This window comes from Bradyrhizobium sp. (assembly GCF_035484855.1).
Lineage (GTDB): Bacteria > Pseudomonadota > Alphaproteobacteria > Rhizobiales > Xanthobacteraceae > Bradyrhizobium.
Genome location: NZ_DATHOP010000266.1, coordinates 1 through 54784 on the forward strand (window position 1 = coordinate 1; position 54784 = coordinate 54784).

At 63.5% G+C, this 54784-nt stretch carries 62 protein-coding genes, 1 pseudogene and 1 riboswitch (1 of these 64 cut by a window edge); of the genes and pseudogenes, 28 read left to right on the top strand and 35 right to left on the bottom strand.

All coding sequences use genetic code 11. The features are described 5' to 3' along the window. The coding region (purL, locus tag VK804_RS29930; protein WP_325751892.1) for a phosphoribosylformylglycinamidine synthase subunit PurL at nucleotides 1-1637 on the bottom strand (1637 nt) is incomplete at its 3' end. A gap of 143 nt (nucleotides 1638-1780) precedes the next feature. On the opposite strand from purL, the pseudogene VK804_RS29935 reads away from it, so the two are divergent. Continuing rightward, nucleotides 1781-2276 (top strand): annotated as a pseudogene (locus tag VK804_RS29935) (PaaI family thioesterase). Here VK804_RS29935 and VK804_RS29940 read toward each other — a convergent pair. The 6 genes from VK804_RS29940 to purC form a co-directional block, all read right to left on the bottom strand. Then, complete coding sequence (locus VK804_RS29940) at nucleotides 2268-3005, bottom strand: tetratricopeptide repeat protein (protein ID WP_325751893.1); 738 nt, start codon at nucleotides 3003-3005, stop codon at nucleotides 2268-2270. The pseudogene VK804_RS29935 and the gene VK804_RS29940 overlap by 9 nt on opposite strands. Nucleotides 3006-3157: 152 nt before the next feature. Then, on the bottom strand, nucleotides 3158-3859 hold the full coding sequence (gene purQ, locus VK804_RS29945) for a phosphoribosylformylglycinamidine synthase subunit PurQ (RefSeq protein WP_325751894.1): 702 nt from the start codon (nucleotides 3857-3859) through the stop codon (nucleotides 3158-3160). A 174-nt stretch (nucleotides 3860-4033) separates the two neighbouring features. Next, nucleotides 4034-4696: a hypothetical protein gene (locus VK804_RS29950; RefSeq protein ID WP_325751895.1), complete on the bottom strand. Its 663-nt coding sequence runs from the start codon at nucleotides 4694-4696 to the stop codon at nucleotides 4034-4036. Nucleotides 4697-4722: 26 nt separating this feature from the next. Next, complete coding sequence (locus tag VK804_RS29955; RefSeq protein WP_325751896.1) at nucleotides 4723-5286, bottom strand: hypothetical protein; 564 nt, start codon at nucleotides 5284-5286, stop codon at nucleotides 4723-4725. After that, on the bottom strand, nucleotides 5283-5525 hold the full coding sequence (gene purS / locus VK804_RS29960) for a phosphoribosylformylglycinamidine synthase subunit PurS (RefSeq protein ID WP_325751897.1): 243 nt from the start codon (nucleotides 5523-5525) through the stop codon (nucleotides 5283-5285). Before purS ends, VK804_RS29955 begins: the two co-directional genes overlap by 4 nt. 7 nt (nucleotides 5526-5532) lie before the next feature. Continuing rightward, complete coding sequence (purC, locus tag VK804_RS29965) at nucleotides 5533-6300, bottom strand: phosphoribosylaminoimidazolesuccinocarboxamide synthase (RefSeq protein ID WP_247328228.1); 768 nt, start codon at nucleotides 6298-6300, stop codon at nucleotides 5533-5535. Nucleotides 6301-6613: 313 nt separating this feature from the next. Between purC and VK804_RS29970 the strand changes: the two genes are divergently transcribed. After that, on the top strand, nucleotides 6614-6934 hold the full coding sequence (locus VK804_RS29970; RefSeq protein WP_325751898.1) for a DUF1476 domain-containing protein: 321 nt from the start codon (nucleotides 6614-6616) through the stop codon (nucleotides 6932-6934). Between the two features lie 132 nt (nucleotides 6935-7066). Here the strand turns inward: VK804_RS29970 and cynS are convergent, their stop codons facing one another. The 7 genes from cynS to VK804_RS30005 form a co-directional block, all read right to left on the bottom strand. Then, the gene (gene cynS, locus VK804_RS29975; RefSeq protein WP_325751899.1) at nucleotides 7067-7555 is read right to left on the bottom strand and encodes a cyanase; all 489 of its coding nucleotides are present in this window, start codon (nucleotides 7553-7555) and stop codon (nucleotides 7067-7069) included. Nucleotides 7556-7618: 63 nt separating this feature from the next. Continuing rightward, the gene (locus VK804_RS29980) at nucleotides 7619-8560 is read right to left on the bottom strand and encodes an ABC transporter ATP-binding protein (protein ID WP_325751900.1); all 942 of its coding nucleotides are present in this window, start codon (nucleotides 8558-8560) and stop codon (nucleotides 7619-7621) included. 196 nt (nucleotides 8561-8756) lie between these two features. After that, the gene (gene ntrB / locus VK804_RS29985; RefSeq protein WP_325751901.1) at nucleotides 8757-9596 is read right to left on the bottom strand and encodes a nitrate ABC transporter permease; all 840 of its coding nucleotides are present in this window, start codon (nucleotides 9594-9596) and stop codon (nucleotides 8757-8759) included. Nucleotides 9597-9756: 160 nt separating this feature from the next. Further along, nucleotides 9757-11139, bottom strand: a complete 1383-nt coding sequence (locus tag VK804_RS29990) for a CmpA/NrtA family ABC transporter substrate-binding protein (RefSeq protein WP_325751902.1) — start codon at nucleotides 11137-11139, stop codon at nucleotides 9757-9759. A 112-nt stretch (nucleotides 11140-11251) separates the two neighbouring features. Further along, nucleotides 11252-12130: a sulfurtransferase gene (locus tag VK804_RS29995; protein WP_325751903.1), complete on the bottom strand. Its 879-nt coding sequence runs from the start codon at nucleotides 12128-12130 to the stop codon at nucleotides 11252-11254. Between the two features lie 65 nt (nucleotides 12131-12195). Further along, nucleotides 12196-13320: an acyl-CoA dehydrogenase family protein gene (locus tag VK804_RS30000; protein ID WP_325751904.1), complete on the bottom strand. Its 1125-nt coding sequence runs from the start codon at nucleotides 13318-13320 to the stop codon at nucleotides 12196-12198. A 36-nt stretch (nucleotides 13321-13356) separates the two neighbouring features. After that, nucleotides 13357-13899 (bottom strand): OsmC family protein, encoded by a 543-nt coding sequence (locus tag VK804_RS30005; RefSeq protein ID WP_325751905.1) that lies wholly within the window; start codon nucleotides 13897-13899, stop codon nucleotides 13357-13359. Nucleotides 13900-14130: 231 nt separating this feature from the next. On the opposite strand from VK804_RS30005, the gene VK804_RS30010 reads away from it, so the two are divergent. Next, nucleotides 14131-14793: a TetR/AcrR family transcriptional regulator gene (locus VK804_RS30010; protein WP_325751906.1), complete on the top strand. Its 663-nt coding sequence runs from the start codon at nucleotides 14131-14133 to the stop codon at nucleotides 14791-14793. A gap of 368 nt (nucleotides 14794-15161) precedes the next feature. On the opposite strand, the gene VK804_RS30015 is transcribed toward VK804_RS30010, so the two are convergent. Continuing rightward, nucleotides 15162-16364, bottom strand: a complete 1203-nt coding sequence (locus tag VK804_RS30015) for a TrmJ/YjtD family RNA methyltransferase (RefSeq protein WP_325751907.1) — start codon at nucleotides 16362-16364, stop codon at nucleotides 15162-15164. A gap of 287 nt (nucleotides 16365-16651) precedes the next feature. On the opposite strand from VK804_RS30015, the gene VK804_RS30020 reads away from it, so the two are divergent. The 5 genes from VK804_RS30020 to VK804_RS30040 all read left to right on the top strand — a co-directional run bounded on the left by VK804_RS30020 (nucleotide 16652) and on the right by VK804_RS30040 (nucleotide 21027). Then, a complete protein-coding gene (locus VK804_RS30020) occupies nucleotides 16652-18379 on the top strand; it encodes an alpha/beta hydrolase family protein (RefSeq protein ID WP_325751908.1) in 1728 nt (575 codons plus the stop codon). A gap of 219 nt (nucleotides 18380-18598) precedes the next feature. Then, nucleotides 18599-19822, top strand: coding sequence for an NADP-dependent isocitrate dehydrogenase (locus VK804_RS30025; RefSeq protein WP_325751909.1), 1224 nt, complete (start codon nucleotides 18599-18601; stop codon nucleotides 19820-19822). Further along, nucleotides 19815-20369 carry a DUF3455 domain-containing protein gene (locus VK804_RS30030; protein WP_325751910.1) on the top strand — a complete coding sequence of 185 codons (555 nt, stop codon included), beginning with the start codon at nucleotides 19815-19817 and terminating at the stop codon, nucleotides 20367-20369. The genes VK804_RS30025 and VK804_RS30030 overlap by 8 nt, the downstream gene beginning before the upstream one ends. A gap of 8 nt (nucleotides 20370-20377) precedes the next feature. Beyond that, nucleotides 20378-20662, top strand: a complete 285-nt coding sequence (locus VK804_RS30035; protein WP_325751911.1) for a DUF3303 domain-containing protein — start codon at nucleotides 20378-20380, stop codon at nucleotides 20660-20662. A 146-nt stretch (nucleotides 20663-20808) separates the two neighbouring features. Then, the gene (locus VK804_RS30040) at nucleotides 20809-21027 is read left to right on the top strand and encodes a hypothetical protein (RefSeq protein WP_325751912.1); all 219 of its coding nucleotides are present in this window, start codon (nucleotides 20809-20811) and stop codon (nucleotides 21025-21027) included. Nucleotides 21028-21035: 8 nt separating this feature from the next. On the opposite strand, the gene alaS is transcribed toward VK804_RS30040, so the two are convergent. Continuing rightward, on the bottom strand, nucleotides 21036-23720 hold the full coding sequence (gene alaS / locus VK804_RS30045) for an alanine--tRNA ligase (protein ID WP_325751913.1): 2685 nt from the start codon (nucleotides 23718-23720) through the stop codon (nucleotides 21036-21038). A gap of 199 nt (nucleotides 23721-23919) precedes the next feature. Then, a riboswitch (glycine riboswitch) is annotated at nucleotides 23920-24007 on the top strand. 137 nt (nucleotides 24008-24144) lie between these two features. Here alaS and gcvT point away from each other — a divergent pair. From gcvT to gcvP, 3 genes are read left to right on the top strand one after another with little or no spacing between them, the layout of a single operon-like run. Further along, complete coding sequence (gcvT, locus tag VK804_RS30050; protein WP_325751953.1) at nucleotides 24145-25293, top strand: glycine cleavage system aminomethyltransferase GcvT; 1149 nt, start codon at nucleotides 24145-24147, stop codon at nucleotides 25291-25293. Between the two features lie 26 nt (nucleotides 25294-25319). Continuing rightward, nucleotides 25320-25685, top strand: coding sequence for a glycine cleavage system protein GcvH (gcvH, locus tag VK804_RS30055; RefSeq protein ID WP_325751914.1), 366 nt, complete (start codon nucleotides 25320-25322; stop codon nucleotides 25683-25685). An 8-nt stretch (nucleotides 25686-25693) separates the two neighbouring features. Then, nucleotides 25694-28567 carry an aminomethyl-transferring glycine dehydrogenase gene (gene gcvP / locus VK804_RS30060; protein WP_325751915.1) on the top strand — a complete coding sequence of 958 codons (2874 nt, stop codon included), beginning with the start codon at nucleotides 25694-25696 and terminating at the stop codon, nucleotides 28565-28567. Between the two features lie 2 nt (nucleotides 28568-28569). Here the strand turns inward: gcvP and VK804_RS30065 are convergent, their stop codons facing one another. The 3 genes from VK804_RS30065 to recA form a co-directional block, all read right to left on the bottom strand. Beyond that, nucleotides 28570-29571: a hypothetical protein gene (locus VK804_RS30065; RefSeq protein ID WP_325751916.1), complete on the bottom strand. Its 1002-nt coding sequence runs from the start codon at nucleotides 29569-29571 to the stop codon at nucleotides 28570-28572. A gap of 8 nt (nucleotides 29572-29579) precedes the next feature. Beyond that, nucleotides 29580-30578, bottom strand: coding sequence for a hypothetical protein (locus VK804_RS30070; RefSeq protein WP_325751917.1), 999 nt, complete (start codon nucleotides 30576-30578; stop codon nucleotides 29580-29582). Between the two features lie 204 nt (nucleotides 30579-30782). Further along, nucleotides 30783-31874, bottom strand: coding sequence for a recombinase RecA (gene recA / locus VK804_RS30075; RefSeq protein WP_325751918.1), 1092 nt, complete (start codon nucleotides 31872-31874; stop codon nucleotides 30783-30785). 422 nt (nucleotides 31875-32296) lie between these two features. Here recA and VK804_RS30080 point away from each other — a divergent pair, with 422 nt between their 5' ends. Then, a complete protein-coding gene (locus VK804_RS30080) occupies nucleotides 32297-32488 on the top strand; it encodes a hypothetical protein (RefSeq protein WP_325751919.1) in 192 nt (63 codons plus the stop codon). Between the two features lie 394 nt (nucleotides 32489-32882). Further along, complete coding sequence (locus VK804_RS30085) at nucleotides 32883-33077, top strand: hypothetical protein (RefSeq protein ID WP_325751920.1); 195 nt, start codon at nucleotides 32883-32885, stop codon at nucleotides 33075-33077. 186 nt (nucleotides 33078-33263) lie between these two features. Here VK804_RS30085 and VK804_RS30090 read toward each other — a convergent pair whose 3' ends face one another. After that, a complete protein-coding gene (locus VK804_RS30090; RefSeq protein ID WP_325751921.1) occupies nucleotides 33264-33596 on the bottom strand; it encodes a hypothetical protein in 333 nt (110 codons plus the stop codon). 114 nt (nucleotides 33597-33710) lie between these two features. After that, nucleotides 33711-33941, bottom strand: coding sequence for a hypothetical protein (locus VK804_RS30095; protein ID WP_325751922.1), 231 nt, complete (start codon nucleotides 33939-33941; stop codon nucleotides 33711-33713). A gap of 192 nt (nucleotides 33942-34133) precedes the next feature. Between VK804_RS30095 and VK804_RS30100 the strand changes: the two genes are divergently transcribed. From VK804_RS30100 to VK804_RS30110, 3 genes are all read left to right on the top strand, one after another. Further along, on the top strand, nucleotides 34134-34337 hold the full coding sequence (locus VK804_RS30100) for a hypothetical protein (protein WP_325751923.1): 204 nt from the start codon (nucleotides 34134-34136) through the stop codon (nucleotides 34335-34337). 60 nt (nucleotides 34338-34397) lie between these two features. Beyond that, complete coding sequence (locus tag VK804_RS30105; protein ID WP_325751924.1) at nucleotides 34398-35150, top strand: Crp/Fnr family transcriptional regulator; 753 nt, start codon at nucleotides 34398-34400, stop codon at nucleotides 35148-35150. 234 nt (nucleotides 35151-35384) lie between these two features. Continuing rightward, nucleotides 35385-36101 carry a Crp/Fnr family transcriptional regulator gene (locus VK804_RS30110; protein WP_325751925.1) on the top strand — a complete coding sequence of 239 codons (717 nt, stop codon included), beginning with the start codon at nucleotides 35385-35387 and terminating at the stop codon, nucleotides 36099-36101. A gap of 31 nt (nucleotides 36102-36132) precedes the next feature. Here the strand turns inward: VK804_RS30110 and VK804_RS30115 are convergent, their stop codons facing one another. Further along, the gene (locus tag VK804_RS30115; RefSeq protein ID WP_325751926.1) at nucleotides 36133-36420 is read right to left on the bottom strand and encodes a hypothetical protein; all 288 of its coding nucleotides are present in this window, start codon (nucleotides 36418-36420) and stop codon (nucleotides 36133-36135) included. Nucleotides 36421-36747: 327 nt separating this feature from the next. Here VK804_RS30115 and VK804_RS30120 point away from each other — a divergent pair, with 327 nt between their 5' ends. Both VK804_RS30120 and VK804_RS30125 read left to right on the top strand, forming a co-directional pair. Continuing rightward, the gene (locus VK804_RS30120) at nucleotides 36748-37212 is read left to right on the top strand and encodes a PaaI family thioesterase (RefSeq protein WP_325751927.1); all 465 of its coding nucleotides are present in this window, start codon (nucleotides 36748-36750) and stop codon (nucleotides 37210-37212) included. 240 nt (nucleotides 37213-37452) lie between these two features. Further along, nucleotides 37453-37707 carry a PilZ domain-containing protein gene (locus VK804_RS30125; protein ID WP_325751928.1) on the top strand — a complete coding sequence of 85 codons (255 nt, stop codon included), beginning with the start codon at nucleotides 37453-37455 and terminating at the stop codon, nucleotides 37705-37707. Between the two features lie 21 nt (nucleotides 37708-37728). Here the strand turns inward: VK804_RS30125 and VK804_RS30130 are convergent, their stop codons facing one another. Further along, entirely contained in the window at nucleotides 37729-37986 is a 258-nt protein-coding gene (locus VK804_RS30130; protein WP_325751929.1) for a hypothetical protein, read from the bottom strand. A gap of 145 nt (nucleotides 37987-38131) precedes the next feature. Further along, on the bottom strand, nucleotides 38132-40156 hold the full coding sequence (locus VK804_RS30135) for a pyrroloquinoline quinone-dependent dehydrogenase (protein ID WP_325751930.1): 2025 nt from the start codon (nucleotides 40154-40156) through the stop codon (nucleotides 38132-38134). Nucleotides 40157-40372: 216 nt separating this feature from the next. Between VK804_RS30135 and VK804_RS30140 the strand changes: the two genes are divergently transcribed. Then, nucleotides 40373-41236 carry a LytTR family DNA-binding domain-containing protein gene (locus VK804_RS30140; RefSeq protein WP_325751931.1) on the top strand — a complete coding sequence of 288 codons (864 nt, stop codon included), beginning with the start codon at nucleotides 40373-40375 and terminating at the stop codon, nucleotides 41234-41236. Nucleotides 41237-41260: 24 nt separating this feature from the next. Here VK804_RS30140 and VK804_RS30145 read toward each other — a convergent pair whose 3' ends face one another. Together VK804_RS30145 and VK804_RS30150 are read right to left on the bottom strand one after the other, a co-directional pair. After that, nucleotides 41261-42745 carry a caspase domain-containing protein gene (locus VK804_RS30145; protein WP_325751932.1) on the bottom strand — a complete coding sequence of 495 codons (1485 nt, stop codon included), beginning with the start codon at nucleotides 42743-42745 and terminating at the stop codon, nucleotides 41261-41263. Between the two features lie 73 nt (nucleotides 42746-42818). Continuing rightward, on the bottom strand, nucleotides 42819-43064 hold the full coding sequence (locus VK804_RS30150) for a hypothetical protein (RefSeq protein WP_325751933.1): 246 nt from the start codon (nucleotides 43062-43064) through the stop codon (nucleotides 42819-42821). A gap of 214 nt (nucleotides 43065-43278) precedes the next feature. On the opposite strand from VK804_RS30150, the gene VK804_RS30155 reads away from it, so the two are divergent. Continuing rightward, nucleotides 43279-43656 carry a hypothetical protein gene (locus tag VK804_RS30155; RefSeq protein WP_414642867.1) on the top strand — a complete coding sequence of 126 codons (378 nt, stop codon included), beginning with the start codon at nucleotides 43279-43281 and terminating at the stop codon, nucleotides 43654-43656. A 161-nt stretch (nucleotides 43657-43817) separates the two neighbouring features. Continuing rightward, complete coding sequence (locus VK804_RS30160) at nucleotides 43818-45020, top strand: GNAT family N-acetyltransferase (protein WP_325751935.1); 1203 nt, start codon at nucleotides 43818-43820, stop codon at nucleotides 45018-45020. 5 nt (nucleotides 45021-45025) lie between these two features. On the opposite strand, the gene VK804_RS30165 is transcribed toward VK804_RS30160, so the two are convergent. The 7 genes from VK804_RS30165 to VK804_RS30195 form a co-directional block, all read right to left on the bottom strand. Next, the gene (locus VK804_RS30165; RefSeq protein ID WP_325751936.1) at nucleotides 45026-45235 is read right to left on the bottom strand and encodes a type II toxin-antitoxin system HicA family toxin; all 210 of its coding nucleotides are present in this window, start codon (nucleotides 45233-45235) and stop codon (nucleotides 45026-45028) included. Further along, nucleotides 45232-45435, bottom strand: coding sequence for a type II toxin-antitoxin system HicB family antitoxin (locus VK804_RS30170; RefSeq protein ID WP_325751937.1), 204 nt, complete (start codon nucleotides 45433-45435; stop codon nucleotides 45232-45234). Before VK804_RS30170 ends, VK804_RS30165 begins: the two co-directional genes overlap by 4 nt. Before the next feature lie 56 nt (nucleotides 45436-45491). Then, a complete protein-coding gene (locus VK804_RS30175) occupies nucleotides 45492-46157 on the bottom strand; it encodes a DsbA family oxidoreductase (RefSeq protein WP_325751938.1) in 666 nt (221 codons plus the stop codon). A gap of 107 nt (nucleotides 46158-46264) precedes the next feature. Continuing rightward, a complete protein-coding gene (locus tag VK804_RS30180; protein WP_325751939.1) occupies nucleotides 46265-46432 on the bottom strand; it encodes a DUF86 domain-containing protein in 168 nt (55 codons plus the stop codon). 1 nt (nucleotide 46433) lies between these two features. Next, the gene (locus VK804_RS30185; protein WP_325751940.1) at nucleotides 46434-46616 is read right to left on the bottom strand and encodes a DUF86 domain-containing protein; all 183 of its coding nucleotides are present in this window, start codon (nucleotides 46614-46616) and stop codon (nucleotides 46434-46436) included. Beyond that, nucleotides 46606-46902 carry a nucleotidyltransferase family protein gene (locus tag VK804_RS30190; RefSeq protein ID WP_325751941.1) on the bottom strand — a complete coding sequence of 99 codons (297 nt, stop codon included), beginning with the start codon at nucleotides 46900-46902 and terminating at the stop codon, nucleotides 46606-46608. The genes VK804_RS30185 and VK804_RS30190 overlap by 11 nt, the downstream gene beginning before the upstream one ends. 88 nt (nucleotides 46903-46990) lie before the next feature. Continuing rightward, nucleotides 46991-47806, bottom strand: a complete 816-nt coding sequence (locus VK804_RS30195; RefSeq protein ID WP_325751942.1) for a helix-turn-helix transcriptional regulator — start codon at nucleotides 47804-47806, stop codon at nucleotides 46991-46993. A gap of 115 nt (nucleotides 47807-47921) precedes the next feature. Here VK804_RS30195 and VK804_RS30200 point away from each other — a divergent pair, with 115 nt between their 5' ends. After that, nucleotides 47922-48320, top strand: coding sequence for a hypothetical protein (locus VK804_RS30200; RefSeq protein WP_325751943.1), 399 nt, complete (start codon nucleotides 47922-47924; stop codon nucleotides 48318-48320). Nucleotides 48321-48462: 142 nt separating this feature from the next. Beyond that, a complete protein-coding gene (locus VK804_RS30205; protein WP_325751944.1) occupies nucleotides 48463-49080 on the top strand; it encodes a class I SAM-dependent methyltransferase in 618 nt (205 codons plus the stop codon). A 150-nt stretch (nucleotides 49081-49230) separates the two neighbouring features. On the opposite strand, the gene VK804_RS30210 is transcribed toward VK804_RS30205, so the two are convergent. Beyond that, entirely contained in the window at nucleotides 49231-49908 is a 678-nt protein-coding gene (locus tag VK804_RS30210; protein ID WP_325751945.1) for an SET domain-containing protein, read from the bottom strand. 154 nt (nucleotides 49909-50062) lie between these two features. On the opposite strand from VK804_RS30210, the gene VK804_RS30215 reads away from it, so the two are divergent. Then, nucleotides 50063-50683 (top strand): hypothetical protein, encoded by a 621-nt coding sequence (locus VK804_RS30215; RefSeq protein ID WP_325751946.1) that lies wholly within the window; start codon nucleotides 50063-50065, stop codon nucleotides 50681-50683. Here VK804_RS30215 and VK804_RS30220 read toward each other — a convergent pair whose 3' ends face one another. After that, complete coding sequence (locus tag VK804_RS30220) at nucleotides 50684-51415, bottom strand: TetR/AcrR family transcriptional regulator (RefSeq protein WP_325751947.1); 732 nt, start codon at nucleotides 51413-51415, stop codon at nucleotides 50684-50686. 99 nt (nucleotides 51416-51514) lie between these two features. On the opposite strand from VK804_RS30220, the gene VK804_RS30225 reads away from it, so the two are divergent. The 4 genes from VK804_RS30225 to VK804_RS30240 all read left to right on the top strand — a co-directional run. After that, the gene (locus VK804_RS30225) at nucleotides 51515-52918 is read left to right on the top strand and encodes a carotenoid oxygenase family protein (RefSeq protein ID WP_325751948.1); all 1404 of its coding nucleotides are present in this window, start codon (nucleotides 51515-51517) and stop codon (nucleotides 52916-52918) included. Between the two features lie 324 nt (nucleotides 52919-53242). Continuing rightward, the gene (locus VK804_RS30230) at nucleotides 53243-53809 is read left to right on the top strand and encodes a hypothetical protein (protein WP_325751949.1); all 567 of its coding nucleotides are present in this window, start codon (nucleotides 53243-53245) and stop codon (nucleotides 53807-53809) included. A gap of 38 nt (nucleotides 53810-53847) precedes the next feature. Beyond that, a complete protein-coding gene (locus VK804_RS30235; protein ID WP_325751950.1) occupies nucleotides 53848-54408 on the top strand; it encodes an inner membrane-spanning protein YciB in 561 nt (186 codons plus the stop codon). A 104-nt stretch (nucleotides 54409-54512) separates the two neighbouring features. After that, nucleotides 54513-54784, top strand: the 5' portion of a protein-coding gene (locus VK804_RS30240) for a hypothetical protein (RefSeq protein WP_325751951.1). It continues 25 nt past the right edge of the window; the window shows 272 of its 297 coding nt (coding positions 1-272); the start codon lies at nucleotides 54513-54515; its stop codon lies beyond the right edge, outside the window.

Genomic DNA, 54784 nt, shown 5'->3' on the forward strand with positions numbered 1-54784 from the left:
GTCGGCGTCGGCAGAATGGCGCGGCCGTTGGTCTCGTTGTAGAGCGAGACATTGCCGGACACGATCGGGAAATCGAGCGAGCGCGCGGCTTCGCCGATGCCGCGAACGCAGCCGACAAATTGCCCCATGATCTCGGGTCGCTCCGGATTGCCGAAATTGAGATTGTCGGTCAGCGCGAGCGGGCGGCCGCCGACGGCACAGATATTTCGCCACGCCTCAGCCACCGCTTGCTTGCCGCCTTCATACGGATCGGCTTCGCAATAGCGCGGCGTCACATCCGAGGTCAGCGCCAGCGCCTTCGGGCCGTCGTGGATGCGCACCACAGCGGCGTCGCCGCCCGGCCGCTGCACCGTGTTGCCGATAATGACGTGGTCGTATTGCTCCCACACCCAGCGCCGCGAGCACAGGTCCGGCAAGCCGATCAGCTTCTGCAGCGCATCCGCAATCGGCATCGGCGGCTTGATCGCATTGGCGTCGATCGCGGCAGGTTTCGGCGTTTCGACGAACGGCCGGTTGTAAAGCGGCGCTTCGTCGCCGAGCTCCTTGATCGGCAGGTCCGCCATCACCGTGCCGCCGTGCCGCACGATGAAGCGTTTGGTCGGCGTGGTCTCGCCGACCACGGCGAAGTCGAGCCCCCACTTGCGGAAGATCGCTTCCGCCTCCTTTTCCTTCTCCGGTTTGAGCACCATGAGCATGCGCTCCTGGCTCTCCGACAGCATCATCTCGTAGGCGCTCATGCCGGTCTCGCGGCATGGCACCTTGTCGAGATCGAGCGTCACGCCGAGATCGCCCTTGGCGCCCATCTCGACCGCCGAGCAGGTCAGGCCCGCCGCGCCCATGTCCTGGATGGCGATGACGCAACCCTCGGCCATGATTTCGAGGCAGGCCTCGAGCAGAAGCTTCTCTGCGAACGGATCGCCGACCTGCACGGTCGGGCGTTTCTCCTCCGCATCGGCGCCGAACTCGGCCGATGCCATGGTGGCGCCGTGGATGCCGTCGCGCCCGGTCTTCGAGCCGAGATAGACGATCGGCATGCCGACGCCGGTCGCCTTGGCATAGAAAATCTTGTCTTTCTCGGCGATGCCCACCGCCATGGCGTTGACCAGGCAATTGCCGTCGTAGCGGCGGTGAAAGCCGACCGAGCCGCCGACCGTCGGCACCCCGAATGAGTTTCCATAGCCGCCGATGCCCGCCACCACGCCGGCCACCAGGTCGCGGGTCCGGGGATGCGCCGGATCGCCGAAGCGCAGGAAGTCGAGGCAGGCGATCGGCCGCGCCCCCATGGTGAACACGTCGCGCAGGATGCCGCCGACCCCGGTGGTGGCGCCCTGATAGGGCTCGATGTAGCTCGGATGATTATGGCTCTCCATCTTGAACACGACGGCCTGCCCGTCGCCGATATCGATAACGCCGGCATTCTCGCCCGGCCCCTGGATCACCCAGGGCGCTTTCGTCGGCAGCGTGCGCAGATGGATTTTTGAGGATTTGTACGAGCAGTGCTCGTTCCACATCGCCGAGAAGATGCCGAGCTCGGTGAAGGTCGGGATCCGACCGATGAGTTTCAGGATGCGCTCATATTCGTCGGGCTTCAGCCCATGGCTGGCAACGAGTTCAGGGGTGATCTGCGGCTGGTTCATGAGGCCTTATTAGGGAGATCGGAAGCTGCGGAAAAGGCCTTTTATGGCGCTATTTCGCCCTGTCCATAGCTTTGCGGGCGCAGAACCCGGCATCGGGGTTTGCGCATCGCCGATGGATCGGATTTAAGGGCTGAACCGCCGAAATGAAGGGCTTGAATCGCGTGGACGACCTCGCCAAATCCGCATTCCTCAACCGACCCGATCTGGATGTCGAAACGTCAGGTGAATTCGCCGGCTGGCGAACCTGGAGCCGGGACAATTTCGAGACCCATAACGGGCCATTCTACCACCGCATGGACGACGACGGGCAGATCCACTGCGCCTTCCGGGTCACGACGAAACATCTCAACGGCTCGGGCAATGTCCACGGCGGCGCCTTCATGTCGTTCGCCGATTATTGCCTGTTTGCCGTGGGAGGGACCGGGCGTGACGGTGTCCTTTGCCTGCGAATTCCTCGACGCCGCGCGCGACGGCGAGTTGATTGAAGGTTTAGTGGAAATCACCCGCGCCGGGCGCTCGATGATCTTCTTGCGCGGAATGTTGAAATCCGGCTCACGTCCACTGTTCTCTTTTTCCGGCACCGTCAAGCGGGTGAAGCGGAAGACGCCGGCGGGCACGGCGGCAGCCAGCTCAGCCTGACAATTGTTTCTCGGCGATCGAGATCCATTCGGCCTGGGCTTGACGCAGATATTTGGGCGCGCGCTTCATCTGAATCAGCAGTTCGGCGAACACGACCTTGGCCTCGGCGGTGCGTCCCACCAATTTGAGCAGCAGCGCGTAACGCGCGCGCGCCTCGGCTCCCGGGAAGTAGACCACGACCGCATGGAATTCTTCGAGCGCTTCATCGGTGCGGCCGGCCTCGGCCAGGGCCCGGGCGTAGAGCAAATGGCCTTCGGCGGATTGAAACCCGGGCCAGCGCGCCTGCAAATCCTCCAGCGTCGCAATCGCATCAGTCGGCTGGTTGCGCGCAAATTGGGCTTTCGCCTTGGACAATGCGTAGAGCGGCTCGCCGCCCATCGGCAGCTTGAGGATGTGATCGTAGTGACGCTCGGCCTCCTCGAACAGCCCGATCTCCATGCACTCGTCGGCAAGCGCCGCGCGGTTGGCGATGCTGTCGCTGACGGCGAGCTGGTCGGATAGTTCGCGGTACTGCTTTTCCGGATCGAGCCGTTTGGCGACACGGCGGCGGGCCTGTCGGGCTTGCGGGCCGCCGACGAATTCCGGCAGCAGTTCGATCAGTATGTAAGCGAGCCCGCCGACCCCGGGGACCATCAGGATGATGAAGGCCCAGGGCTGAACGCGACCGGTCTTGACGGCGTGGTAAACCAGCGTGACGTCGAGCAACACGATGATTAATGCGAGTGGCACGGCGAATTTTCCGGCAAAACTATCAAGTGGTCTCGAATGTTGCCTTCATAGCTTGGCACGCGCGAACGCTCAATCCCCAGTTGCCGAATGGGCTCGCGGGCGGCATTGCTGGGTGTCGCGTCACCCTTTGTCGCATTCGCGCGGAATGCGGTTCAAGCCGCGCGTTCCAGATGCGCCACAAGCCCTGCGAACAGGCCTCTGCCGTCGGTGCAGCCCATGATATCCTCGACGTGGTTTTCCGGGTGCGGCATCATGCCGAGCACATTGCCGCGCTCGTTGACGATACCGGCAATCGAGTGCGCGGCGCCGTTGATGTTGGAGGGCTGGTCGACCGTGCCCTCGGGCGAGCAATAGCGGTAGAGCACCCGGCCCTCGCCTTCCAGCCGCTTCAAGGTCTGTTCATCCGCCTCGTAATTGCCCTCGCCATGGGCGATCGGCACGCGAATGACCTGGCCGGCATTGTAGCCGCGCGTGAACGGCGTATCCGAGCGCTCGACCCGCAGATGCACGTCGTGGCAGATGAATTTCAGCCGCGCATTGCGCATGAGCACGCCCGGCAATAGTCCCGCTTCGCAAAGAATCTGAAAGCCGTTGCAGACGCCGAGCACGAGACCGCCTTGGGCCGCAAACGCGCGCACCGCGTCCATGACAGGCGCGCGCGCGGCGATCGCCCCGCAACGCAGATAATCGCCATAGGAAAACCCGCCGGGCACCACGACGAGATCGGTACCTTTGGGCAGCGCGGCCTCGGCATGCCAGACCATCGCGGCTTCGCGGCCCGAAGCGAGCTTGAGCGCCCGCGCCATGTCGCGCTCGCGATTGATTCCGGGAAAGACGAGGACGGCGGATTTCATGGCGTTCCCAGCTGAAGAAATGAGATTCGCCGGCTATTCACCGGCAGGCCTGACATAGCCGTTTGACTGCAGCTTTTCCAGTGTCCTGACGATTTTCCGGCACGTCGCGGATTTATGAGCGGGAATCATGGCCCGCTCTTTTTCCGTTACACCGGTCCGGCGAGCACGTCGCACTCATTGGCGAATTGTTGTCACCGCCGGCGGCGCAAAATCCTCGATTTCCATGACATCGACAAAATCGCTGCTGTTGCGGCGGGCGACCTCAACGCCGAGCGAGGTCGAAATGACGTCGATCAAGGTATTTCCTGCGAACACCATGTCGCGAACGATATAGATCGGCTTGTCGTTTGTGCCGGTCGCGCGATACTCCCAGTGGACGGTCGGAAAGTCCTTCATCTTCAGCACACGCGAGGAAACTAGCGTCAGGTCTCTCAGGCGTCCGACCGCTTCGGCCGACGCCTGCTCGGTCTGGGCCATCTGGCGTTCAGCATCTTCCTGCGCAAATTTCTGCAAGGCGACCGAGTCGGGACTGCGGGTCGGGCTGGGAGCTGTGCGTATACTGACGATCGAATTCTCGGGACACGCCAGCGGCTTGCAACGGAAAATCGAGCGTTTTTCGCCGAACACCCGGGTTCCGGTCCATTTTTCGGGATCCGGCGACTTGAAGGTAACCTTGGTGCCGGGATGCTCCGGACCAACCGCCGTCGTGACGCAAGCCGTCAGCAACAAGGTGGCAGCCATAACCGCGCACCGAAGAACACCTGAAACCGTCCCCATAGCCCCCACCCGAAACTTGCCCGATCCGGGCATATTCAACCTATAATTCTCCGTCAACAATTTGCGAGCAGTTCCCGCCAGTCCCGCTAGCGCGGGATTGGCGTGTCTTCCACTTCCATCGCCTTGGTGAAGAGTTCCCGGTTGCGCCGCGCAAGTTCCAGCGAGGGCGAATATGACGTGATGCTGACCAGCGCCGATTTGACGAACATGGTCGCCTTGCTCAGATAGGCTGGTCCCTTTTCACCGTCGACTCGCAACTCCTGCACGATTGCCGGATAACCGCGTAGTGTCGTCGCACCGCTGGATAACCGCTCAAGCTTTCTGCCTGTGGCAGCAGCATTGGCGTTGGCCTGCGCGACCGACTCGGGGATTTTGCTGGCCAGCTTTGCCAGCGCTTGTGGATCGGGACTGCGGGTAGGACTGGCCTTTATGCTCGCGGTGACCTTGGCTGCGTCCGGGCAGGCCAGCGGACGGCAGACGAATTCGCCGGTGCTATTGCCGAAGAGGTTGGTCTGCCCGGCCCATTTGGCAGGATCGGGATTTCGGATTGTGACGCGGGTCGTCCCGGGCGCTTGGGCTTCTACGGACTGGCCGCCAATGACAAACAGCATTGCCGTCAAAGCGACGAACCAAATCGTCCTTTGCCTCATCCAAGAACCTCGACCCGGTAATTCTCGATCACGGTATTGGCCAATAATTTGTCGGCGGCATCCTTCAGCGCCGCCTCGGCCTTGGCCCTGTCGGAGCCGGACAGTTCGATATCGAACACCTTGCCCTGGCGCACGCTGGCGACGCCGTCGACGCCGAGCGATTTCAGGGCGCCCTCGATGGCCTTGCCCTGGGGATCGAGAATGCCGGATTTCAGCGTAACGGTAACGCGCGCTTTCACGTTGGCCTCAGCTCTTCACCAGTACCGGCCCTGAGCCCGCGGGCCGCTCGTTTTCCATCAGGATGCCCAGCCGTCTTGCCACTTCGGTATAGGCCTCCAGCAGGCCGCCGAGATCCCGGCGGAAACGGTCCTTGTCGAGCTTCTCGTTCGACTTGATGTCCCACAGCCGGCACGAATCGGGGGAAATCTCGTCGGCGACGATGATTCGCATCATCTCGTTTTCGAACAGCCGGCCGCATTCCATCTTGAAATCGACCAGACGGATGCCGATGCCCAAAAACAGTCCGGTGAGGAAGTCGTTGACGCGAATCGCCAGCGCCATGATGTCGTCGATTTCCTGCGGGGTCGCCCAGCCGAACGCCGTGATGTGCTCTTCCGACACCATGGGGTCGTTGAGCTGGTCGTTCTTGTAGTAGAATTCGATGATCGAGCGCGGCAGCTGGGTACCTTCCTCGATGCCGAGCCGCTGCGACAGCGATCCGGCCGCGACATTCCGCACCACGACCTCCAGCGGCACGATCTCGACCTCGCGAATCAGCTGCTCGCGCATGTTGAGGCGGCGGATGAAATGGGTCGGCACCCCGATATCGTTGAGGTGTTGAAACAGGTACTCCGAAATCCGGTTGTTGAGGACGCCCTTGCCCTCGATCACCTGGTGTTTCTTGGCATTGAACGCGGTCGCATCGTCCTTGAAGTGCTGGATCAGGGTGCCCGGCTCCGGTCCTTCGTAAAGCACCTTGGCCTTGCCTTCATAAATGCGGCGTCGACGGCTCATTGGGATGTACCGTGTGTTGTTGAAATCCATGAATTTGGTGTGCTCCGGATGACCTAGGGATTGCGACCCACGACGGAGCTGCCGTGAAGGCCAGGAACGGGAAACAGAACGAGAACCGGGCCTGGAATCCAACCTATCTGATTGGTCTACCCAGTACAATCGATCCGGTCCCCCGGGGCTTGAGTTTTACCGTGCCGCCTGCGGCTTTCCGGCTGTTGTCTTAACCATTTCGCCCCTCTATTTAAGCATCGAGGCGATCTGCTGCAATGAAGCAGATAGAGCCATTCCGCCCCCGGAATCGGAACCTTTCATCATGACCACATTTGACAGACGCGAGGAAGGTTTCGAGAACAAGTTCGCGCATGACGAGGAAATGAAGTTCAAGGCCGAAGCGCGCCGTAACAAGCTGCTCGGGCTGTGGGTTGCCGAAAAGCTGGGATCGTCGGGCGAGGCCGCCAGCGACTACGCCAAAACCGTGGTTGCCACGGACGTTGACGGTGGCGAAGCCGGCGTGATTCGCAAGGTGATCGCCGATCTGGCCGCCAAGGACGTCGCCATCACGGAAGCGCAGATCCGCGTCAGGATGGACGAATTGATGCCGCAGGCCATCGCGCAGGTGAACGCGGGGACGTAAGCGTCTCGCCCGATCGCCATCCTTCGAGGCTCGCCGAAGAGGCTCGCACCTCAGGATGACGATTTAGAGAGCGTAGCCGTCATCCTGAGGTGCGCGCTCTTGCGCGCCTCGAAGGACGACGGCGAAGCGGCCTCACCCCTCCTTGAACCCATACTCCGGCACATTCCCCGTCGCGCCATAATATTTGTAGGGCAGGAATTTTCCCGACATCGTGATCTTGACGCGGTCGCCCTTGGGATTGGGCAGCCGTTCCATCACCATGTCGAAATCGATCGCCGACATGATGCCGTCGCCATATTCCTCCTCGATCAGCGCCTTCCAGGCCGGACCGTTGACCATCACCAGCTCGTAGAAGCGATAGATCAGCGGATCGGTCGGCGGCATAGGCGTGCCCTCGCCACGCATCGGCACTTCGTTGAGCATCGCGGTCTCGGATTTGGACAGGGCGAACAATTCGCCGGCGTTGGCGGCCTGCGGCTTCGTCAGCTTCATCTGGCCGAGGATGGCGCCGACGATCAGCACTTCGGAATAGCCGCCGATCTTTTCGCAGATATGCTTCCAGCTCCAGCCCTTCTCGCGCTTGATGTCGAGCAGCTTTTCGGTGAGGTCGGATCGTTTCATGGTCTCTCCCTTTCTCGTCATGCCCGCGCTTGTCGCGGGCATCCACGTCTTTCTTGCCGAAACCTACGAAGACGTGGATGGCCGGGACAAGCCCGGCCATGACGCCTGCTTTGATTCTTCATGCGGTGCATTAGACACCGACGCGATCACCAATTCCGGCTTGCCGATCCGCACCAACGGCACATGGCGCGGATCGTGATCGGGCATATCGGCTGCAAAAGTCTTGCTGCGGCTGACCAGAAAATCAACGATGTGGTTGCGCACCGCATAGTAGAGCGGATGCCGGTGCAGATCGGTGCGGCCGCGGTCCTTCGGCAGCGGATTTTCCACGACCTCGGCCAGCACCGCGCCGGGGCCGTTGGTCATCAGGAAAATCCTGTCGGCGAGATAGATCGCCTCATCGACGTCGTGGGTGATCATGAACGCGGTCTGGCCGGTTTCCAGGCAGATGCGGCGCACCTCGTCCTGCAGCGTGCCGCGCGTCAGCGCATCCAGCGCCGAGAACGGCTCGTCCATCAGCATGATCTTGGGCGTGATCGAAAGCGCGCGCGCAATGCCGACGCGCTGCTTCATGCCGCCGGACAGTTCCGACGGCCGCTTGTGCTCGGCGCCGGTCAGGCCCACGAGATCGATGAACTTCTGCGTATGCGCCTTGACCCTGGCGCGGTCCCAGTTGCGCCATTTCGAGGTCACGGCATAGGCGACGTTGCCGAGCACCGTGCGCCACGGCAACAGCGCATGACTCTGGAAGATCACGGCGCGGTCGAGGCTGGTGCCCTCGATCGCCTGCCCATCGACGATCACGGTGCCTTCGCTCGGCTCATCGAGGCCGGCGAGGATGTTCAGCACCGTGGTCTTGCCGCAGCCGGAATGGCCGATCACGCAGCCGAATTCCCCGCGCGCCATCGACAGCCAGAGATTCTCGAACACCGCGATCTCGCCACCGTCGGCGCCGGGATAGCGCTTGGCGATGCCCTCGATGGAGATGAACTTGCTTGAGTTCATGCGCGCCGTTTCCCTGCGGGAAGTGCGCTCCCTCGCCCCGCCCTTCGCGGGGAGAGGGTTGGGGTGAGGGGCTGCCTCAACGAGCTCAGTTCGCGGAGAGTCCCCCTCACCCGGATCATCGCTTCGCGATGATCCGACCTCTCCCCGCAAGCGGGGCGAGGTGAAGAAGCGCCGATGCCTGGATGCTCCATCTCGATCACTCCGGAAACGTGACCATGGCGGTGCAGCGCGCGAGAATCTGGTCGAGCAGCATGCCGACCACGCCGATCAGCAGAATCGCAATGATGACATTGGTGATCGAGAGGTTGTTCCACTCGTTCCAGACGAAGTAGCCGATGCCGGTGCCGCCGACCAGCATCTCGGCGGCGACGATCACGAGCCAGGCAATCCCGATCGAGATCCGCATACCCGTCAGAATCGTCGGCGCAGCCGCCGGCAGGATCACGGTAAAGGCGCGCCTGACGGTGCCGACCTCCAGCGTCCGCGCCACGTTGATCCATTCCTTGCGCACCGCGGCGACGCCGAACGCGGTATTGAGCAGCATCGGCCATACCGAGCAGATGAAAATGACGAAGATCGCCGACAGTCCGGAATCCTTGATGGTGTAGAGCGCGAGCGGCATCCAGGCCAGCGGCGAGATCGGTTTCAAAATCTGGATGAAGGGATCGAGCGCCTTGTTGATCAGGGGCGACATCCCGATCAAAAAGCCGAGCGGGATCGCGACGATGACGGCGAGAAGGTAGCCGAGGCCCACCCGCGCGATGGAATAACCGAGCTGGATGCCCAGCCCCTTGTCGTTCGGCCCGTTATCGTAGAACGGCCGCTTCAGGTGCTGCCACAGCTTCGCACCGACATCCAGCGGACCCGGCATCACCGACTTGCCCTGCGTCGCGGTCGCGCCCATCAGCCTGGCGTATTCCGGGCTCATCGTCGCCACCGCGCCGGTGCCGCGGGTGGCGATATGCCAGACGCCGATGAAGGCCAGGAAAAGCGCGACGGAGACGACGCCTGCGCGGAAACGGAGGGAGGCGGTCATAGCGCGCGACCCCTCACCGAGTCGTCCCGGCGAAGGCCGGTACGCCGTGACTTTTCGTTTGGCACGGTCGCAGACACCTTCCGCATCAAGCCACGCCTGTGGTTATGGGTCCCGGCCCCCGTGCGCAATTGCGCACTAGGCCGGGACGACGGGTGCAAACTCACGACGCCTTCCTGATCTTGAAGCTTGCGAGATAATCGTCGGGCTTTTGCGGATCGAAGGTCTTGCCCATCACCGCGAACGACTTGTACGAAGTCGAAGGCGGGCTCAGCCCCATCTCGGTCATCAGCTTGGCGGTGTCGGTGGCGAGATAGACCTGCTCGGCGACCTGCTTGTAATCGACATCGCCCTTGATCTGGCCCCAGCGCTTCATTTGCGTGAGCATCCAGACCGCGAAGGATTGCCAGGGGAACGGATCGAAATCGACGCGCTTGGCGTCGGTCTTGACACCGCCGAGCCCGTCCGCATACGTCCCCGTCAACACCTGCTCCAGCACCGTGACAGGAGCGTTGATATAGTTCGCCGGCGCGATGGCTTCCGCGATCTCCTTGCGGTTCTCGGCTTTGGAAGCATAGGCGGTGGCGTCGACGATCGCCCGCGTCAGCGCGGCAAAACTGTTCGGCGAGGTCGTGATGAATTCCCGGCTGGCCGCGAAACTGCAGCAGGGATGGCCGTCCCAGATCTCCTTGGACAGGATGTGCATGAAGCCGGCCCCGTCATAGATCGCGCGCTGGCAGATGTTGTCGGGCGCAAGGAAGCCGTCGATGTTCTCGGCTCGCAGATTGGCGACCATTTCCGGCGGCGGCACCGAGCGCAATTGCACGTCGGTATCGGGATCGAGCCCGTGCTCGGCGAGATAATAGCGCAGCAGGTAATTGTGCATCGAATAGTCGAACGGAATGGCGAACTTCATGCCCTTCCAGTCCGCAGGATTCCGCTTGTCCTTGTGCTTGATGGCGAGCGTAATGCCCTGGCCGTTGATGTTCTCGATCGCCGGCACCGTGAAGGGGATGGCGGTAGCGCCGAGGCCAAGCGTGATCGCAATCGGCATCGGCGCCAGCATGTGGGCGGCGTCATATTCCTTGTTCAGGGTCTTGTCGCGGATCACGGCCCAGCCGGCGGTCTTCACCACTTCGACGTTGAGACCATGTTTGGCATAGAAGCCGAGCGGGGCGGCCATGATGATCGGCGTTGCGCAGGTGATCGGAATGAAGCCGACCTTGAGGTCTTTCTTCTCCGGTACGCCCTCGGCAAAGGCCTCGGTCGCGGTCCGAAGCGGGAAGAATTGCGAGACCGCGGCGAGCGCGGTCGATGCGCCGACCGACTTGAGGAACGCCCGGCGCGCCGCGTCTTTCGGAAACACCGCGCGCATGACGGCGGAGGCTACCACCCCCTCGTAACGCTTTTGCTCCGACGGCGCCGGCTCGCAGCGCAACGCCGGCGCCACGGCATCGTGCTCGGCCGGCGAGCCGTGCCGGCCGCACACGCAGGTGCCGCGTGACAGCTTGCGGTCGGCGTCAAACGGATCGTCGAAGGTGGACATGCCCCATTCCTTTGCGTGGTGCCGAAAAAACCAAAGGGCAGACCCGCCACTTCCAGCGGATTCACCGCCCGACCGCGGCAACGCGGCCAGACGGTGAAAAAGCATGCAGTTTTTATGCCGCCTTTTCGGTCAGCCTGACGTCCGTCGGCAGGCCTTCCTCGATCGGCAGCGAGGGATCGCGCGACCATTCGTTCCACGAGCCGAAGTACATCCGCACGTCCTTGACCCCGGCATTCTTGAGCGCGAGGAAGGTGTTCGACGCCCGCGCGCCCTTGAAGCAATAGAGATAGACCGGCGTGTTCTGCGAAATGCCGACGGTCGCGCACTCCGCCAGGATCTCGTCTTTCGACTTGAAGCGCGGTCCTTCCGCGGTCGGCTTCATCATGCGGTACCATTCGAGCCAGACCGCGCCGGGGATGCGCCCCTTGCGCGGACAGAAATCCTTGCCGTAGGGCGAAGAGCTGTCGCCGATCCATTCATCGACATCGCGCACGTCGAGCAGCGCGATGCCGGGCTTGCCGACCGCCGCCAGCATGGTTTTCGCATCGATCAGGATGTCGCCGGCCTCGGGCACGATCGAGAACGACGCGGCTGCCGGCTTCGGCAGGTCGGTCGTGACCGGCAGGCCCTTGGCCGCCCAGGCGTCGAATCCGCCGTGCAGCACCTTGACCTTGGGATAGCCGAGCATGGCCAGGAGATAATAGCCGCGGCAGGACTGGCCGAAGCCGGAGTTCATCGACTGCTCGTAGATGACAGCGGTTTCCTTGCCCGACAGCCCGGCCTTGCCGAACGCATCGGCGAATTTCGTCTTCAGCTCAGTCATGCCCTCCGGCGTCGAGGTCGCCAGATAGGTGAAGATTTCGTGCACGTTCACGGCGTTCGGGATGTGCCCGGCGCCATAGGCATTGGGATTTCGCGTGTCGATGATCACGCAGGGTTCCTTGGCGGTGAGATCGGCGAGTTCGCCGGCAGTAATCAGAACGTCCGTCATGGCAGGCCTCTCCTGTTTTGTGGTTGAAGGTTAGGGTCGATCTGAAAATCCCTTTGGTGCGAAACTCAGACGTCGTGCAGCATCTTGCGAAGCTGCTTGGTGGCGGGAGTGACGATGGCGACGAAATAGGCCTCGCGCAGCCGGCGCTGGGCGCGATGGCTCTTCAGGTAACCGCGCGCGCCGCAATGAAGCATCGCCGCATGCGCGGCGGCGACGGCGGCATCGCCGGCCTGCAGGCGAAGGTCGACGACCGCGCGCCAATAGCCGTCGTCGGCATTGTAGGGATCGCGCGCCAGCGTCATCGTGTGCGATTCAAGGTCCGACAGCAGGCCCTGAAAATCGGCCGGCTGTTGCGGCAGATAGCGATTGACGTGACCGAGCGAACCCTCGACCTCGTTCATGATCGCGATGCAGTCGCGGATCAGGCCGATCGCCATGCCGGCCTGCAGCAGTACGAAACCGGCGCGGATTTTCTTCACATAGGGGGCGGCCGCCTCCGCCAGGATCAAACCGTCGGGGACGAAGGCGTCACGGAATTGCACGCCATAGGTGCCGGTGCCGTCCATCGCGAGGAACGGCTTGCACGGCTGCAGCGTGATCGAAGGGTCCGAACAATCGGCGAGAAACATCACGATCTCGCCAGGCCGGTCCTCGACCTCGAAGATCGTGCCGAAGAAATGATCGCGGCCGAGGTTCGAGACCCAGGGCAGCGCGCCGCGCACGATATAACCGCCTTCGGTCCGGCCTCCCTTCAATTTGAGTTTCTCGATGCCGAAAAAACTCTTCATCGGATTGGAAAGCCCGGTGCCGCCGAGGATCTTTCCGCTCGCAACGTCATCGGCAAATCCGGCAAGCGCCGGATTGCTCGAATTCATCGCATACCAGGCGAGCGTGTTCTGGCACCACGCCATGAAGGCGGTGGCGCCGCAGACCTCGCCAAGGGCTGCGATCGAGGCAATGGCGCAACGCAGATCGGCCGCGCCACGGCTGTCCGGACGATGGCTGCCCCAGGCGCCGGCACCGCCCAGACGCCGCAGCAAATCCGCCGGATAGAGGGCGCCGCTGTCGATGTCGGCGGCAAGCGGCGCCAGCTCGTTCCGCGCGATGGAAGCGACCGCATCGGCGATCGATGCCGGCGGAAGATCGCTGTCTTCCACCACCGATAATCGCGATGCGGCTACTCTGTTCATCACTGGCTCCGAGCGAGCAGTTTCGAAAAAGGACGGTTAAGCGCTGACTTCGAGATTCACCGGGCGGGTAAAAGTGTTGGCGACCGGCGACCATTTCTTGACATGGGCCACCAGCGCGTCGATCTCGCTGTGCGGGACGCCCTCGCACTCCATGTCGACCTTGATCCGCACGTCGGTGAAGCCGACCGGCTTCTCGCTGACGTCGCCGGTGCCCCAGACCGCGGTGATGTTGAGGTCGCCCTCGAGCTGCAGTTCGAGCTTGTTGACGATCCAGCCGCGATGCACGGCATTGGCGTGCAACCCGACCGCGAGGCAGGAGCCGAGCGCGGCCAATGAGGCCTCCGACGGATTCGGCGCGGTGTCGTCGCCGAGCAGCCCCGGCGGCTCGTCGACGATGTAGGGCGGCAGGTTGCGGATGTAGTTGGCGTGGCGGAACTTGCCCTCGGCCACCGTCTTGCATTTCAAGGTCTTGATGACCTTCGGATTGGCCTTGCCGTTCGCAATGAGCTGCTCCAGCCCCTGTCTGTCGATCGGGGCGAGGCAGCCTGTAAGCACCGTTTTTTGAGCGACCGCGGTCATCTGTTTTCTCCCTAGGGGGTAGGATACCGAACGGTCTGTTTCCTGCATGAAGCGTGCCAGATGAGGCGCGGGGGAAAACGCGAAGTGTTGAAGTCCCTTAGCGTCCCCTGCCCAGGAATCGATCAGCGGGGGCTTGCTCAATCGCAATGCAATCGACGCTTCGCCGCGTTTTTTTTGGGCAGATCAAGATGCGTCTTGATGATTCCGCCGCGGTCCGATTAACTGCAGCGCATGGGCAAATCAGTTTCGAGGAAGAAGGTGGCCGCGGCGCACGCCGCAGGCGATGAAGAATCCGCGCGCGGGCGCTTGCTCAGCGCCGCGACGCATCTGTTCTGCAAGAACGGCATCAATGCCACCGGCATCGACGCCATCATCGACGAGGCCGGCACCGCGAAGACCACGCTCTACAAGCTGTTCGGCTCGAAGACCAATCTCGTGCACGCGGTGCTCGAAAGCGAGGGCAAGCAGTGGCGCGAATGGTTCATCGGCGCGATCGAGGCCGGCGGCGGCGATCCGCAGACCAAGCTTGCGCGGATCTTTCCGGCGCTGAAGATCTGGTTCGGCGAGGAACGTTTTTACGGCTGCCCCTTCATCAATGCAGTGGCCGAACACGACAAGGACCAGAAGCAGTTTCGCAACATCGCGCTGCGCCACAAGAAGGTGGTTCTCGCCCACATCGAAAAACTCGCCGGCGAGATGGGCGCGGCGGAGCCGGAAGTGCTGGCGCATCAGCTCGCGCTATTGATCGACGGCGCCATCGTCGCGGCGATGGTGTCGGGCGATCCCGGCGTCGCGGATACCGCGGGACTTGCCGCGTGCTCGCTGCTGCCGCCGGCCAAGACCAGGAAACCGAAACGTGCGGCCGCCGCATCCGCGCAGCTGATGGCGGTGTGAGGCTGACCGACAAGACCGTCATTGCGAGCGAAGCGAAGCAATCCATGTTGGGTCACGCGACAGTGGATTGCTTCGTCGCTTCGCTCCTCGCAATGACGGTGAACTGACTAGACAGTAGGGTGGGCAAAGCGAAGCGTGCCCACCATTCAATGCAACGATCGAAAAAGATGGTGGGCACGGCGCAGGGCGCCTCTACCCACCCCACTTCTTCTTATCTGGTGCCCTGGCCGGAATCGAACCAGCACTCCTTTCGGAGCTCGATTTTGAGTCGAGGCTTCTACTTTGCATGGGGTTGTTTTGCGATTTTTTGGTAAGGCCCTGCGGCACCCGCCGCGCCGCACCCGGAGCGCCAGATCGCTGGTGCTTCCCTAGCGGGCTTCCAGAAGACCCGCCTCCAGCCGGTCGAGCTGCCCGGCGAGATCACCCTCGACATCGGCGACCTTCATGTCGATCACCCGGTAGTCGCGCGCCTCCAGCCACGCCCGCCGCGCCGCGCGGTCGCCCGCGATGCCGTCAGTCTCGTCCGGATTGATCAGTTCGATCGCGATCCGGTGAACGAACGAGACAAAATCCGGAATGTGCCGGCCGACGGGCGTCTGGCGCTTGAACTTTCCGGCGAAGCGCCGATCGCTCCGCAGCGCCTGCCACAGGATGCGTTCCGCATCGGTCGGATTTCGGCGCAACAGCCGCGCCAGCCCGCGCACCGTGCCGCTTTCCGAGGGTGCGGCGCCCTGCCCGTGCTCGGCGAGCAGCGCGCGCAGGCGCGTCGCCTGTTCGCCATCGAGCACGCCGCCCTTGGCCGGACCTTTGCGTCCCTCCGCGATCGCCATCACCACGCCGTGCAGGGTGTGCATGTCCTGCTTGGTCGGGTCCATGCGGATAAAGATGTTGCGCAAGTTCACCAGCATGGTCTCGCGCTTCTCGGCCGGGCGCAGGAATTCGACCCGGTCGAGTTCGCGCACCAGATTGTCGAAGAAGGCCTGCATCTGGTGCTGCGAGGCGGGCTCGGAACGCTCGGGCATCGCAAACGGCAGCGCGCCCTTAGTCTGCAGCTTGAACCATTCATAGCCGATCAACAGCACCGCCTGCGCCAGGTTGAGCGAGGCAAAACCCGGATTGACCGGAAAGGTGATGATGCGGTTGGCGAGCGCCACCTCCTCGTTCTGCAAGCCATAGCGCTCGCGGCCGAACAGGATGCCGACCACCCCGCCCGCCTCGATCCGGCCGGCCATCTCGCGGGCCGCCACCTCGGGCGACACCACCGGCTTGGCCTGGTCGTGGGCGCGGGCGGTAGTGGCGAACAGCAGCGTGCAATCGGCGACCGCCTGCCCGACGGTGTCGAACAGCTCCGCCCAATCCAGGATATGGTCGGCGCCGGCAGCCGCCCGCTGCGCGCTGAGGTTGGGCCAGCCATCGCGCGGGTTGACGATGCGCAGCCGCGTCAGCGCGAAATTGCCCATCGCGCGCGCGGCCATGCCGATGTTCTCGCCGAGCTGCGGCTCAACCAGGATCACAACGGGGCCGGCCAATGCGAGGCCTGATTTGGTCTTGTCGGTGCCCGAGCCGGACATCTCACTTCACTTTCTGGTTCGATCTCCAGGTTTGAATCGAGCTCCGAGGAAGCCGATTTCGCACCATGAGCGCGGCCGCCATCCGATCGCCGGTCCGCCAGCTTTTCTCAAGCTATATTATCAGCTTAGGCGGACTTTCTGATTTTCACTCAAAACCTCAACTGCGCCGCCTGCCGCAGGCCTGCTTGCGGGCATTCGTCGTTCGGTTACGGTATCAATCACAAACAAAACAAAGCTGCAAAACGAACCCACGGGCCGGATCAAGGCTCGGGGACAGGGAGGCCACCATGCGCCGAAGATGGTCGTTGGCGATTGCCGGCGTGATCCTGGTTCTGGCCGGCGGCGTGCTGGCCTACCTGACGCAGACAGCGGGCGGCATCCGGATCGAGGATATTCGCTTCAAGGGCGCCAAGGGCAACACCATGAGCGCCCTGCTCTACATTCCGCCGAATGCGACCGCCCAGACCCCGGCCCCCGGTATCCTCGCGGTCCACGGCTACATCAATTCACGCGAAACCCAGGACGGCTTTGCCATCGAATTCGCCCGCCGCGGCTATGTGGTGCTCGCGATCGACCAGACCGGCCACGGCTACAGCGACCCGCCCGCCTTCGCCAATGGCTTTGGCGGGCCCGACGGATTGGCGCATCTGCGCAGCCTCGATTTCGTCGACAAGAACAATATCGGGATGGAGGGCCACTCGATGGGCGGCTGGACCATCCTGGCGGCCGCGACGGCCATGCCCAATGACTACAAATCGATGGTGCTGGAGGGCTCGTCCACCGGCAAGCCGTTCGCCGCCGAGGGCACCGCCAGCTGGCCGAAAAATGTCGCGCTCGTGTTCGCGCAATACGAGGAATTTTCCAACCTGATGTGGGGCGTGGAGCGGGCCCGCGACGTCACCCAAAGTCCAAAGCTCTGGGCGCTGTTCGGCACCCAAGGGCCGGTCGTACCCGGCAAGGTCTATGGCGACATCGCGCAAGGCACCGCACGGGTGCTCTACACGCCCGCGATGACGCATCCGGCCGAGCACATTTCGCCGAAGGCGATCGGCTACAGCCTCGACTGGTTCGCCAGGACCTTGCAGGGCGGCACCCCGAAACCATCCGACGACCAGATCTGGTACCGAAAGGAAATCGGCACGCTGATCGCGCTGATCGGCTTTGTCGTGCTGCTGCTCGGGGTATTCGACGGGCTGCTCGAGGCGCCCTTGTTTTCGCATCTGAGATTGCCCGAGATCGCCGATGGCTCCGTGCCGGCGCCGCCGGCCGCGTCCGGCGGACACTGGACCGCGGCATTCCTGCTGACGGCCGCAATTCCCGCGCTAACCTATTATCCTGCCTTCGCGCTGGCCGGCACATTCGTAAAGCCGTCCGCCTACCTGCCCCAGGGCATCACCAACCAGATCATGATCTGGGCGATCATCAACGGGCTGATCACATTGGCCCTGATGCCGTTCGCGCCCAAGCGCGCCAGCCGGGGCGGCATTGTCGTGCCATCGATCCTGATCGCGATCGCAACCATCATCGTCGGCTATGCCGCGTTGTGGCTGGCCGATCTCGCCTTCAAGATCGATTTCCGGTTCTGGATCGTCGCACTCAAGCTGATGAACGCAAACCAGTTCCTGATCTTCCTGATCTATCTCCTGCCGTTCACGGCGTTTTTCGCGATCGCCCTGCATGTGCTGCACCGGAATTTCTCGACCTTGGGCGCGGGCCGCGCCACGCTCTATCTGACCAACGTCCTGGCGCTGACCCTGGGCTTCATCGCGCTATTGGTCCTGCAATACGGCACGCTGTTTCTATCCGGAAAGCTGTTCAACCCGCTGCCCGATCCCGGCTTCGTGCCGCTTTCCACCATCGTGGCGATCCAGTTCTTACCGCTGCTCGCGATCTGCGCCGTGATCGCGACCTTCACCTGGCGGCGCACCGGCTCCAGCCTGCCGGGCGCGCTGATCTGCGGCCTGTTCGTCACCTGGTATGTGGTGGCGGGCACCGCCACCCAGGCGGCGTTCTAAAGCGTTTTCGAGCGAAGTGGGCACCGGTTCGCGTGAAGAAAACGCGTCAAAAATTAAAGAGATAGAGCCTCGGTTCTGCTCCATCAGAACCGAGGCTCTGAGCTAAAAGATGGGCTGAAAGTGCATAACGGCTCGGCTTTCGCCGCAGCTTCGGCAGTGCTATAGCGCGGGCAGCACCCTCCGTCCCAACGCGCTATTCCCAAAAAGGCCCTCCTCCCCATGGCAAAAATCAAGGTGACCAACCCCGTCGTCGAACTCGATGGCGACGAGATGACCCGGATCATCTGGCAATACATCAAGGACAAGCTGATCACCCCGTTTCTCGACATCAACCTGATGTATTTCGACCTCGGGATGGAAAACCGAGACAAGACCAACGACCAGGTCACGGTGGATGCCGCCAACGCCATCAAGAAGGTCGGCGTCGGCGTCAAATGCGCCACCATCACCCCCGACGAGGGCCGGGTGAAGGAATTCGGCCTGAAGGAGATGTGGAAATCGCCGAACGGCACCATCCGCAACATCCTCGGCGGCGTGGTGTTCCGCGAGCCGATCATCTGCCGCAACGTGCCGCGGCTGGTGCCGGGCTGGACCAAGCCGATCATCATCGGCCGCCACGCCTTCGGCGACCAGTACCGCGCCACCGACTTCAAATTCCCGGGCAAGGGTACGCTAACGATGAAATTCGTCGGCGAGGACGGCCAGGTGATCGAGCGGGAGGTCTACAAGTCCCCGAGCGCCGGGATTGCGATGGGGATGTACAATCTCGACGATTCGATCGCCGATTTCGCGCGCGCCTCGCTCAACATGGGCCTCTCGAAAGGCTATTCGGTCTATCTGTCGACCAAGAACACCATCCTCAAGGTCTATGACGGGCGCTTCAAGGACATCTTCCAGGACATTTTCGACAAGGAATTCAAGGCCCAGTTCGACGCCAAGAAGATCACCTACGAACATCGCCTGATCGACGACATGGTCGCCGCCGCCATGAAATGGTCGGGCGGCTACGTCTGGGCCTGCAAGAATTATGACGGCGACGTGCAGTCGGATACGGTTGCGCAAGGCTACGGCTCGCTCGGCCTGATGACTTCGGTGCTGATGACGCCGGACGGCAAGACGGTGGAAGCCGAGGCCGCCCACGGCACCGTGACGCGGCATTACCGCGAGCATCAGAAGGGCAAGGAGACCTCGACCAATTCGGTCGCCTCGATCTTCGCCTGGACCCGCGGCCTAGCGCATCGCGCCAAGCTCGACAACAACGCGGCGCTGGCCAAATTTGCGGCTACGCTGGAAAAGGTCTGTGTCGAGACCGTCGAGGCCGGCTACATGACCAAGGATCTTGCGCTCCTGGTCGGCGCCGACCAGCGCTGGCTCTCTACCACCGGCTTCCTCGACAAGGTCGCGGAAAACCTCACCAAAGCGATGGCGCCGGAAAATGTCTGACGCCGCAGCGCTCGATCTCGCGACGAAGCCGAAAGGCGCCGCCGTGTCACCGTTCCGGAGTTGCGCGCTTGCCCTGCTGCTGGCGGGGTCACTCTTCGGCGCATGCGCCGCCGAGACCCTGCCCGACGCCATCACGGCGCCGGGAGAAACCGTCTTGCTCAGCGTGCACGCCGAGGGCGCGCAGGTGTACGAATGCAAGGCCGGCACTGACGGCAAGCTGGCGTGGTCGTTCCGCGAACCCATCGCGACACTGCTTTCCGACGGCAAGACTGTCGGCCGCCACTATGCCGGCCCGAGCTGGGAGGACAGCGACGGCAGCGCCGTGGTCGGCAAGGTCGCAGCCAGCGTTCCGGGCGCGACACCGGCCGATATTCCCTGGCTCAGGCTCGATGTGGCTTCGCATCGTGGCAGCGGCATCCTCAGCGGCGTCACGACCGTGCAGCGGATCCATACCGAGGGCGGCAACCTGAAGGGCGGGTGCGACACCGCCGGCGCCTTCCGCAGCGCGCCCTACTCCACGGACTATGTGTTCCTGCGCAAGGGGTGAGGCCGCCCATGCTGTTCATGGTCATCGAGCGCTTTAAAGACCGCGACCCGATCCCGGTCTACCGGCGCGTGCGCGACGAGGGGATCGAATTTCCTGAGGGGCTGACATATCTCGGCAGCTGGATCGAGCCCAATTTCGACCGCTGCTTCCAGCTGATGGAATGCGACGACGCGCGTAAGCTGCAGGAATGGGTCCTGAACTGCCGGGGTTTTGGCATGAGCTTCGAGATCGTGCCGGTGGTCCCGAGCAAGGAGACCCGGGAAGTGGTCGCCCCGTTCCTGGAACCGAAATAGCTTTTCCGATTCGGCAACCATCTTTTGCGGTGCCGGCTGGCGGGAATCACCGCGCCGGTGCAATCTCGTCCGGCAAGATGGCGGTGAACAGGCGTCGCCGGGATGCGCCGTGGCGCAGAGATATCGAACATTGACAGGAGGGGTTCGTGAAACGCTTCGCTGTTTTGATCGCCGCGGCCTTGTTGATGATGTCCTGCTCCGGCGACGACGAGGTGACGGGCTCGGTCTCGAGCAAATGCGCGGCCGAGCTTTATCCCTCCTTCAATCCCAAAGTCATGGATCAATGCATGGGCGCCTGCATCAAATGCGACCATGGAACCCGGGCGACCTGCTCGACCTCCTGCACGCTGAAGGGCGCGCGTTGAGGTAATCGTCAGGCGCCGGCCATCGCCTTTTCGATGGCGGAAAGCGCCGCATCCGCCTTGGCGCCGTCGGGCCCGCCGGCCTGCGCCATGTCGGGACGTCCACCGCCGCCCTTGCCGCCGAGCACGACGGAAGCAACCCGCGCCAGGTGGACGGCGTTATAGCGCGAGGTGAGATCGGCGGTGACGCCGACCACGACGCCAGCCTTGCCGTCCGCGGTGACGCCGACGATGGCGACCACGCCGGAGCCGAGCTGCTTCTTGCCGTCATCGGCGAGGCTCTTGAGATCCTTCATCTCGATGCCTTCGACCGCGCGCGCCATCAGCTTGACGTCGCCGACTTCGCGCACGCCGGCTGTGCCCACCGCCGATCCGTTCGCGCCTTGCGCGCCGCCGCCCATCGCAAGCCTCTTGCGCGCATCCGACAGGTCGCGCTCCTGTCGCTTGCGCTCCTCCATCAGCGCCGTGATCCGCGCCGGCACCTCCTCTACCGTGGTGCGCAATTCCGCGGCGGCGGTTTTCGCCAGCGCCATGGTCTCGTTGGCGTGCTTGCGCGCATGGCGTCCGGTCAGCGCCTCGATCCGGCGTACGCCGGAGGCGACCGCACTTTCACCGGTCACCGAAATCAGGCCGATGTCGCCCGTCCGCCGCACATGGGTGCCGCCGCACAATTCCACCGACCAGCCGAGCGCATTGGCCCCGTGCTCGCGCGCCGTCTTGCCCATTGAAACCACGCGCACCTCGTCGCCGTATTTTTCCCCGAACAGCGCGCGTGCCCCCGCCTCGCGGGCGTCATCCACCGCCATCAGGCGCGTGGTGACCTCGTCATTCTCCAGCACCACGTCGTTGGCGATATCCTCGATCCGGCTCAGTTCCTCCGCCGTGATCGGCTTGGGATGAACGAAGTCGAAGCGCAGGCGGTCCGGCGCCACCAGCGAGCCACGCTGGGCGATGTGATCGCCGAGCACCTGCCGCAGCGCCTCGTGCAGCAGATGCGTCGCCGAATGATTGCGGCGGATCGAAGAACGGCGCGCATGGTCGACTTCGAGCAGCAGCGCCGCGCCCGGCTTCAAGATGCCCTGCTCCAGCGTGCCGAGATGCACGAACAGGTCGCCGGCTTTCTTCTGGGTTTCGGTGACACGGAAGCGGACGCCCTCGCCGGTCATCACGCCGGAATCGCCGACCTGGCCGCCCGACTCTGCATAGAACGGTGTCTGGTTCATAACGATCGCGCCGGTCTCGCCGGGCTTGAGGCTTTCGACCTCGTGACCTTCCTTTACCAGCGCGCCGACCACGCCCTCGGCGGTCTCGGTCTCGTAGCCCAGGAATTCGGTGGCGCCGAGTTTTTCGCGCAACGGAAACCAGATATTCTCGGTGGCGGTATCGCCGCTTCCCGCCCATGCCGCGCGCGCCTTTTCGCGCTGCCGGTCCATGGCGTCGGTGAAGGAGGCGATATCGACGCCGATGCCGCGCGATTTCAGCGCATCCTGCGTGAGGTCGAGCGGAAAGCCATAGGTGTCGTACAGCGTAAACGCCGTATCACCGTCGAACATGTCGCCCTTCTTCAGGCCCGCGCTCTTCTCGTCGAGGATCGACAGTCCCCGTTCCAGCGTCTTGCGGAAGCGGGCTTCTTCCAGATTCAGCGTTTCCTCGATCAGTTTCTCTGCGCGCACCAGCTCCGGAAAAGCCTGGCCCATCTCGCGCACCAGTGCCCACACCAGCCGATGCATCAGCGGCTCTTGCGCACCGAGCAGCTGCGCATGGCGCATCGCGCGGCGCATGATCCGGCGTAAAACATAGCCGCGGCCTTCGTTCGACGGCAATACGCCGTCGGCGATAAGGAAGGCCGATGAGCGCAAATGGTCGGCGATGACCCGGAACGAGCCGACGGTCTGCTCCTGCGGGCCGGTCCCGAGGGCAGACGCGGTCGCATCGATCAAATGACGGAAAAGGTCGGTCTCGAAGACGCTGTCGACGCTCTGCAGAATGCAGGCCATGCGTTCCAGTCCCATGCCGGTGTCGATCGAGGGACGCGGCAGCGGCAGGCGCTCCTCCTTCGTCACTTGCTCGTACTGCATGAATACAAGGTTCCAGAATTCGAGGAAGCGATCGCCGTCCTCCTCCGGGCTGCCCGGAGGTCCGCCCCAGATGCGTTCGCCGCGATCGATGAAGATCTCGGAGCACGGACCGCACGGCCCCGTGTCTCCCATCGCCCAGAAATTGTCCGAGGTCGAAATGCGGATGATGCGGTCATCCGGCAGACCAGCGATTTTCTTCCAGTGACCCGCCGCCTCGTCGTCATCGTAATAGATGGTGACGAGCAGCTTGTCCTTTTTCAGACCGAATTCCCTGGTGATCAGGTTCCAGGCGAGCTCGATCGCGCGCTCCTTGAAGTAGTCGCCGAACGAGAAATTGCCGAGCATCTCGAAGAAGGTGAGATGCCGCGCGGTGTAGCCGACATTGTCGAGGTCGTTGTGCTTGCCCCCCGCCCGCACGCATTTCTGCGAGGTGGTGGCGCGCAGATAGGGCCGCTTCTCGACACCGGTGAAGACATTCTTGAACTGCACCATGCCGGCATTGGTGAACATCAGGGTCGGGTCGTTGCGCGGCACGAGCGGAGACGACGGCACGATCTCGTGGCCGTTCGCCTTGAAGAAGTTCAGGAAAGCCGACCTGATCTCGTTAACGCCGCTCATATCGGTCCAATCGCAAAATCACCGGGGATTCGCCTGAAAACAGGTCATTTGTCCCCGCACGCTTTTAGACAAGGGGGACCGTGGTGTCCAGAAAGTGTGCACGGGATCAGCGGCTTGCCGCAGCAGCACAACAGCCGTTGATACCGCTGGCAGCCGCGTTGACAGGCTTGGTTGAGCCGTGTTCTCTTCCTATCTGTAGATAGTCACGTCGGGAGAGATCGGCTACGTGCCGGCGCCGAAGGAGCAACCGCCCCGGAAACTCTCAGGCAAACGGACCGCGTGACTTGCTAGCATCTGGAAAGAGGCGCCAAGGGCCTTGCCGCCCAAAGCGTCCGCCGACGGGATAATACTCTCAGGCACAGCGACAGATGGGGCTTCGACAGGTTTTCGAGGGATTGTCCTCGGGAACCGCGAGGGCCTCATGATGCTTGCGCGCGAAGACCAATCCAGGTTGAAACATACCCCCCTGCACGCGCTGCATGTGGCCAGCGGCGGCAAGATGGTGCCGTTCGCCGGCTATGACATGCCGGTGCAATACGCCACGGGCGTGCTGCGGGAACACCTGCATACCCGTGAGCGCGCCGGCCTGTTCGACGTCTCGCATATGGGTCAGATCGAGCTGCGTCCGAAATCCGGCAAGCTCGAAGATGCGGCGCTGGCGCTGGAGCGGCTGGTGCCGCAGGACATTGTTGGCGTGGCGCCGGGGCGGCAGCGCTACGCGCAGTTCACCAACGATGCGGGAGGCATCCTCGACGACCTGATGGTGGCCAATTTCGGCAGCCACCTGTTCCTGGTGGTCAATGCCGCCTGCAAGGCCGACGACGAGGCGCATCTGCGCGCGCATTTGTCGGATGTTTGCGAGGTCGAGCCGCTCTCCGACCGCGCGCTGATCGCGCTACAGGGGCCGAAGGCTGAAGCGGTGCTGGCGAAATATTGCCCGGATGCGCGGGCCATGCGGTTCATGGATGCAGGTCCCCGCCGCGTCGACGGCGTCGACTGTTTCGTCTCGCGCTCCGGCTACACCGGCGAGGACGGCTTTGAGATTTCGGTTCCCGCCGCACAGGCCGAGCAGCTTGCCAAGGCGCTGCTGGCCGATGGCGACGTGTTGCCGGTCGGGCTCGGCGCCCGCGACAGCCTGCGGCTCGAGGCTGGCCTTTGCCTCTACGGTCACGACATCGACACCACGACCACGCCGGTCGAGGGCGCGCTGGAATGGTCCATTCAAAAGAGCCGCCGCGCTGGCGGCGCACGCGCCGGCGGGTTTCCCGGTTCGGATATCGTTCTGGCGCGGCTTCAAACCGGCGCTCCTCGCCGCCGCGTCGGCTTGCGGCCGGAGGGGCGCGCTCCGGTGCGCGAAGGCGCGCGGCTATTTGCCGATGCGGCTTCAACCGAACCGATCGGCGCGGTCACCTCGGGCGGTTTCGGCCCGAGCCTGAATGCGCCGGTGGCCATGGGCTATCTGCCGTCGGCGCAGGCCACAATCGGCACCACCGTGTTTGCCGAACTGCGCGGGCAGCGTCTGCCGCTGCGGACAGCGACGATGCCGTTCGTCGCCAACACCTACAAACGCTGAACCCGAAAAATGCCGAAGGAATTGTCATGACCACGCTTTTCACGCCAGACCACGAATGGCTCCGCATCGAGGGTGACACAGCCACCATCGGCGTCACCGACTACGCGCAGTCGCAGCTCGGCGACGTCGTGTTCGTCGAACTGCCGAAGACGGGCCGCAGCCTGAAGAAGGGAGAAGCCGCCGCCGTGGTCGAGTCGGTCAAGGCCGCCTCCGACGTCTACGCACCGATTTCCGGTGAAGTCCTCGAGGTCAACGAGGCGGTCGTCGGCGAACCCGCGCTGATCAATTCGGATGCGGCCGGCAAGGCCTGGTTCTTCAAGATGAGGATCGCTGACAAAAGTGAACTCGACGGCCTGATGGACGAGGCCGCCTACGCCAAGCACACCGCCTGAGGTATGAGATGACCGCGCACCGCAAAGCCTTCGTCGAGCCCGCCACCAGCTTCGTCCGCCGCCACATCGGCCCCTCGCCGCGCGACGTCGCCGGCATGCTGGAGACCGTCGGCGCAACAAGCCTCGAGGCGCTGATGGCGCAGACGCTGCCGTCGTCGATCCGCCAGCACGCGCCGCTCGACCTCGGCGGCGCCTTGAGCGAAACCGAGGCGCTGGCTCACATGCGCGAACTGGCCGCGCAGAACCAGGTTTTCACCTCGCTGATCGGCCAAGGCTATTCCGGCACGGTCCTGCCGGCGGTGATCCAGCGCAACATCCTGGAAAACCCCGCCTGGTACACGGCCTATACGCCATATCAGCCGGAGATCAGCCAGGGCCGGCTGGAAGCCTTGTTCAATTTCCAGACCATGATCTGCGATCTCACCGGGCTCGACGTCGCCAATGCCTCGTTGCTCGATGAGGCGACGGCGGCCGCCGAGGCCATGGCGCTCGCCGAACGCGCCGCGCCTTCAAAGCCAAAATCGTTCTTCGTCGATGCCGGGGTGCATCCGCAGACGCTGGCGGTGCTGCGCACCCGCGCCGAGCCGCTGGGCTGGAATCTGATCGTCGGCGATCCCCTAGCCGATCTCGACAAATCAGACGTGTTCGGCGCCCTGCTGCAATATCCGGATACGTCAGGCGCGGTGCGCGATCCTCGCGCGGCGATCGCAGCGCTGCACGCCAGGGGCGCGCTGGCGGTCGTGTCAGCCGATTTGCTGGCGCTGACGCTATTGGCCTCGCCGGGCGATCTCGGCGCCGATATCGCGATCGGATCGGCGCAGCGCTTTGGCGTGCCGATGGGTTTTGGCGGCCCACACGCGGCTTACATGGCGGTGCGCGATGAACTGAAACGTTCGCTGCCCGGGCGTATTGTCGGCCTGTCGATCGACTCGCGGGGACAGCCCGCCTACCGGCTGGCGCTGCAGACCCGCGAACAGCATATCCGCCGCGAAAAGGCGACCTCCAATATCTGCACCGCACAGGTGCTGCTCGCCGTGATCGCCTCGATGTATGCGGTCTATCACGGGCCGGAGGGGCTGACGGAGATCGCGCGCGCGGTGCATCGCCGCACGGCCGTGCTGGCGGCCGGATTGCGCAAGCTTGGTTTTGTCCTGCGATCGGAAGCATTTTTCGACACCGTGACCGTGAACGTCGGCGCCAAGCAAGGCGAGATCGTCGACCGGGCACTCGCTGAACGGATCAACCTGCGGATCGGCGAACGCGCGCTCGGCATCGCGCTGGACGAGACCACGACGCCTGCCGTGGTCGAGGCGGTATGGCGGGCGTTCGGCGGCGCGCTCAACTATGCTGATATCGAGGCCGGCGCACGGGAAGCGCTGCCGGCCGAGTTGAAGCGAACAGCAGCGTTCCTCACCCATCCGGTGTTTCATGCTCATCGCTCTGAGACGGAATTGCTGCGCTACATGCGCAAGCTCAGCGATCGCGACCTCGCGCTCGACCGCGCGATGATTCCGCTGGGCTCCTGCACCATGAAGCTCAACGCGACGAGCGAGATGATCCCGCTGACCTGGCCCGAATTCGGTTCGCTTCATCCATTCGCGCCGCGCGAGCAGGCGGCAGGCTATCACGCGCTGTTCGCCCGGCTGGAAAAATGGCTGTGCGACATCACGGGCTATGACGCGATCTCGCTGCAGCCGAATTCGGGCGCGCAGGGCGAATATGCCGGCCTGCTTGCGATCCGCGCCTATCACGCGGCTCGCGGCGAGCCCCATCGAAAGGTGTGCCTGATCCCCTCCTCGGCGCATGGCACCAATCCGGCCTCCGCCCATATGGCCGGGATGGAGGTGGTGGTGGTGGCCTGCGATATCAACGGCGACGTCGATGTCGGCGATCTCCGCGCCAGGGCCGAAAAACATTCGAAAAACCTCGCCGCCGTGATGATCACCTATCCCTCCACCCACGGCGTGTTCGAGGAACATATCCGCGAGATCTGCGACATCGTTCACGGCCATGGCGGGCAGGTCTATCTCGACGGCGCCAACATGAACGCGCAGGTCGGGCTGTCGCGGCCCGGTGACTACGGCGCCGACGTCAGCCACCTCAATTTGCACAAGACCTTCTGCATTCCCCATGGCGGCGGCGGCCCGGGCATGGGGCCGATCGGCGTCAAGGTGCATCTGGCGCCGTATTTGCCCGGCCATCCCGCGACCGATGGTGCCAAGCCATCGGCGGTCGGACCCGTGTCGGCGGCGCCGTTCGGCTCGGCGTCGATCCTGACCATCTCTTACATCTACATTCTGATGATGGGCGGCGAAGGTCTTGCGCGCGCGACCGAAATCGCGATCCTCAACGCCAACTACATCGCGACAAAACTCGATCCGCATTTCCCGGTGCTGTATCGCAACGCCAAGGGCCGCGTCGCGCATGAATGCATCATCGATCCCCGCGCGCTGAAGCAAACCAGCGGCGTCACCGTCGACGACATCGCCAAACGGCTGATTGATTACGGCTTTCATGCGCCGACCATGAGTTTTCCGGTGCCGGGCACGCTGATGATCGAGCCGACCGAATCCGAATCGAAGGCGGAGCTCGACCGCTTCTGCGACGCCATGATCGCGATCCGGCAGGAGATATCAGAGATCGAAACCGGACGCTGGAAGATCGAGGCCTCGCCGCTGCGCTACGCGCCGCACACGGTGCATGACATCGCCGATGACTCCTGGGCCCGGGCTTATTCTCGCGTCGAGGGCTGCTTCCCGGCGGGCACCTCGCGCTCGGACAAATACTGGAGCCCGGTCGGACGCGTCGACAACGTCTATGGCGACCGCAACCTGGTCTGCTCGTGCCCGCCGATCGAGGACTATGCGCAGGCGGCGGAGTGAGGTCAGGGAGCGACTAAAACTCGTTGCCGCGGGTCCCAGCGCCACAGGCTGTCATTGTTCAGTTCGGTGCCGCCCCACCAGCGATGCACAGGATTGTGTCGGCTGAAATCGTCGGTCTGCGCAAGGATCGCCTTTCCCAGACCGGTCAATGAAAGCGTGCTGTTCCTGTACCGATCGTGACGCTCCCTCGCGTCGCGCAACTCTTCATCGAAGGGGCCTTCGTCGAGGCCCGCGATGGCGGGCGCGGGGCAATGGGCCATTCCATCCAGCAACTCGCCCACCTCCCAAAAGCCGAAGGTTCGGCGATCATTAGGCCTTTGGTGCCCGGGAAACAGGTCGTACGGATGCACGTGGCCTGCGGCCAACAGCTCCAGCATCCGCATTTCCGTCGTGCCGAGCCCGGTGGCGCGCGCCGGAAGCTCTTCGAGCAGTGCGATGACAGTGTTTCGTAGTTGTGGAAGCGCAGTCAAATTCCGCGCCAACAGACCGAACCACGCGACCGGCGTCGGCGCGCGCCAGGACGACCAGGCCGCACAGGCGGCTTCGAGATGATCGTTGCGGACCGGAACAGCGGTGAACCGCTGCTCGACCCAATCCGTTGGCGGATGATCGCCGATCCTCGTATCCGTCCGGACCAAAACAGTTTTGGAAGCGACATCCGCATGCAGCCGAAGTTGGTCGAGCAGCCAGACCAACTGTAGTTGCGCATTCGGCTCGGGATCAGCCCATAGTTCGACCGTCTCGAAGCGCTCGCAGAATTCGATCAATCCAGCACCCCGCTTCCGCGCTTCCTCAAGGTGAGCGCCGTTGAGATTGTCGAGCCAATGGAAATCCGCGGCTGCAGGCTTGGCCGCTCGCGGCGACAGGAATGTCTTGAGCTCGTTCGCAGGCCGCAACCGACCCCAGACGAAGCACAACCCGAAAGGCACCACGCAATCGGCGAGACCCGCACCCCTGAGGGCACCCGCAGCGCTGTCGTCAAAGGTCAGAATCAGTCGCTTCATGGGACGCCCTACTTCGAGCCGACGACTTGCGGCTTCATCAGCGTCGGATTCCAACGCCACAGGCAATCGTTGGTCAAATGAGTGCCGCCCCACCAGCGATCGATCGGGTTATGCCGGCTGAAGTCTTCCTTGTGCGCGACGACTGCCTTGCCGAATTCGGTCAGCGACAGCCGGCTTCGCCTGTATGCATCGTGACGGCCCCGATGGTTGCTCTTTTCGAGTGTGCGCAGTTCATCGTCGAGACCAGTCACCGCCGGCGTCGGGCCATGCGCCAGTCCCTCAAGCAGGTACCCAAGTTCCGACTCATCGAATACGCGCTTCCCGCGCAGCGTGCGGAAATGGAAAAGCGGGTTCGTTTTCGCAAATCCGCAGGCAATCATCTCCAGCATTCGCATTTCCGTTGCGCCGAGCCCTGTTGTGCTGGATGGAAGCTCGGCGAGCAGATTAAGCAAGGCCGGTTTTAACAGCAGCAACGGGCTCAAATCAGTGGCCAGCAGCGCGAGGCAGGCTTCCGGCGTCGTCGCCCGATAGGCCTGCCACGCCATGCTGGCCGTCTCAAGCTCGGCGCCGGTGACGCCGATGTCCTGCACCTTCCGCTTGCCAAGTCCTGTTGACGGAACGCTGATCAAGTCGAAGTCGACAAGGCGCAATCGCAGCCGGGCCACGACATCCGGGTGAAAATGAAAAAAATCGAGCAGCCAAACCAGTTGCAACTGGTCGTTCGGGTTGGGATCAAACCATAACTCGACCACCTCGCACAGCCGGCAGAGCTCGACCAGTTCGATCTCCCTGCCGGCGGCGCCTTGAGGCCAGCGGTAGGCGAAAATCGACCAGTGTTCCCCAGGACCGTGCTGGTCCGAAAGGGCGCCGAGGTAGGTCGCAATCTTGTCCGGAGACGGCAGCGGCCCCCACACGAAGCGAAAGAAAGGGAAACAAACCACCGCGTCCGCGAGGTCCGTACGGTAAAGGCTTGTGCCAGACATGCTGGTCAAAATCAGGCGTCTCATGGCCCTCGCCGACTACGCACATCACAAAAGGGGCGCTGAGAACGTCGGCAACTCACGTTCGCAGCGCCCGTTGATGTCGGACCTCAAGTCGACCCGATCATGATCCGATACTTCGGATCACGACCTCATCTTCTTGGTTGAACACCATCTTTTGGGAAAACGATTCCCGCCATTTTCCCGACCATGCCCGACGGTCCGAAAACCTCACTCCTCGACCGGCTCTTCTTCACCCTCGGCATCGCGCTCGGGGGAGCCCGCGAGAATCTGCTCCGCGATCAGGCCGGAGTTCTGTCGGATCGCAGCCTCGATTTTCGCGGTCATGTCCGGATTGGCCTTGAGGAAGGCTTTTGAGTTTTCGCGGCCCTGGCCGAGCCGCTGGCTGTCATAGGAGAACCAGGCGCCGGATTTTTCCACGATGCCGGCCTTGACGCCGAGATCGAGGATTTCGCCCATCTTGGAGACACCCTCGCCATACATGATGTCGAACTCGACCTGCTTGAACGGCGGCGCCAGCTTGTTCTTCACCACCTTGACGCGGGTCTGGTTGCCGACCACCTCGTCGCGTTCCTTGATCGCGCCGATGCGGCGGATATCGAGCCGGACGGAAGCGTAGAATTTCAGCGCGTTGCCGCCGGTGGTGGTTTCCGGCGAGCCGTACATCACGCCGATCTTCATCCGGATCTGGTTGATGAAAATCACCATGGTGTTGGATTTGTTGATCGAGGCGGTGAGTTTGCGCAGCGCCTGGCTCATCAGGCGGGCCTGAAGGCCCGGCAGCGCATCGCCCATCTCGCCTTCGAGCTCGGCCTTCGGCACCAAGGCCGCCACCGAATCGATCACCAGCACATCGACCGCGCCTGAGCGCACCAGGGTGTCGCAGATTTCCAGCGCCTGCTCGCCGGTGTCGGGCTGCGAGATCAGGAGATCGTCGATGTTGACGCCGAGCTTTCGGGCATAGACCGGGTCGAGCGCGTGTTCGGCGTCGATGAAGGCGCAGATGCCGCCCTTCTTCTGCCCTTCGGCGACCGTATGCAGCGCCAGCGTGGTTTTCCCGGAGGATTCCGGCCCGTAGATTTCGACCACCCGTCCGCGCGGCAGGCCGCCGACGCCGAGCGCGATGTCGAGCCCGAGCGAGCCGGAGGAAATCGTCTCGATGTCCATCGAGCGGTCGTTCTTGCCGAGCCGCATCACCGAGCCCTTGCCGAACTGGCGCTCGATTTGGGAGAGCGCAGCGGACAGGGCCTTGGTCTTGTCCATGGAGGATCCTTCGACGATACGCAGGGCAGTGGCGGACATAGGTCGTGCTCCTTATGGCGGGGATTCGCTAGCGGGACAAACGGGCGGAGATGAAGGTTTCAAGAACCCTGATCGGTGGAACAATGTACCCTATTTGTTCTAAGTTCGCAATATGTTCTTTTTCTAGCGTGTAGTTAGCACCTTCCGCTCTTATAAGTTGCGTAATTTCAATCTGTTAGACGGTTAAAGTAGAGAGATGAACCCTTAAGTTGCAGCGCATTCAAAATCCGTAGAACTACGGATTTTATTCAAATCGGCGAAAACGAGGTCGGACGAAGCGCAGAATCGGGCCGATAGGCCGCCTTTTTTTCAATAGCCTGCAGAGCAAGCAGGAATCACCATTAGACGCGAGCAAAATTGAACAGATGCAACCAAGGAGATGTGGTTAAAATGCTCAATTCGAGTCGCGGCGGAGATTTCCCATGAATCACAAGGGCGTGGACTATATGGTGACAACCACGGCGACGCCGGGGGTCTGGAAATGGCAGTTCCGGATCGGCGACGAGGTCAAGACGGGCAGAACGGAAACCAGGATCAACCTATTGGCGATTCGGCGCGTCCAGCTGCGCATCGACCGCGAGCTGAAGAAGTCTGAACGCGAACAAGCCTTCTAATTCCGCGGATTCCCGAACCGACAGCATTGTACGGATGGCGACGTTATGCCGTATTCAAACGGATAGCGCCCGGCTGAAGATGAGAATCTCATCAAGGTGGATGCGACCGATGCGCCGCTGTTTCGAATCCGGCTGGTGGCGGAGACGATGGCTTGGCCATTCGTGCTGGCCTACCTCCTCCCGCTGATCAGCGATTCGCAGCCCTTGATCTGACTCGATGCGGTTGCTGCGACCTGTGCCAGAATTTATATCGTCATTGCCGAACTGCGCACGGCGGGAGCTGCGATGTTGCCCCGGATCCGCGCGGTTCGGGGCCCGGTTGGGGCCGGTTTTGTTTCGATGTTAGTGGCCGCAGCGCATCCCGGCCCAAGGTTCAGGAATGCAGGGTTCAGGAATGACGGTTCACGCGCCAAAGCTGTTGACGCCCGAAGAGTTCGCCTCGCTGATCGAAGTTGCGGTCACGGCGCCCAATCCCAGGATACCCGCCCCTCATCTGGCAAAGCTCTTGACCCTCGGCTACGTCACCCTCACCGCCAAAGGCCCGGTCGTGACCGGCGACGGCCTGATCCGGATCACCGAGAGCGAGTGAGCGCGGCACCAAACCGACTTGGCTGCGCCGCGGCGCGGGAGCGTACTTATCTCCGTAAAAGCCCGGAGTTGATCAATCCGGGGATTGAGAACTCCGAGTGGCAAATGGAGCTTCTCGACGAGTCCAAGCGGCCGTTGTTTCGAATCCGCATCGTCGCAGAGTCGCTGGATTGAAGCCTGCGAGGCTCTACTCGACCAGCGTCTTCCGTTTCGGATCGGCGTCGTCAGGCTCAAAACCCTCCCGAAGCTGTTTGGCGGTGACGAAGCGGGCGCCGACCAGTTCGCCTTGGCGCCAAACCAGCGCGCATACCCGCAGCACCTCGCCGCGCTCCGTGAAGGCCAATCCGAACAGCTTCGGCACCGCCAGCGCGCCGACATCGAGGCGAACGCCGTTGTCGGAGACATCGACGATCTGGCACTCGATCCAGGGCGCGTCCGGCGCCGGGATCAGGAATCCCGGCTTGTACAGCTCGACCCGCATGTGCTTGCGCGCGCCGAGGTCTTTGCGATGTCTCGCCATCGGATTCTCTCAAGCCTGAGGCTCGGGCGAAAACCAGCTATGCCGCAAAAATGTTAACAATCCTATGGGGTTGGAGGCGAAACCGGACGCGATCAGGGTTCCCCTTGCGCAACCTCAGTCGGCGCTCGGCAGTCGTCGCATCGTAAATTCGATGTCGCCGCCCGGCAATTCGCGCCAGCTTTCGACGGAACTCATATAGGCGGCCTTGGGATAGCGGGCGAAGTAATCGCGCGCCCTGGTGCGTGCCTTGTCGCGCGGCAAGGTGAAGGTCTCGCGCAGATAGCCATCGTCCGACTTCCGCCGGCCGGCCATGCGGCTTGCCAGATCGCGGGGGCGCAAGGCCATGTCGCTACTCCAACACAGGACGACCGACTGAATATAGCGCGTGTGCCGGCCAATCCGAGTCCTCGGAACTCAACGAATTGAGTCGCTTACCCGACATAATCTCGATACTATCGCGGCATTGCCGGCAGGACCCCAACGGCGCCGGCGACCGAGAGCCCGATGGGACCTCCCGCCGCGTTGCGAGTGAGTCGGATGGCGCAGCTCTTCCATCTCCGCGAACAGGCCGAGCTCCGTGAACAGGCCGAGCGTTGCCGTCGGCTTGCCGGCGATTCTACCGACCCGGCTCTACGTGATAGTTTGCTCAGGCTCGCCGAGGAATATGCCGCACGGGTCGATGCCGGGGAAAATGACGACCGGGCGGTCTGGCGGGCAGGTTCGGACGACCGACAGCGCTGACCAAGCGGCCTGCAGCCATTGGCGTTGGATGCAGCCGTCAAACACTGGAAATAACAGGGCATGTACCACCGACGGACCAACCGGCTGCTCTCGCTGTTGTCGGACAATGATTACGAGCGGCTGCGGCCGCATTTGTCGCAGGTCATTCTCGAATACAGAAAAAGCCTCTACGAGGCTTCACGCCCGATCGAACATGTCTACTTCCCCGTCGACGGCGTCGCGTCGCTGGTGATCACGACGGCTGAGGGCGCGAGCGCCGAGGTCGGCACCATCGGCAGCGAGGGAATGGTGGGACTGCCGATTTGCTTCGGCGACCGCGACGCGCCGTCCGCGGTCTATGTGCAGGTACCGGGAACAGCCCTGGTGATGGACTCTCGCGCGTTCCGCGGCGAACTCGAGCGCAGCCCGAGTCTGAACCTGATGATGCTGCGCTACGCCCATGCCTTCTTCAACCAGGTCGCGCAATCGGCCGCCTGCGCCCATCTGCACCGGGTCGAACAACGCTGTTGCCGCTGGCTGTTGATGACACGCGACCGGATGCCCGAGGGCGACTTCCTGCTCACCCATGAATTCCTCGGCATGATGCTGGGCGTGCGGCGAACCACGGTCACCGACGTGATGGGTAACCTGCAGAAAGCGGGGCTGGTCCGCTATCGGCGCGGCCATGTCACCATCCTCGATGTCGAGGCACTGCGGCTGCGCGCCTGCGAATGCTACGACATATCGCGGCTGGAGTTCGATCGCCTGCTCGGCGATACGCCGCTCGCGCCGCGGACCGACAAGAAGCATCGGCTGGTCACCGAAGTCGGTTAAAAAGACGCCGCGCCCTCACCTGTGTCGGATTTCGGACCCTTGAATTCCATCGGTGGAAGGCGCCGAGGCAAGCCATTGCGATTAAAGGCCGGCCCGGAATGTACGCTATGACGGCTACCGGACCGACACCCCCCTTCGCGGTCCCTATAAACAAGCTTTCCGCGGATCGCCCTCTCGGAGCGTCCTTTCACCTCCTGCGGTAAATCGGCCCGACCGACCGGGCAGGATATCGCAGTGGCATTGACACAGGTTGCAAACGCCGGTCTTCCCTTGGACAATAAACTGCTGGCCTCCCTTCCCCGCGATCATTTCGATCGGCTGCTGCCGCATCTCGTGACGCTCTCCCTGCCGCAGGGAGACGTGCTGACCGAAGCCGGCGACGAGGTCGATCAGGTCTACTTCCCGCATTACGGCATGCTCTCGCTGCTCGCGGTGCTGCGCGACGGCAAGGCGATCGAGACCGCGACCGTCGGCCGCGAAGGCGTGGTCGGCGCGATGGCCGGCCTTGGTCTCTACAAGTCGCTGGTCCGCGTCGTCGTGCAGATGCCGATGGCCTGCAGCCGTATCGCCGCCACGCATTTCCGCACCGTGGCCGCCACCAGCGATCCCGTTCGCAATCTCGCCATCCGCTACAACGAGGTGCTGCTGTCGCAGGCGCGGGTGACGGCCGCCTGCAACGCGCTGCACTCGATCGAGGCGCGGTTCTGCCGCTGGCTGTTACAAAGCGCGGACCGGGCCGCCAGCGACACCGTTGCCTTGACGCAGGAATTCCTTGCCGAAATGCTGGGAGTGCGGCGCACCTCGGTGACCGAGGTCGCCAGCAAGATCCAGGGCGCCGGCGTCATCACCTATTCACGTGGGGTGATCAGGATCCTCGACCGGGCGACGCTGCTGCGGATGTCGTGCGAGTGCTACGAAACGCTGGTGGACCAGTCGGTCGCGCTTTCCTGACGCGCCGCGCACGGCCCAGATAGCCTGGCACTCAGCGGGTTTCCGTCTTGGTCTGCGCGCTGCCGGTTTTCGTCTTCGGCTTTGCCGGCGCCACCGTTTTGGGCGCATCGCTGCGCACATTGCCCCACGGATCGGTAGAGGTTTTGGCGTCCGGAATTTTCCTCAGGGATTCCTTGTAGGCCTTGTCACGCGCCTCCTGGGCTTCCTTCTCCTCCGGCGTCACGGTTTTGTCCGCGGGGAGTAAATTGATGTTGGGCATCTGGGCGTAAGCCGGCCCGGCCAGCACCGCGAACACCGCCGCTATGCGGAAAACCCTCATGGAATGCTCCCTGCATTTTCTCATGTCATATATCACCGCGCGGAACGCCACACCAAGTACCGCGGCCCAAGCGCTAAAAATGGTCCGACTTGCAGGATTTCGGGGCCATCCAGTCGTCCCAGATCGGACCGCATTTGGTGCAGCCACTGAGCGCGAGTCCGACCGCTACGACGCCCAAAATCAGTGCCCATCGCCTGAACATGGTCCACCTGCTCCCCAAGTCCCCAGCATACGGCCGCAAGCTGGGCATTTTCAAGCCATGCCGCGCCACTGTTCCCTTCCGCCAGATGCCCTCTACAATACCGTCCAAACCGGGCGAGGAACCGCATGCAGAGCGAACAACCGACAGCAGAATTCGACATCGAGGAAGCCCGCCGCGTGCTCGCCGAGGTGTTCGCACCCTGGGTGCAGGACCTCAAGCTCTCGATCAGCGGCATCGAATGCGCCCCGCCGGAGGGGGCTGATGCCGACTGGCAGCCAGGGGCGATCCTGCGCATGCCGTTTTCGGAACGCCTGTGCCGCAATGGCGGCATCGTCTGTGGCCAGGCGCTGATGGCGTTCGCCGACACCGCGATGGTGATCGCCAATCTCGTGGCCAACCGCGGCTACCGGCCGATGACGACCGTCGATCAGACCACGCATTTCATGCGCGCGGCGACGCGATCCGATGTCGTGGCGGATGCGCGGGTGGTTCGGCTCGGACGCACCATGAGCTTCGGCCGCGTCACCCTGTCGAGCGCCGGCGACAACAAGCCGGTGGCGATGGTCTCCAGCGCGTTTGCGATGCTGTAGAGCGTTTTCGAGCGAAGTGCCCACCGGTTCGCGTGAAGAAAACGCGTCAAAACAAGAATCTAGAGCCCCGTTTCGATTCCATCGAAACGGAAAGGGCTTTAGGCGCATCCCAAAGCGGCGCGCCGGCATTTATCGTAAACCAATCCTAAACTTGTATGCATCGTGGGAACGATGCGGATTTATCAGCCCGCAAGTCCGGTGTGCCAAAGTCCGGCAGGACAACGACTGCGGACCACGGCGATGAACGCGCAGACGAGCGAGAGAAGGGCAGCCCCGCGGCACAGGGTGCTCAAACACGGCATGCTCGCCTTCGGCGGCGGCGGCGGCGTCGATTGCACCGTACGAAACATTTCGGCCAACGGCGCGCGGGTCGATATCGTCAGCCCGATCGGCCTGCCGCAGGCTTTCACACTGGTGATCGAGACCGATCAGTTCCTGCGCCGCTGTCACGCGGTCTGGAACGACGCACAGCGGGTCGGTGTCGTGTTCGATTGATCGGCTGGAACGGGAGCCGTCTCAGCCCTGCCCGTCCCCGATGCCGTACTCGTCATAGATGGTCAGCGGATCGCGGTCGGGAAACAGCCTGCACTTGGCCTGGGCGAGGTGCAGTTTGACGGTTTCGGGCGCGGAACCCGCGGCCAACAGCTTGCGGATTTCCTCCATATGGGTGCGCGGCTGGTGTTTCGACGGCAGTTGCTCCAGCGCGACCAGCGCGGTCGCCAGCGCTTCCGTGATCACCCATCCGTCGTGGCCCGTGACTCCCTTTCTCGGCATCGGACCATCCTCCCGTGCTGCGTGTCCTCACTGCGACGCAGGCAATCAGCTTACCCGGAACAGCCTGACGCGCAACGTGGCAGTCACCCTCCGACAAGGTGAGGCAATTCACGATTGATTGCGCCGGGAGATGCATCGGCAGCCCCTAGACGCCGGCTCTGCGCAATTTGACGCGTCGCCGCCAGCGCCACGCCGCGACCGCGATCAGCACGATTGCAATCGCAACCGAGAGCGCCCCGCTCCAGAACCTGCCGCCGGGCCGGTCGATGGTGCGCGACCACAGCGATGGCGCTTCGCCCGGCCGCGCCAGCCGAAACGCCACCACGCTGTCGCCGATCGTGGCACCCGATTCGGAATGGCCGCCGGCGGCGATCAGGACATATTGTTCGCCCTTCCACAGATAGGTCATGGGATTGGCGATGCCGGGCACCGGCAGCCGGCCCTGCCACAACTCCTCGCCGGATTTGGCGTCGAAGGCGCGCAGATACGCGTCCATGGCGCCAGTGAAAACCAGGCCGCCCGCCGTGACCGCCACGCCATTGACCAGCGGCGTGCCCCATTGGAATGCCAGGCCGAGCGGCGCGCGATCTTCCGTGGTGCCGACGCTGGAGCGCCACAGAATCTTGCCCGCCTTCAGATCGACGGCGACCATCGCGCCCCACGGCGGCTTGTTGCACAAAAGGCCCAGTCCCGAGAGAGCGACGACGCGCGACAGCGCAAAGGGCGCGCCGCGCTGCGGTCCGAAATCGGAACCCGGCGGTGGCTTGAAACCTTCCGCTTCCGCTCTCGGAATCAATTTGATGATGTGGATCGCGTAGGAAGTGTTGGCGTAGAGGATCTGGTTGACCGGATCGAACGCCGCACCGCCCCAGTTCACGCCGCCGCCGGTCATCGGAAATACGACTGTGCCCTGTGTCGATGGCGGCGTGAAAAGGCCCTCGTTGCGCAAGCCGCCGAGCTTCTCCTCGCAGGACGGACGGCCGAAGCTGGGAAACGGCTCGGACACGTCGGCCATCGAAAATTGTTGCGGCATCAAGGCCGGCACATGGGTGGGAAACGGCTGCGTCGGCGACAGCGTTTCACCTTCCGCGCCGCCTTGCGGCACGGCGCGTTCCTCGACCGGCCATACCGGCTTGCCGGTGTCGCGGTCGAGCACGAACACAAACCCGTGCTTGGTCGGCTGGATCACGACGTCGCGCATGCCCTCCCCGGTATCGATCCGCGCCAAAGTCGGCTGCGCCGGCAGGTCATAATCCCAGACGTCGTGGTGCACGGTCTGGAACGACCACACCAGTTCGCCGGTCTCGGTGCGCAGCGCCACGACCGAATTGGCATGCTCGTTGTTGCCGGGCCGCTTGCCGCCGAAGAAATCCGGGCTTGGCGAGGTCGTCGGCAGGAACACCAGGCCGCGTTCTTCATCCGTGGACATCGGCGCCCAGACATTGGCGTGGCCCGCGCTGATGCCACCGTGAATCAGCGGATCGAAGCTCCAGCGTGCCGCACCGGTTCGCGCATCGAACGCGCGCACGGTGCCGGGCGGCGCGTCGACCCGCACATTGTCCGCGATCGAGGAGCCGACCACGACCACGCCGCGGCTCACCACCGGCGCGGAGGTGATCTGGAATTCGCCCGGCCACAGCAGCGGCTTGCCGATCTCGATTTTCACCTCGCCGTTGGAACCGAAATCAGCGCAGGGAACGCCGGACTTCGCATCGAGCGCGATCACGCGGTAGTCGTTGGTGCCCATGAAAATACGCGAGCGACAGGCCGCGCCTTCGGCCGCCCGATCATCGACCCAATAGGCGACGCCGCGGCAGTTGTAGCGGTTTGCCGGACGCTGGGCGGTACTGATTTTGGGATCGTAACGCCACTTCTGCTCGCCGTTGGCCGGATCCAGCGCGATCACTTCATTAAAGGGCGTGCAGAAGATCAGGCTGTCTTCGACCAACAATGGGGTTGCTTCGAATTTCGTGCGCGCCATCAGCGCAGGCGCCCGGGCTTCGAGATCGCCGGTATGGAACTGCCACGCCCGTACCAGATTGCCGACATTGACCGGCGTGAGCTGCGCCAATGGCGAGAATCGCTGTCCGCCGCTATCGCCGCCCCAATAATCCCAGGCGCATGCCGGTGGAGCGGCCAGCAGCAGGAGCGCGAGCAATAACCCGGACATTCCAGCGACATGGGCGAGCGCGAATGTGAAAGACCTGTGACGCTTTCCAGCGCCGAGGGCGCGATATAGGATGGCCGGCATTGTCTCACTGGCCCCCGTGTTTGTCGTCATGAGGAAGTCCCCGTGATCAAGTCCCTCATCCAACTTGGTGCCCGAACCTCTGTCCAGCCGGCGCGGGACGGATGGTTTGGCCGGTGTGACGAGCCGCACGCCGTCATGACAAGCGGCGGAATTTCGTGGACCGGCGGAATAGATGCGCAGATCTCGATTCGCACGGTCTATGTCGTCGTTGTAGCGCTGATCGCGGCATCCTGCATCGTCGGGGCACTCTCGACCGCGCATGACATCGCCTGGCGTCTGGGAGCACGGGGCAATCTCTGGGAGCCGGCGCTCTGGTACGGCACCAGCGGTATCGTGACGGTGGCATTGTTGCCGCTGGTCCGGCGCAACGCGATGCTGGTCAGAGCCGGCGGCAACCGGCCACTGCTGATGGGAACTGCCGTCATCGCGCTGGCATTGGCCTATTCCACACTGCACATCATCGGCATGGGCCTGTTGCGCGAACTCGCCTACGGGCTGGCCGGCTGGAGTTACACCTTTCCGTGGTCTCAGCAATTTGTCTACGAATTGCGGAAGGACCTGTTCAGCTTCCTCGCATTGGCCGCCATCTTCTGGCTCGCAGAGCGGCCGGCCCGCGCCGCGCCGGTGTTATCAGCCGAAGCCGAGCCGAGGGGTGCAGGCGGCAGGCCGGCCCGGCGGGAAGTGTGGCTGCGCGACGGCCGTGCCAGCCTGCTGATCGATGCAAGCGAAATCGTCTCCGTGAGTTCGGCCGGCAATTATGTCGAATACGAATTGACAGGGCTGCGCAGGCACCTGATCCGCACGACGCTGCAGGCCGAGGAAGCGCGGCTTGCGCCGTTCGGCATCGTGCGCGTGCACCGCTCGCGGCTGATCAACCTGAAACGGATCGTCGCATTGCAGCGGCGGCCGTCCGGCGACTTCGCGGTCCGCCTCGATACCGGCGAAACCGTTCCAGGCAGCCGTCGCTTCAGGGCCGTCGTGGCAGGGATGGCCGACTGACCCGGTGAGCGACCGAGACTTGCCTCAGTATCCGCCCCTCGACCTGCCGCCGCCGCCATAGCCGCCTCCGCCTCCATAGCCACCGATACCTATGCCGATCGACGGCCCTGGCGATGGTTCGTAATAGCCGCGCGGCGGCGGACCGCCGTAGATCACGGCATCGTCGTCTCCCGCGCGCGACCGTCGCGGCGGCTTGGCGCTGGCGCGCTTGGGCGCATCCGGTTCGGCTTTCTTCTTCGGCAGATCGGCCTTCTTGAGCGGCTCCGGCGGCGCACTGCAAGGACAAGTCGGCGCGACCAGCGAGGCAGCGGTCGGCTGACTGGACCCGGCCCCCGGGCTTGGCGCAGCCGCGGCGGTTGGCGCGCCGCCGACCACGGCAGCCACGGCCGCAACGGTGTTCGGGCGATTGCGCAGGCGCTCTTCCAGCTTGCGGGCGGTCGCGGTCAGATCGCTGTCGGGATATTCCGCAAGAAATGCGCGATAGCCGGCAGCCGTATTGGTGATGACGGCAATGTTCCACGCCGCCATCCGGCGATGGCGATCGAGCCATTCCCGCGCCTGCGGCCCGAACGGCGGTTGCGCGTATAATGCAACGAACGCCTCGTAGGCCTCCTCGGTGCCGTCGGCGACGATCATCTCATTGGCCACCTCGACCGGCTTGCCCTGCAGTTCGTGGCGCCACTCTTCGACCGTGCGCCTGGAATCGACCTGCTTCGGCGCGGCGGGACCGGTCCCCGGCGTGAATCTGAAATCCTCGGTCAGCGAGGAGCTGTCCCAAGGGGTCTGCCGTCCCTCGGTCACCTTGTTCACCGAAACACGGACGCGTTTGAAGGTATCCTCGATCGGAAGCCCGGGCTCCTTGGCCGCGGCGAGCAATGCGACCGCATAGGGGCTGTCGGCGCCGTCGCCATCCTCCGCCACCGCGCCCGGTGACGTCGAAAACGAGACGAAGGTGCCGGGGACGCCGGTCCTGGCGTCAACGATCGCGAGCCCATGGCCGGCGGTCTTTTCGATCTCGGCGAACGGGTCGTTGCGGCAGGCGTCGAGCAGCACGATGCGCATCTTGCTCGGCACCGATGTCAGCGTATTCAGCAGGTCGTTGAGGCGGACGCCCTGCAGTGGGATGTCGGCTTCCCGCTTCGGGTCGACGTCGACAGGCAACAGAAAATTCTCGCCATCGATCTGCAGGCCATGGCCGGCATAAAACACCAGGGCGACGGTGTCGGGTCCTTTGGCCGCCAGCTGGGCTGCGAAATCGCCGACCGCCTCCCGGATCTGGTTCTGGGTAAGATTGGTCGCGGTCATGACCTCGAAACCGGAGTCGGTCAGTAATTTCGCCACCAGTCTGGCGTCGTTGGCCGGATTAGGCAGCGCCGGGACGGACCGATAGGCCGATTGCCCGATCACCAGTGCAACGCGATTCTCGGCCAGCGCAGCCTTGGTTCCCAAAGGGATCGTCGAGAGGATCGCCGTGGCGATGATCGCATTGCGAAGCAAATGACGAAACATAGACCGACCTCCCGACATTGCCACCCGTAGATAGGTCGCTTGATCGGCGCAGCGGTTCAAGCCGCGTCGTCGGTTAATTCTTGGGCTTTTCCTTCGACTTGTTCGCGGGGTCCGCGGGCCGCGCGACGCCCCATGGATCATACTTTTCCTTGGGCTCCGGGATCCGCTCGAGCGCGGCCTTGTAGGCCTTGTCGTCGACTTGCGGCTTCTTCGTTTCCGTCTTGCTGTCGTCGCCCTTGTGCCGCTTGCCGCCCATCTGGGCGTGCGCGGGCATTGCGATCAACGCCAGCAACACCGCTGCAACCGTGAACGTCTTCATCGCCTCGGTCTCCCTGTGAGGATGGCAGAGCCTACTCTCAGGCTCGATCATGGCAACAAGGGGTTTGGCATATTTCCGAAGATTGCCGGGGCCGTGACCGGGCTTCAGCATTTGTTGATGGCCGGGGGCGTGCGGATTGACCGCCGCTGTGCGTAGTCTTAACCCGGCGCGGGGTGAAGGGCGGATGCGGCGAAGGATCGTTCAGGCGGCATTGATGGCAGGCGCAGCGCTGATGCTGGCGGGCTGCGGCTTCGCCGACAGCCGCTCGCCGGTGCCGGCATTCATGCGTGGCAAACCGCTCGACCCGCCGCCGCCCGAAGCGCCGCCCGACGTCAGGCAGATGCTCCGCAACAACCTGGAATCGGTGTTCGTCGCCACCTCCTATCCGCGCCGGGTACGGGTCTCTCCGCCGCACCATGTGCTCAACGGCCTGGGCTGGATGGCCTGCGTCAGGGCCGAACTGACTTCGGCCACCGGCAGGCCGCTCGGCACCCAAACCTACCGCATCACGATCAGCGGGGGCGTCATCCTCGACCGGCTCCGCGTCGAGGACGATGACACCTGCGCTTCCGAAAGCTACGAGCCGATCTAGCGCCGTCCAAACGGTAAACGCCGGGTTAACATTACCGCTCGAATTCAACGCCCCCGCCAACCTTATTTTCCAATCTTTGCGCTAGGCTTTCCCGACGACGCGGTGGAAACGGCGGCGCTGCGAGGCACCGCCGGTTCTCCGCGAACGGGGAAAACGGGGACGTGGTCGAGATTGCTGACATAACCGCGGTCCGTCGCGCATCGACGAAGGATGTCGCAACGCGCAAGCAGACGGCAGCGACTTCGCCTGCTGTCGAAGCATACACACCGCTTGCAGCCGTGGCCGTCAGCCAATGGCGCGCGCTGGCCGAGCGCGCGGTCGAGCCGAACGGCTACCATTTGCCGGACTGGGCGCTTGCGGTGAACGCCTCGGGGCGCGGCCGCACCGGCGTGTCCGCGCTGATCGCGACGGGCGATGCCGCGCCGGACGGCGCGCTGATCGGCCTGATGCCGATGGTCACGCTGGCGCGCGCCTATAAAATTCCCCTGCCGGCGCTGGTCAGCGCGCAACCCTATGGCACGCTTTGTACGCCTCTGCTCGATCGCGCGATGGCGCGCGACGCAGCAGTGGGCTTGCTGCGAGCGGCGCGTAAAGCCGGCGCGCATGCGCTGGTGCTGCGCGACGTGCCGCTCGACGGCGCCGCCATGCAAGCCGTCGGCGAAGCGCTGCGGCAAGAGGGCTTGCGTCCGCGCGTGCTGCATTCCCGACTGCGCGCCGCGCTCGACGCCACGCGCGACGCCGACCGATTGCTGCGCGACGCGCTGGGCAACAAGAAGCTGAAGGAATTGCGGCGCCAGCGGCATCGGCTCGCCGACCACGGCGCCGTCCGCTTCGACGTCGCGCGCAGCCGCGTGGACGTCGCGGCCGCGCTCGAAACCTTCCTGCGGCTTGAGGCCAGCGGCTGGAAAGGTCGGCGCGGCACCGCGCTGATCCAGCACGATGGCGATGCCGCCTTCATCCGGCGCGCCGCGCCCGCGCTCGCCGAGCGCGGCCAATGCGAGATCGTGAGCCTGCGGGCCGGCACCACGCCGGTCGCCGCCGGCATCGTGCTGCGGCACCAGGACCGCGCCTTCTTCTTCAAGCTCGGCATCGACGAACGTTTTGCGAAATTCTCGCCCGGCGTGCAGCTGACGCTCGACCTGACCCGGCATCTCTGCGCCGATCCGGCCATTGCCGTGGCCGATTCCACCGCGAGCGCGGATCATCCGATGATCAATCCGATCTGGCGCGGGCGCTTTGCGATCGGCGACGTGCTGATTCCGCTGCGAAAGAACGACCCCGTCGTGCCGCTGATCCATGCGGCGCTGCGCTTGCGCATGTGGGGCCGTGACGCCGCGCGGCGTGCGTTGCGGGTGATCCGGTAAAAATCTCAACCCTGGTCGGCGTCCGGGATTTCCGCGAGCTTCGCCAGGTGCCGCAGCAAACCTGTCTTCAACGGCTTATTGCCGTGAATTGGAATTGAAAGCCGCACAACGCTTCCACTCTTACCATAGATATGATGGCTACCGTTGATGCGAAGCAGGGTCCAGCCACGACGCTCGACGATTCGAGCGAAGTCGCGACCGGATATCGGCCTCACGCAGGCAATTCCAGCATCCGTTCGCTGCCGCCCGGCTCGGGCTGGGCAACTTCAACGGAGAGACAGCCTTCGATCGCTTCGCGAAGATTTTGCATCAGCTCGTCCATGCTGTCGCCCTGACTGGCGCAGCCCGGAATAGCAGGGACTTCGGCCCAGAACCCCCCCTCCTCCGCCTCATGCACTACGATCTTGATCTTCATTTTCCCAATCTCCGCGTGGATTGTTGCGCCTATGGCGGGCCAATTCAAGCCGCATCCTACTCTGCCGCCTGCGCGTTGACTTCCGCCGAGACCTGACGGATGGCGCGGGCGAGTTGTTCGGCGGGCTGCGCGCCGGAGACCGCATATTTCTGCGCAAATACAAAAGTCGGCACGCCGGAGATGCCCTTGTCGGAGGCTTCCTGCGCCTGCGCCGAGATCGATGCTACGTCCTCGTCGGTGGCAAGACGCCGGCGCACGTCATCGGCATCGAGCCCGACATCGGCCGCCGCCTGCACCAGCACGTCGGTGTCGGTGAGATCGCCGCCGTCGCGGAAATACAATTCCATCAGCCGCTGCTTCATCTCGGCCGATTTGCCGTGGGCTTCGGCCCAGTGAATCAGCCGATGGGAGTCGATCGTATTGGGCTGGCGGCGGACCAGATCGGGCCGGTAGGTGAGGCCCGCTTCGTTGGCGGCCTCGACCACGCGCCCGGCGATACCCTTATAGGCCTCGGGCGAGCCGAACTTCGCCGTGAGATATTCGTCGCGGCTGATGCCCTCGCGCGGCACCCACGAATTGAGAAAGAACGGCCGCCAGTGGATCTCGACCGGCACATCCGGCGTCAGCGCCAATGCATTCTCGATGCGGCGCTTGCCGATATAGCACCAGGGGCAGACGACGTCGGAGACGATATCGATCTGAAGCGGTTTTAGGGTGTTCATGAGTACGCCTCCTCGCTGCGACGGTGCAAACGAAAATAGGCCGAATGGCCTGCGAAACAAGTGGGCAGGCCGCATGTCTCGCCCGCGATATAGCCTCCGGGGCGAGCCTATCTGTCTTCCGTGAGTTCGATTTCTGCCATAGCGCGCAACGCGGGCAAAAACTCGTGCACGGTGCCCCATACAAGGCGATGGGCGACCTCCTCGTAATCGTGCCGGTAAGTGTTGCCGGAGCCGGAAACCTGGCGCCATGGAATGTCGGGATGGCGCGCCTTCAATTCAGGCGACAGGCGACAGGCGGCGCGAAGCTTCCGAGATGATCTCGAGGCAACGCGTAATCGCGTAAAACGTCCGCATATCCTCCAGGAAGCGCTGGTAGTCGAACCCCTCGGCAAACGAATTTGCAAGGTCGATATTGAAGAGAATATCCGACAGGCTGTCGCGTTCGGTTTCAGAAAGCATAGATCGCGTCGGCAGCAGCTTTGGGTCGGAGACGCGGCTTCAGACTTTCGCGGCTGACCACGTCGACCGGACGATCGAACATGTCGGCGATAAAATCCTTTACGCCGGCATAGTCGAAAATCGTCACGACGATTGCGGGATCGAGATCAACCAGGATGTCGATATCGCTGTCAGGGCGGTCATCCCCACGCGCGACGGAGCCGAACAGCGCGGCATGGGCGACGCCCTGCGCCCGCAAATCGGCCTCGCGCTCTTTCAATTTCTGTATGATCTGGTCGCGTGTCATGCGCCACATTGTAAGGCAGGGAACGTTAAAAAACACGTCCTCTTTTGCACGTCACTTATGGATCGACGGGATTGACGGCCCTATCCGGCTAGCGCGGCGCCATCGCCCGCATCCGCTCCGCGGTCAAATCGTCGGCAGGAAAGAACGTCTCCAGCGCCAGCTCCGACAGCGTGATGTCGACCGGCGTGCCGAAGATCATGGTGGTCGACATGAAGCTCAAGACCTCGCCGCCGAACCGCATCTTGAAGGGGATCACGACATTGTCCGATGACAAGGGCGCCGAGCGCGCCGGGATCGGATAGGCCTTCAGATCGGCATAGAGCTTTATGAGCTCGGGATCGGCGGTGGCCTCGCATTGGCGGTGCAGCCGCTCCAGCAGATGGCTGCACCATTCGGCGAGGTTGACGGTGCGCGCCGCCAGCGCTTCCGGATGAAAGGCAAGGCGCAGGATGTTGAAGGGCTGGCCGAGCAACCGCTCCGGGATGCCCTCGAGCAATGGCGCGACCATGCGATTGGCCGAGACCAGGTTCCAGTGCCGGTCGTAGGCCAACGCCGGATTGGGCTCATGCGCCCGCAGCACCAGATCGATCGCCGCGCGCGCCGATTTCAGCGCGGGATCGTCGAGCGGGCGCTGCGGAAACGCCGGCGCAAATCCCGTCGCCACCAGCAGTACGTTGCGCTCGCGCAAGGGCACGTCGAGCCGTTCCGCCAGCCTCAAGACCATGTCGCGCGATGGCGTCGCGCGGCCGGTTTCCACGAAACTCAGGTGACGCGCGGAGATTTCGGCATCGCCGGCGAGATCGAGCTGGCTGAGATGGCGGCGCTGCCGCCATTGCCGCAGATGATCGCCGACATGGGCAGGTTTGATGCGATCGGCGCGCGCCGTGGCGATCTGTGGGTTCATGGGGAAAACCTAGCATGCGGATTTCACCCGTTCCATTACGTCGGAGGTAATCGATTTGCTTTCGGGAGGCGACCATCCTCGCGGCCGTCCATCTAGCAAACGACGGAGAAACACCATGATCCAGCCCTCCCTGTTCCTGCGCCGCGCCTTCCTTGCCGACGCCAGCGCCAGCGGCGCGATGGCCGTATTGTTGACGCTTGGCGCCGGGCCGCTTGCCTCCCTGCTTGATTTACCCGAGACGCTGCTGCGCGGGACCGGACTGTTTCTGATCGCCTATACCGTGCTGGTCGGCTGGCTCGCCACGCGACAATCGATGCCGAAGCTGTTGGTGATCATCGTGATCGCCGGCAACGCGGCCTGGACGGTTGTCAGCATCGGGCTGTTGTTCTCCGACGCGCTGACACCGAACCTGCTTGGCCAGGTCTTCATCGCGGCGCAAGCGCTCGTACCCGGCGTCCTCGCTGAGCTGCAATATATCGGGTTGCGCCGGAGCGGCGGCGTAGTCGCTGCCTAAAATCGTCGTTGCGAGCGCGAGCGAAGCAATTCAGACTCAGTGTCCCGTGCTATGGATTGCTTGGTCGCGTTGCTCCCTTGCGCAAACGCTTCGCATTTGTCGCAGGCAACGGCGAGAACTAACGAGAACTACGGAGACTCGCGTGACCACGGTGAGCGGCACGGAGGGATACGCCGACGAGGCCGAGGAGCTTTTCAGGCTCTACGAGAGCATCCCGGCCGCCGATGCGCACCGGGCGGTGCTGCATTTGATCCCACAAGCGCCCGGCTGGGTGCTGGATATCGGTTCCGGAACCGGGCGCGATGCGGCGTGGTTCGCTGCCCAAGGCCATCGCGTGGTCGCGGTCGAGCCGACCGACGCCATGCGCATCCCCGCGATGGCGCTGCACCCGCAGCCGCAAATCGAATGGCTCGACGACAGCTTGCCCGATCTCACCGTGCTGCGCCGACGCAGCGAGACCTTCGACCTGGTGATGCTGACCGCGGTCTGGATGCACCTCGACGAAACGCAGCGGCGGCGGGCGATGCCAAGTCTCGCCGCGCTACTGCGGCCGGGCGGCACGCTGATCATGAAGATCCGGCACGGGCCGGTGCCTGTGGGACGTCGGATGTTCGACATCCCGGCGGAGGAGACGATCGAACTGGCCCGGATGCAGGACCTGCATGCGGTTTTGAACGGTCGCACCGAATCCAGCCAGGAACGCAACCGCCTCGCCGGCGTCATCTGGACCAACCTGGCGTTTGTGAGAGCGGGCAGTTGAATCCACATTCGTCATGGCCGGGCTTGTCCCGGCCATCCACGTCTTTTTTCTTGTTGCCCGGCTAAGAAAGACGTGGAAGCCCTGGACAACTGGCGCGAAGACGCGCTTCGCGGTTTTGCCCAGGCATGACGACTCTACCGTCAAGGGGCCCTAGGCCGAGGCCTGGTTTTCCTGGTCCTGCCTGCCCTCCGGCTTGGCAAATATCCGAGATTTCGCGGCGGCCATTTTGTGGGCGTTGGATTTTCCGCCATGACCGTTCAACAGCTTGCCGTTCGCTTTCGAACCGTTCAGCTTTACGTTCTGCTTCCTGGCCTTCGCCTGCTTCTCGGCTTGCTTCAAAGCCTTTCTTTCGGCCTTTCTCTCTTCCCTAGCTTTGGCGCGCAGCCGCTCGGCCCGCGCCTCGGCGCGCTTTTTCTTGCGCTTTTTCTCGCAAGCCGCGCATTTGCAGCCGATCGGCTTGAGGTAGGCCTTGAAGTAATCGGTGCCGTAGTCGTAATTGATCTCCTCGCCCGGCTCGATGTTCTTGACGGCGCGGATCACCACCTTGCGCTTGCGCGGCATCACGTCGGATTCGGCGTTGGGCCGGCAGGAATGATTGATGTAACGGGCGATGTTCTTGCGCACCGAGCCGTCGATGGTCCAGCGGCCGTTGAGCTCGAACAGATATTTGTTCTCGATCGCGTCGTCCTTCTTCTTCCTGGAATCCAGCAGCGGACCAAAATAGCGGACGATCTTGGCGCCCTTCTTGATCGGCTTGGTGGCGAAGAGGCCGAGCCCGGTACGGGAACGGCCGACGCGATAGGGTTTTTTCGACGAAATGGCAGGCATGATCGATGAAGCTACTGCACGCTGGCGAGACAGGGACGATGAGGCCGCTGTTCTAAAACGATTCCGGACCAATGTCAGGCTTTTCACGCTCATTGGCTGAACCTTCCCCAGATTGCGGGCGTCGAAGCTGGTGCTTCGCACCGAGGATAGCGGGATGAAACGCGTTCCCAATTTGCATCTCACACTGGGATTTGCCATTGCGGCGCTATTGTGCGGGGCCATTCCGCCGGCCAGCGCCCAAACAATTGGCAGCACGTATAGTTCCACCGCAGCAAAGGACTGCCATGTCATCGGCAAGCCCGGCGAACTCGATGGCAGCACCACGCGCCTCTGCCCCGGCAAGGCCGGCCTTGTGGTGCTGGTGAGCGAGGACGATCTGCGCGAAACCGTCTCGGTCGGCCGCAATCGCACGGCTGCCGCGAAGCAGCCGGCCGCACAGACCTGGTTCGGCCCATTCAACTCGACCACGGCGACGGTCGAATGGCGCGAGGCCAATGGCGAGCCGTTTGCGATCATCCAGCGCTGGCACCTCGCCGACAACGCCGATGAGGACAGGAATGGCCGGCCGATCGCAAAACCGATGCTGGTGGTGACGCGGTTGCCGCCCGGTCCGGTGTGCCACGTGGCCTATGTCGACGTTGCGGCCAATCCGGACGCCCGCGAACTCGCCCGCAGGGCCGCCGATGAATCGGCGCGCGGCTTCAGATGCGGCAAGGACGAGGTGAAGGTGATCGGCGCAAGCGGCCGCGCGGTCGAACTGGCGACACGGCGTTGACTACATTGCCGGCGGCCGGCCGATGGTCGCCTTCAGCATGGCCTCCAGCAGGGTTTCGGCGTCGGTGTCCTTGGGCAGCCGCCGCAGGATGTCGGACAGCCGGTCATCGAGCAGCAGCATGGTGAAACCGTGGACCAGCGACCAGGCGCGCGCGATCGCGGCCCCCTGTTCCAGCGACAGCGCCTGCTCGTGGATTTTCTCCTGGCGGCTGGCGCCGATCGAGCCCGCCAATCCTGCGAACGCGGCCTCGGCCGCCTCGCGCAGCGCGGGCCGGGAATGATCGAGGCGCTCGGTGCGGAACATCAGCCCGTACATGCCGGGATGCGCCTGGGCGTAGCCGACATAGGCCCGGGCCCGGGCCAGCCCCTTTTCCGCCAGCGAATCGCCGGCGCAGACGCCAGCCTCTACCATGGCCGCATTGAATTGCCGGAAGCCGATCGCGGCAAGCTCGCTGACGAGGCCGGTGAGGTCGCCGAAATGATGCGTTGGAGCTGCATGCGACACGCCGGCCTCGCGCGCCACGGCGCGCAGCGTCAGACCCGCCAGCCCGTCGCGCTCCAGCACCCGCTCGGCCGCCTCGAGCAGCGCGTCGCGCAGCGCGCCGTGATGATACGGCGTCTCGTGCGAGCCGGCAGCCCGGGGCACGCTTCGCTTTCGCCCCGCGCGCACCGGCGCTGATTTGCCGGGCGCGCGTCGGGCGCGGGTTCGGCCGAAATTCGATTTTGTCACCATCGCTGCCTTATATGCCCCGATTTTGACACTGTAAAGATTTGGCTTGACGGACGCTATCTGTATCTTTACGATGTAAAGATAAATCATGGGAGCGACCCGATGCAACAGGATGTGGCGACCAAGCCGGCGCGGACCAATCTGGCGCCGATACCGATGGAATGCGACGCACCGTTCCTCAAGGTCGTGGGCGAATTGCCGCGCGAGCTCAACGGCACGCTCTACCGCAACGGCCCCAATCCGCAGTTCGACGCGCCGGACGCGCACTGGTTCGTCGGCGACGGCATGCTGCACGCCTTCCACCTCGAGAATGGCCGGGCCAGTTACCGCAACCGCTGGGTCCGCACCGCGAAATGGCAGGCCGAGCATGACGCTGGCCGCGCGCTGTTCGGCGGTTTCGGCCGCAAGCTGCCGGATGTGCCGGCCTCTGTCACGCAGGACAGCGGCGTCGCCAATACCAACATCATCTTTCATGCCGGCCGGCTGCTCGCGCTGGAGGAAGCGCATCTGCCAATCGAGATCGAGCCTGGCACGCTGAAAACGCGCGGCCCCTGCAATTACGGCGGCGGCATTGCCGGCCCGTTCACCGCGCATCCCAAGATCGATCCGGTCACCGGCGAGATGGTGTTCTTCGGCTACAATGCCGCCGGTCCCCTGACCCCTGCCCTTTCCTTCGGGTCCATCAACGCGTCCGGCATCGTAACGCGGTTCGAGCGCTTCGAGGCGCCCTATGCCAGCATGGTGCACGACTTCATCGTCACCGAAAATCATCTGCTGTTTCCGGTGCTGCCGATCACCGGCAGCCTGGAGCGGGCGATGCGCGGACAAGCACCCTACGCCTGGGAGCCGGAGAAAGGCGCCTATGTCGGCGTCATGAAACGCAACGGCGCCGCCAGCGACATCGTCTGGTTCCGCGCGGAAAGCTGTTACGTCTTCCACGTCATGAATGCGTGGGAGGAAGGCAGCCGCATCGTCGCCGACGTCATGCAGTTCGAGGAAGCCCCGCTGTTCAATCACCCCGACGGCTCGCCGACCGATCCTGCGAAATCGCGCGCGCGGCTGTGCCGCTGGATCTTCGATCTCGCCGGCAATACCGACCGCTTCACGCAAACCTATCTCGACGACGTCACCGGCGAATTCCCGCGCATCGACGATCGCCACGCCGGTTTTGCGAGCCAGCATGGCTGGTACGGCTGTGCCAATCCGGATGCGCCGGCCGGAACCTGGCTATCCGGCATCGTCCATGTCGACGGCGCCGGCTCGCGTCTCGGCAAATATCTGCTCCCCGCCGGCGACACCATCTCCGAGCCGGTATTCGTCGCCCGCCGCGACGATGCCGCCGAGGGCGATGGCTGGCTCCTGGCCGCGGTCTGGCGCGCGCGCGAAAACCGCAGCGATCTGGCGGTCTTCAACGCCACCGACGTCGAGGCAGGCCCGGTCGCGCTGGTGCAACTCGGGCATCGCGTGCCCGACGGCTTTCACGGCAACTGGGTCGGGGCGGCGTAACGCCGCCGCCTCCTAGTGTCATTCCGGGGCATCGCCAACGGGTCGGCGCCTCGCGCCGCCCCATTGGTGATGAACCCGGAATCTCGCTCCCGTTAGCTCCAGATTCCCCGATGCGCAATTGCGCATCTGAGGTTCGCGCTGGTGCGTGCCCCGGAATGACAGCGCCTTTGGGAGGCCGACACGCAATTGCCCGTCCGGCGCGCTTCTGGCGGAGCCGCCAATCCCCTCGGTCACTTTATGTTGACACTGTAAAGATTTGGCTTGACGGCAGCTTGGCGCGTCCCTAGCATCTTTACATTGTAAAGATAGCCCCATGAGGCTGCCATGATGATTTTCCTGATCCTTGCCCCCTACGGCGTGTTCGCCGTTCTGATGCTGCTGACTTCGGCGGTGACCAGCCTGTTTGCGGCGGCCACGCTTTGCCTGATGGTAATTGCCGCGGACGCCTGGCGCGGACGCTCGATCAAGATGCTCGGCACCGGCTCCGCGATCGTGTTCCTTGCGCTGGGCGGCTACCTCGTGCTGGTCGATTCCAGCCTGAGCGGTTCGGAAGTAAAACTAATGGTCGACGCCGGCATGCTCGCCATCGCGCTGCTGTCGATGGCGATCCGCAAGCCCTTCACGCAGCAATATGCCCTCGAATCGGTCGACGCGGAGACCGCGCAATTGCCGGAGTTTCGCAGGGCGAACTATGTCATCACCTCTGTATGGTCAGCGGCCTTCGTGCTGATGCTGCTGGCCAATGCGCTGCTGATCTATCTGCCGGGCCTGCCGCTGTGGTGCGGCCTGGCCATCGCGCTTGCCGCCCGCAACTCCGCGCTGTTGTTTACCAAATGGTATCCGGAACGCCAGCGGGCAAAGTTCGCGACCTCGGCCACAAGCACGCCATAGAGATCGTCATCGCCAACCGCCTAAGGAAATGTACCACGATGAAAGACGTCTTCGCCAAGCTCCTGACCGACTTCCTTTCGACCATCGTGTTCCTGGTCGTGTATCTCGTCACCGACAATGTGGTGCTGGCGACATCGGTCGCGATCGTGGGCGCCGTCGCGCAGGTCATCTACAGCCATATCAAGGGCCAGCCGCTCGGCTTCATGACCTATGCGTCTCTTGCGCTGGTGATCGTGCTCGGCGGCGCGACGCTTTTGACCAACGATCCCCGCTTCGTGCTGGCAAAGCCCTCGATCGCGCATTTCGCGATCGGCGCGATCATGCTCAAGCGCGGCTGGATGCTGCGCTACATGCCCCCGATCGTGGCGGAGACCATTCCGGAATATGTCACGTTCGCCGGCTACGCCTGGGCGGCGCTGATGTTCGTGCTTGGGCTCGGCACCATCGCAACGGCCTTGTCCGGCGATCTCAAGCTGTGGGCGATCTATGTCTCGGTGGTGCTGCTCGGGGCAAAGCTCGCCGCCTTCGCCGTGCAATATGTTGCGTTTCGCCTCCTCGTCACCAACCGGATCAGAGCTGCCCGCGCCGCGGCCATTTGACACGATTGGGTTTGGGCGGCGAGATGCGCTATACCGCCGACCGAGCACCCCCGGATCCCAGAACCATTTGCGGTTTTGCGACCAAACGACGCGAGGAGACACTGATGGCCGTGGACGGAAACTGGAACATCGTCATGAGCACGCCGATGGGCGAGCGCAACGCGACACTGACGGTGAAGAGCGCGGGTGGCACGTTGACGGGCACGCAGGGCGCCGAAGGCCAATCGATCGAGATCTTCGACGGCACGGTTGCCGGCGACGACGTGGCCTGGAAAGTCTCCATCACCAACCCGATGCCGCTGACGCTCGCCTTCACCGGCAAGGTTGCCGGCGACAGCATGTCCGGCGAAATGGGCATCGGCCCGATGGGCAGTTT

Coding starts and splice junctions, on each gene's coding strand:
- purQ (WP_325751894.1), bottom strand. CDS start 3,859: ATGAAATCCGCCGTCCTCGTCTTTCCCGGAATCAATCGCGAGCGCGAC.
- VK804_RS29955 (WP_325751896.1), bottom strand. CDS start 5,286: ATGAGGCAAAGGACGATTTGGTTCGTCGCTTTGACGGCAATGCTGTTT.
- purC (WP_247328228.1), bottom strand. CDS start 6,300: ATGAGCCGTCGACGCCGCATTTATGAAGGCAAGGCCAAGGTGCTTTAC.
- VK804_RS29970 (WP_325751898.1), top strand. CDS start 6,614: ATGACCACATTTGACAGACGCGAGGAAGGTTTCGAGAACAAGTTCGCG.
- cynS (WP_325751899.1), bottom strand. CDS start 7,555: ATGAAACGATCCGACCTCACCGAAAAGCTGCTCGACATCAAGCGCGAG.
- VK804_RS29980 (WP_325751900.1), bottom strand. CDS start 8,560: ATGAACTCAAGCAAGTTCATCTCCATCGAGGGCATCGCCAAGCGCTAT.
- ntrB (WP_325751901.1), bottom strand. CDS start 9,596: ATGACCGCCTCCCTCCGTTTCCGCGCAGGCGTCGTCTCCGTCGCGCTT.
- VK804_RS29990 (WP_325751902.1), bottom strand. CDS start 11,139: ATGTCCACCTTCGACGATCCGTTTGACGCCGACCGCAAGCTGTCACGC.
- VK804_RS29995 (WP_325751903.1), bottom strand. CDS start 12,130: ATGACGGACGTTCTGATTACTGCCGGCGAACTCGCCGATCTCACCGCC.
- VK804_RS30000 (WP_325751904.1), bottom strand. CDS start 13,320: ATGAACAGAGTAGCCGCATCGCGATTATCGGTGGTGGAAGACAGCGAT.
- VK804_RS30005 (WP_325751905.1), bottom strand. CDS start 13,899: ATGACCGCGGTCGCTCAAAAAACGGTGCTTACAGGCTGCCTCGCCCCG.
- VK804_RS30010 (WP_325751906.1), top strand. CDS start 14,131: ATGGGCAAATCAGTTTCGAGGAAGAAGGTGGCCGCGGCGCACGCCGCA.
- VK804_RS30015 (WP_325751907.1), bottom strand. CDS start 16,364: ATGTCCGGCTCGGGCACCGACAAGACCAAATCAGGCCTCGCATTGGCC.
- VK804_RS30020 (WP_325751908.1), top strand. CDS start 16,652: ATGCGCCGAAGATGGTCGTTGGCGATTGCCGGCGTGATCCTGGTTCTG.
- VK804_RS30025 (WP_325751909.1), top strand. CDS start 18,599: ATGGCAAAAATCAAGGTGACCAACCCCGTCGTCGAACTCGATGGCGAC.
- VK804_RS30030 (WP_325751910.1), top strand. CDS start 19,815: ATGTCTGACGCCGCAGCGCTCGATCTCGCGACGAAGCCGAAAGGCGCC.
- VK804_RS30035 (WP_325751911.1), top strand. CDS start 20,378: ATGCTGTTCATGGTCATCGAGCGCTTTAAAGACCGCGACCCGATCCCG.
- alaS (WP_325751913.1), bottom strand. CDS start 23,720: ATGAGCGGCGTTAACGAGATCAGGTCGGCTTTCCTGAACTTCTTCAAG.
- gcvT (WP_325751953.1), top strand. CDS start 24,145: ATGCTTGCGCGCGAAGACCAATCCAGGTTGAAACATACCCCCCTGCAC.
- gcvH (WP_325751914.1), top strand. CDS start 25,320: ATGACCACGCTTTTCACGCCAGACCACGAATGGCTCCGCATCGAGGGT.
- gcvP (WP_325751915.1), top strand. CDS start 25,694: ATGACCGCGCACCGCAAAGCCTTCGTCGAGCCCGCCACCAGCTTCGTC.
- VK804_RS30065 (WP_325751916.1), bottom strand. CDS start 29,571: ATGAAGCGACTGATTCTGACCTTTGACGACAGCGCTGCGGGTGCCCTC.
- VK804_RS30070 (WP_325751917.1), bottom strand. CDS start 30,578: ATGAGACGCCTGATTTTGACCAGCATGTCTGGCACAAGCCTTTACCGT.
- recA (WP_325751918.1), bottom strand. CDS start 31,874: ATGTCCGCCACTGCCCTGCGTATCGTCGAAGGATCCTCCATGGACAAG.
- VK804_RS30080 (WP_325751919.1), top strand. CDS start 32,297: ATGAATCACAAGGGCGTGGACTATATGGTGACAACCACGGCGACGCCG.
- VK804_RS30085 (WP_325751920.1), top strand. CDS start 32,883: ATGACGGTTCACGCGCCAAAGCTGTTGACGCCCGAAGAGTTCGCCTCG.
- VK804_RS30090 (WP_325751921.1), bottom strand. CDS start 33,596: ATGGCGAGACATCGCAAAGACCTCGGCGCGCGCAAGCACATGCGGGTC.
- VK804_RS30095 (WP_325751922.1), bottom strand. CDS start 33,941: ATGGCCTTGCGCCCCCGCGATCTGGCAAGCCGCATGGCCGGCCGGCGG.
- VK804_RS30100 (WP_325751923.1), top strand. CDS start 34,134: ATGGCGCAGCTCTTCCATCTCCGCGAACAGGCCGAGCTCCGTGAACAG.
- VK804_RS30105 (WP_325751924.1), top strand. CDS start 34,398: ATGTACCACCGACGGACCAACCGGCTGCTCTCGCTGTTGTCGGACAAT.
- VK804_RS30115 (WP_325751926.1), bottom strand. CDS start 36,420: ATGAGGGTTTTCCGCATAGCGGCGGTGTTCGCGGTGCTGGCCGGGCCG.
- VK804_RS30120 (WP_325751927.1), top strand. CDS start 36,748: ATGCAGAGCGAACAACCGACAGCAGAATTCGACATCGAGGAAGCCCGC.
- VK804_RS30125 (WP_325751928.1), top strand. CDS start 37,453: ATGAACGCGCAGACGAGCGAGAGAAGGGCAGCCCCGCGGCACAGGGTG.
- VK804_RS30130 (WP_325751929.1), bottom strand. CDS start 37,986: ATGCCGAGAAAGGGAGTCACGGGCCACGACGGATGGGTGATCACGGAA.
- VK804_RS30135 (WP_325751930.1), bottom strand. CDS start 40,156: ATGTCCGGGTTATTGCTCGCGCTCCTGCTGCTGGCCGCTCCACCGGCA.
- VK804_RS30140 (WP_325751931.1), top strand. CDS start 40,373: ATGACAAGCGGCGGAATTTCGTGGACCGGCGGAATAGATGCGCAGATC.
- VK804_RS30145 (WP_325751932.1), bottom strand. CDS start 42,745: ATGTTTCGTCATTTGCTTCGCAATGCGATCATCGCCACGGCGATCCTC.
- VK804_RS30150 (WP_325751933.1), bottom strand. CDS start 43,064: ATGAAGACGTTCACGGTTGCAGCGGTGTTGCTGGCGTTGATCGCAATG.
- VK804_RS30155 (WP_414642867.1), top strand. CDS start 43,279: ATGGCAGGCGCAGCGCTGATGCTGGCGGGCTGCGGCTTCGCCGACAGC.
- VK804_RS30170 (WP_325751937.1), bottom strand. CDS start 45,435: ATGAAGATCAAGATCGTAGTGCATGAGGCGGAGGAGGGGGGGTTCTGG.
- VK804_RS30175 (WP_325751938.1), bottom strand. CDS start 46,157: ATGAACACCCTAAAACCGCTTCAGATCGATATCGTCTCCGACGTCGTC.
- VK804_RS30185 (WP_325751940.1), bottom strand. CDS start 46,616: ATGCTTTCTGAAACCGAACGCGACAGCCTGTCGGATATTCTCTTCAAT.
- VK804_RS30190 (WP_325751941.1), bottom strand. CDS start 46,902: ATGACACGCGACCAGATCATACAGAAATTGAAAGAGCGCGAGGCCGAT.
- VK804_RS30195 (WP_325751942.1), bottom strand. CDS start 47,806: ATGAACCCACAGATCGCCACGGCGCGCGCCGATCGCATCAAACCTGCC.
- VK804_RS30200 (WP_325751943.1), top strand. CDS start 47,922: ATGATCCAGCCCTCCCTGTTCCTGCGCCGCGCCTTCCTTGCCGACGCC.
- VK804_RS30210 (WP_325751945.1), bottom strand. CDS start 49,908: ATGCCTGCCATTTCGTCGAAAAAACCCTATCGCGTCGGCCGTTCCCGT.
- VK804_RS30215 (WP_325751946.1), top strand. CDS start 50,063: ATGAAACGCGTTCCCAATTTGCATCTCACACTGGGATTTGCCATTGCG.
- VK804_RS30220 (WP_325751947.1), bottom strand. CDS start 51,415: ATGGTGACAAAATCGAATTTCGGCCGAACCCGCGCCCGACGCGCGCCC.
- VK804_RS30225 (WP_325751948.1), top strand. CDS start 51,515: ATGCAACAGGATGTGGCGACCAAGCCGGCGCGGACCAATCTGGCGCCG.
- VK804_RS30230 (WP_325751949.1), top strand. CDS start 53,243: ATGATGATTTTCCTGATCCTTGCCCCCTACGGCGTGTTCGCCGTTCTG.
- VK804_RS30235 (WP_325751950.1), top strand. CDS start 53,848: ATGAAAGACGTCTTCGCCAAGCTCCTGACCGACTTCCTTTCGACCATC.